At 69.1% G+C, this 53,300-nt stretch carries 56 protein-coding genes, 1 tRNA gene and 1 rRNA gene (1 of these 58 running past the window's edge); 32 read left to right on the plus strand and 26 right to left on the minus strand.

From position 1 onward, the window contains the following. The 3 genes from H531_RS0100005 to H531_RS0100015 all read right to left on the minus strand — a co-directional run. Positions 1-444 (minus strand): 16S ribosomal RNA (locus H531_RS0100005); the annotation flags it as partial. Between the two features lie 103 nt (positions 445-547). Then, positions 548-1,009 carry a transcriptional regulator NrdR gene (gene nrdR / locus H531_RS0100010; protein WP_022797315.1) on the minus strand — a complete coding sequence of 154 codons (462 nt, stop codon included), beginning with the start codon at positions 1,007-1,009 and terminating at the stop codon, positions 548-550. Continuing rightward, complete coding sequence (locus H531_RS0100015) at positions 1,006-1,713, minus strand: SDR family NAD(P)-dependent oxidoreductase (RefSeq protein ID WP_028490553.1); 708 nt, start codon at positions 1,711-1,713, stop codon at positions 1,006-1,008. The genes nrdR and H531_RS0100015 overlap by 4 nt, the downstream gene beginning before the upstream one ends. Before the next feature lie 28 nt (positions 1,714-1,741). On the opposite strand from H531_RS0100015, the gene H531_RS0100020 reads away from it, so the two are divergent. Then, positions 1,742-2,221, plus strand: a complete 480-nt coding sequence (locus tag H531_RS0100020) for a macro domain-containing protein (protein WP_022797317.1) — start codon at positions 1,742-1,744, stop codon at positions 2,219-2,221. A 133-nt stretch (positions 2,222-2,354) separates the two neighbouring features. Here H531_RS0100020 and H531_RS0100030 read toward each other — a convergent pair whose 3' ends face one another. Continuing rightward, entirely contained in the window at positions 2,355-3,224 is an 870-nt protein-coding gene (locus tag H531_RS0100030; protein WP_022797319.1) for a putative Ig domain-containing protein, read from the minus strand. A 30-nt stretch (positions 3,225-3,254) separates the two neighbouring features. Here H531_RS0100030 and dcd point away from each other — a divergent pair, with 30 nt between their 5' ends. From dcd to trmH, 4 genes are read left to right on the plus strand one after another with little or no spacing between them, the layout of a single operon-like run. Continuing rightward, positions 3,255-3,800 (plus strand): dCTP deaminase, encoded by a 546-nt coding sequence (gene dcd, locus H531_RS0100035; protein ID WP_022797320.1) that lies wholly within the window; start codon positions 3,255-3,257, stop codon positions 3,798-3,800. A 3-nt stretch (positions 3,801-3,803) separates the two neighbouring features. Then, positions 3,804-4,883 (plus strand): ATP phosphoribosyltransferase regulatory subunit, encoded by a 1,080-nt coding sequence (locus H531_RS0100040; RefSeq protein WP_022797321.1) that lies wholly within the window; start codon positions 3,804-3,806, stop codon positions 4,881-4,883. Next, positions 4,880-5,491 carry an ATP phosphoribosyltransferase gene (gene hisG / locus H531_RS0100045; protein WP_022797322.1) on the plus strand — a complete coding sequence of 204 codons (612 nt, stop codon included), beginning with the start codon at positions 4,880-4,882 and terminating at the stop codon, positions 5,489-5,491. The genes H531_RS0100040 and hisG overlap by 4 nt, the downstream gene beginning before the upstream one ends. A gap of 7 nt (positions 5,492-5,498) precedes the next feature. Further along, positions 5,499-6,083: a tRNA (guanosine(18)-2'-O)-methyltransferase TrmH gene (gene trmH, locus H531_RS0100050; protein WP_022797323.1), complete on the plus strand. Its 585-nt coding sequence runs from the start codon at positions 5,499-5,501 to the stop codon at positions 6,081-6,083. On the opposite strand, the gene H531_RS0100055 is transcribed toward trmH, so the two are convergent. From H531_RS0100055 to dprA, 3 genes are all read right to left on the minus strand, one after another. Further along, positions 6,073-6,288 (minus strand): hypothetical protein, encoded by a 216-nt coding sequence (locus tag H531_RS0100055; RefSeq protein WP_022797324.1) that lies wholly within the window; start codon positions 6,286-6,288, stop codon positions 6,073-6,075. The genes trmH and H531_RS0100055 overlap by 11 nt on opposite strands. Further along, positions 6,278-7,234 carry a branched-chain amino acid transaminase gene (locus H531_RS0100060; protein ID WP_022797325.1) on the minus strand — a complete coding sequence of 319 codons (957 nt, stop codon included), beginning with the start codon at positions 7,232-7,234 and terminating at the stop codon, positions 6,278-6,280. Before H531_RS0100060 ends, H531_RS0100055 begins: the two co-directional genes overlap by 11 nt. Positions 7,235-7,386: 152 nt before the next feature. Beyond that, the gene (gene dprA, locus H531_RS0100065; protein WP_022797326.1) at positions 7,387-8,388 is read right to left on the minus strand and encodes a DNA-processing protein DprA; all 1,002 of its coding nucleotides are present in this window, start codon (positions 8,386-8,388) and stop codon (positions 7,387-7,389) included. Positions 8,389-8,471: 83 nt separating this feature from the next. On the opposite strand from dprA, the gene era reads away from it, so the two are divergent. The 3 genes from era to moeB are packed head-to-tail and all read left to right on the plus strand — an operon-like array spanning position 8,472 to position 11,122. Then, complete coding sequence (era, locus tag H531_RS0100070; protein WP_022797327.1) at positions 8,472-9,377, plus strand: GTPase Era; 906 nt, start codon at positions 8,472-8,474, stop codon at positions 9,375-9,377. Between the two features lie 44 nt (positions 9,378-9,421). After that, on the plus strand, positions 9,422-10,303 hold the full coding sequence (locus H531_RS0100075) for an acyltransferase (RefSeq protein ID WP_022797328.1): 882 nt from the start codon (positions 9,422-9,424) through the stop codon (positions 10,301-10,303). Then, positions 10,304-11,122, plus strand: a complete 819-nt coding sequence (moeB, locus tag H531_RS0100080; RefSeq protein ID WP_022797329.1) for a molybdopterin-synthase adenylyltransferase MoeB — start codon at positions 10,304-10,306, stop codon at positions 11,120-11,122. Between the two features lie 3 nt (positions 11,123-11,125). Here moeB and H531_RS0100085 read toward each other — a convergent pair whose 3' ends face one another. Both H531_RS0100085 and H531_RS0100090 read right to left on the minus strand, forming a co-directional pair. Beyond that, the gene (locus tag H531_RS0100085; protein WP_022797330.1) at positions 11,126-12,259 is read right to left on the minus strand and encodes a citrate synthase/methylcitrate synthase; all 1,134 of its coding nucleotides are present in this window, start codon (positions 12,257-12,259) and stop codon (positions 11,126-11,128) included. Positions 12,260-12,314: 55 nt separating this feature from the next. Continuing rightward, positions 12,315-13,472 (minus strand): class I SAM-dependent rRNA methyltransferase, encoded by a 1,158-nt coding sequence (locus H531_RS0100090; protein ID WP_156860422.1) that lies wholly within the window; start codon positions 13,470-13,472, stop codon positions 12,315-12,317. A gap of 21 nt (positions 13,473-13,493) precedes the next feature. Here H531_RS0100090 and sppA point away from each other — a divergent pair, with 21 nt between their 5' ends. The 3 genes from sppA to H531_RS0100105 all read left to right on the plus strand — a co-directional run bounded on the left by sppA (position 13,494) and on the right by H531_RS0100105 (position 14,951). Then, positions 13,494-14,426, plus strand: a complete 933-nt coding sequence (gene sppA / locus H531_RS0100095; RefSeq protein ID WP_022797332.1) for a signal peptide peptidase SppA — start codon at positions 13,494-13,496, stop codon at positions 14,424-14,426. Beyond that, positions 14,420-14,830 carry an RDD family protein gene (locus H531_RS0100100; protein ID WP_022797333.1) on the plus strand — a complete coding sequence of 137 codons (411 nt, stop codon included), beginning with the start codon at positions 14,420-14,422 and terminating at the stop codon, positions 14,828-14,830. Before sppA ends, H531_RS0100100 begins: the two co-directional genes overlap by 7 nt. A 44-nt stretch (positions 14,831-14,874) precedes the next feature. Beyond that, positions 14,875-14,951 (plus strand) — tRNA-Arg (locus H531_RS0100105). Between the two features lie 115 nt (positions 14,952-15,066). Here the strand turns inward: H531_RS0100105 and H531_RS0100110 are convergent. The 4 genes from H531_RS0100110 to H531_RS0100125 form a co-directional block, all read right to left on the minus strand. Further along, complete coding sequence (locus H531_RS0100110) at positions 15,067-16,596, minus strand: DEAD/DEAH box helicase (RefSeq protein WP_022797334.1); 1,530 nt, start codon at positions 16,594-16,596, stop codon at positions 15,067-15,069. A gap of 76 nt (positions 16,597-16,672) precedes the next feature. After that, positions 16,673-17,884: a molybdopterin molybdotransferase MoeA gene (locus tag H531_RS0100115; RefSeq protein ID WP_022797335.1), complete on the minus strand. Its 1,212-nt coding sequence runs from the start codon at positions 17,882-17,884 to the stop codon at positions 16,673-16,675. Positions 17,885-17,888: 4 nt separating this feature from the next. Continuing rightward, positions 17,889-19,274, minus strand: a complete 1,386-nt coding sequence (locus H531_RS0100120; RefSeq protein ID WP_022797336.1) for a S8 family peptidase — start codon at positions 19,272-19,274, stop codon at positions 17,889-17,891. Between the two features lie 9 nt (positions 19,275-19,283). Beyond that, entirely contained in the window at positions 19,284-20,957 is a 1,674-nt protein-coding gene (locus H531_RS0100125; protein ID WP_022797337.1) for a tetratricopeptide repeat protein, read from the minus strand. 107 nt (positions 20,958-21,064) lie between these two features. Here H531_RS0100125 and H531_RS14165 point away from each other — a divergent pair, with 107 nt between their 5' ends. Further along, positions 21,065-22,312 (plus strand): hypothetical protein, encoded by a 1,248-nt coding sequence (locus H531_RS14165; protein ID WP_022797338.1) that lies wholly within the window; start codon positions 21,065-21,067, stop codon positions 22,310-22,312. Here the strand turns inward: H531_RS14165 and H531_RS12545 are convergent. Then, positions 22,309-23,481 carry an MFS transporter gene (locus tag H531_RS12545; protein ID WP_022797339.1) on the minus strand — a complete coding sequence of 391 codons (1,173 nt, stop codon included), beginning with the start codon at positions 23,479-23,481 and terminating at the stop codon, positions 22,309-22,311. The genes H531_RS14165 and H531_RS12545 overlap by 4 nt on opposite strands. A 118-nt stretch (positions 23,482-23,599) precedes the next feature. Next, positions 23,600-24,262 (minus strand): endonuclease III, encoded by a 663-nt coding sequence (gene nth / locus H531_RS0100140; RefSeq protein ID WP_156860423.1) that lies wholly within the window; start codon positions 24,260-24,262, stop codon positions 23,600-23,602. A gap of 14 nt (positions 24,263-24,276) precedes the next feature. Here nth and H531_RS0100145 point away from each other — a divergent pair, with 14 nt between their 5' ends. Beyond that, on the plus strand, positions 24,277-24,642 hold the full coding sequence (locus tag H531_RS0100145; RefSeq protein ID WP_022797341.1) for an ASCH domain-containing protein: 366 nt from the start codon (positions 24,277-24,279) through the stop codon (positions 24,640-24,642). On the opposite strand, the gene H531_RS0100150 is transcribed toward H531_RS0100145, so the two are convergent. Further along, positions 24,608-26,347 carry a GNAT family N-acetyltransferase gene (locus tag H531_RS0100150; RefSeq protein WP_022797342.1) on the minus strand — a complete coding sequence of 580 codons (1,740 nt, stop codon included), beginning with the start codon at positions 26,345-26,347 and terminating at the stop codon, positions 24,608-24,610. The genes H531_RS0100145 and H531_RS0100150 overlap by 35 nt on opposite strands. Positions 26,348-26,350: 3 nt before the next feature. Beyond that, complete coding sequence (gene proS, locus H531_RS0100155) at positions 26,351-27,784, minus strand: proline--tRNA ligase (RefSeq protein ID WP_022797343.1); 1,434 nt, start codon at positions 27,782-27,784, stop codon at positions 26,351-26,353. Between the two features lie 32 nt (positions 27,785-27,816). On the opposite strand from proS, the gene H531_RS0100160 reads away from it, so the two are divergent. Continuing rightward, positions 27,817-29,037, plus strand: a complete 1,221-nt coding sequence (locus tag H531_RS0100160) for a 2,3-bisphosphoglycerate-independent phosphoglycerate mutase (protein ID WP_022797344.1) — start codon at positions 27,817-27,819, stop codon at positions 29,035-29,037. Between the two features lie 94 nt (positions 29,038-29,131). On the opposite strand, the gene H531_RS0100170 is transcribed toward H531_RS0100160, so the two are convergent. The 7 genes from H531_RS0100170 to aroA form a co-directional block, all read right to left on the minus strand. Next, a complete protein-coding gene (locus tag H531_RS0100170; RefSeq protein WP_022797346.1) occupies positions 29,132-30,106 on the minus strand; it encodes a DHH family phosphoesterase in 975 nt (324 codons plus the stop codon). 29 nt (positions 30,107-30,135) lie between these two features. After that, positions 30,136-30,321: a PIN domain-containing protein gene (locus H531_RS0100175; protein WP_028490556.1), complete on the minus strand. Its 186-nt coding sequence runs from the start codon at positions 30,319-30,321 to the stop codon at positions 30,136-30,138. 80 nt (positions 30,322-30,401) lie between these two features. Next, positions 30,402-31,106 (minus strand): bifunctional dihydropteridine reductase/dihydrofolate reductase TmpR, encoded by a 705-nt coding sequence (gene tmpR / locus H531_RS0100180; protein ID WP_022797348.1) that lies wholly within the window; start codon positions 31,104-31,106, stop codon positions 30,402-30,404. Next, entirely contained in the window at positions 31,103-31,513 is a 411-nt protein-coding gene (locus tag H531_RS0100185) for an NUDIX domain-containing protein (RefSeq protein WP_022797349.1), read from the minus strand. The genes tmpR and H531_RS0100185 overlap by 4 nt, the downstream gene beginning before the upstream one ends. Beyond that, positions 31,477-32,250, minus strand: coding sequence for a CDP-alcohol phosphatidyltransferase family protein (locus H531_RS0100190; protein WP_022797350.1), 774 nt, complete (start codon positions 32,248-32,250; stop codon positions 31,477-31,479). The genes H531_RS0100185 and H531_RS0100190 overlap by 37 nt, the downstream gene beginning before the upstream one ends. A gap of 2 nt (positions 32,251-32,252) precedes the next feature. Beyond that, positions 32,253-32,879: a (d)CMP kinase gene (cmk, locus tag H531_RS0100195; RefSeq protein ID WP_028490557.1), complete on the minus strand. Its 627-nt coding sequence runs from the start codon at positions 32,877-32,879 to the stop codon at positions 32,253-32,255. Then, positions 32,864-34,153: a 3-phosphoshikimate 1-carboxyvinyltransferase gene (gene aroA, locus H531_RS0100200; protein ID WP_022797352.1), complete on the minus strand. Its 1,290-nt coding sequence runs from the start codon at positions 34,151-34,153 to the stop codon at positions 32,864-32,866. Before aroA ends, cmk begins: the two co-directional genes overlap by 16 nt. A 68-nt stretch (positions 34,154-34,221) precedes the next feature. Between aroA and H531_RS0100205 the strand changes: the two genes are divergently transcribed. Next, positions 34,222-36,834 carry an AfsR/SARP family transcriptional regulator gene (locus H531_RS0100205; RefSeq protein WP_022797353.1) on the plus strand — a complete coding sequence of 871 codons (2,613 nt, stop codon included), beginning with the start codon at positions 34,222-34,224 and terminating at the stop codon, positions 36,832-36,834. On the opposite strand, the gene H531_RS0100210 is transcribed toward H531_RS0100205, so the two are convergent. Next, positions 36,779-37,576, minus strand: a complete 798-nt coding sequence (locus tag H531_RS0100210) for a class I mannose-6-phosphate isomerase (RefSeq protein ID WP_022797354.1) — start codon at positions 37,574-37,576, stop codon at positions 36,779-36,781. The genes H531_RS0100205 and H531_RS0100210 overlap by 56 nt on opposite strands. Positions 37,577-37,595: 19 nt before the next feature. Between H531_RS0100210 and H531_RS0100215 the strand changes: the two genes are divergently transcribed. From H531_RS0100215 to H531_RS0100230, 4 genes are all read left to right on the plus strand, one after another. Continuing rightward, entirely contained in the window at positions 37,596-38,468 is an 873-nt protein-coding gene (locus tag H531_RS0100215; RefSeq protein ID WP_022797355.1) for an SIS domain-containing protein, read from the plus strand. Between the two features lie 2 nt (positions 38,469-38,470). Further along, complete coding sequence (locus tag H531_RS0100220; protein ID WP_022797356.1) at positions 38,471-39,160, plus strand: endonuclease V; 690 nt, start codon at positions 38,471-38,473, stop codon at positions 39,158-39,160. Then, entirely contained in the window at positions 39,157-39,792 is a 636-nt protein-coding gene (locus H531_RS0100225) for a lysophospholipid acyltransferase family protein (protein ID WP_022797357.1), read from the plus strand. Before H531_RS0100220 ends, H531_RS0100225 begins: the two co-directional genes overlap by 4 nt. A 122-nt stretch (positions 39,793-39,914) precedes the next feature. Further along, the gene (locus tag H531_RS0100230) at positions 39,915-40,208 is read left to right on the plus strand and encodes an HU family DNA-binding protein (RefSeq protein WP_022797358.1); all 294 of its coding nucleotides are present in this window, start codon (positions 39,915-39,917) and stop codon (positions 40,206-40,208) included. Between the two features lie 82 nt (positions 40,209-40,290). Here the strand turns inward: H531_RS0100230 and ftsH are convergent, their stop codons facing one another. Then, positions 40,291-42,165: an ATP-dependent zinc metalloprotease FtsH gene (gene ftsH / locus H531_RS0100235; protein ID WP_022797359.1), complete on the minus strand. Its 1,875-nt coding sequence runs from the start codon at positions 42,163-42,165 to the stop codon at positions 40,291-40,293. 124 nt (positions 42,166-42,289) lie between these two features. Here ftsH and dnaK point away from each other — a divergent pair, with 124 nt between their 5' ends. The 13 genes from dnaK to H531_RS0100300 all read left to right on the plus strand — a co-directional run. Further along, positions 42,290-44,140 carry a molecular chaperone DnaK gene (gene dnaK / locus H531_RS0100240; protein WP_022797360.1) on the plus strand — a complete coding sequence of 617 codons (1,851 nt, stop codon included), beginning with the start codon at positions 42,290-42,292 and terminating at the stop codon, positions 44,138-44,140. Positions 44,141-44,172: 32 nt separating this feature from the next. Continuing rightward, complete coding sequence (gene gprE, locus H531_RS0100245) at positions 44,173-44,724, plus strand: nucleotide exchange factor GrpE (RefSeq protein WP_033399210.1); 552 nt, start codon at positions 44,173-44,175, stop codon at positions 44,722-44,724. Positions 44,725-44,730: 6 nt separating this feature from the next. Beyond that, positions 44,731-45,576, plus strand: a complete 846-nt coding sequence (locus H531_RS0100250; protein ID WP_022797362.1) for a DnaJ C-terminal domain-containing protein — start codon at positions 44,731-44,733, stop codon at positions 45,574-45,576. Continuing rightward, positions 45,563-45,799, plus strand: a complete 237-nt coding sequence (locus tag H531_RS0100255) for a chaperone modulator CbpM (protein ID WP_022797363.1) — start codon at positions 45,563-45,565, stop codon at positions 45,797-45,799. The genes H531_RS0100250 and H531_RS0100255 overlap by 14 nt, the downstream gene beginning before the upstream one ends. A 131-nt stretch (positions 45,800-45,930) precedes the next feature. Beyond that, on the plus strand, positions 45,931-48,495 hold the full coding sequence (clpB, locus tag H531_RS0100260) for an ATP-dependent chaperone ClpB (protein WP_022797364.1): 2,565 nt from the start codon (positions 45,931-45,933) through the stop codon (positions 48,493-48,495). 10 nt (positions 48,496-48,505) lie between these two features. Continuing rightward, positions 48,506-48,895: a ferritin family protein gene (locus H531_RS0100265; protein ID WP_022797365.1), complete on the plus strand. Its 390-nt coding sequence runs from the start codon at positions 48,506-48,508 to the stop codon at positions 48,893-48,895. Continuing rightward, complete coding sequence (locus H531_RS0100270) at positions 48,892-50,076, plus strand: VLRF1 family aeRF1-type release factor (protein WP_022797366.1); 1,185 nt, start codon at positions 48,892-48,894, stop codon at positions 50,074-50,076. Before H531_RS0100265 ends, H531_RS0100270 begins: the two co-directional genes overlap by 4 nt. Before the next feature lie 12 nt (positions 50,077-50,088). Continuing rightward, a complete protein-coding gene (locus H531_RS0100275) occupies positions 50,089-50,505 on the plus strand; it encodes an Hsp20/alpha crystallin family protein (RefSeq protein ID WP_022797367.1) in 417 nt (138 codons plus the stop codon). Positions 50,506-50,517: 12 nt separating this feature from the next. Then, on the plus strand, positions 50,518-51,204 hold the full coding sequence (locus tag H531_RS0100280) for a metallophosphoesterase family protein (RefSeq protein WP_022797368.1): 687 nt from the start codon (positions 50,518-50,520) through the stop codon (positions 51,202-51,204). Between the two features lie 69 nt (positions 51,205-51,273). Further along, positions 51,274-51,702 (plus strand): ferritin-like domain-containing protein, encoded by a 429-nt coding sequence (locus H531_RS0100285; protein WP_022797369.1) that lies wholly within the window; start codon positions 51,274-51,276, stop codon positions 51,700-51,702. 305 nt (positions 51,703-52,007) lie between these two features. Further along, a complete protein-coding gene (locus tag H531_RS0100290; protein WP_022797370.1) occupies positions 52,008-52,454 on the plus strand; it encodes a DUF1931 family protein in 447 nt (148 codons plus the stop codon). Position 52,455: 1 nt separating this feature from the next. Beyond that, positions 52,456-52,875, plus strand: a complete 420-nt coding sequence (locus H531_RS0100295; RefSeq protein WP_022797371.1) for a phosphate-starvation-inducible PsiE family protein — start codon at positions 52,456-52,458, stop codon at positions 52,873-52,875. Then, positions 52,872-53,300 carry the 5' portion of a cation:proton antiporter regulatory subunit gene (locus H531_RS0100300; RefSeq protein WP_022797372.1) on the plus strand. It continues 45 nt past the right edge of the window, so only the first 429 of its 474 coding nucleotides appear in the window; it begins with the start codon at positions 52,872-52,874; its stop codon lies off the right edge, out of view. The genes H531_RS0100295 and H531_RS0100300 overlap by 4 nt, the downstream gene beginning before the upstream one ends.

Raw genomic sequence — 53,300 nt, forward strand, 5'->3', positions numbered from 1 at the left:
TTCGTCCCGGGTTCAGGAGTTTACACCCCGAAGGGCTTCCTCCTCCAAGCGGCGTCGCTCCGTCAGGCTTGCGCCCATTGCGGAAGATTCCTAACTGCTGCCTCCCGTAGGAGTGGGGCCCGTGTCTCAGTGCCCCTGTGGCCGGCCATCCTCTCAGACCGGCTACCCGTCGTCGCCTTGGTGGGCCTTTACCCCACCAACCAGCTGATGGGACGCGGGCCCATCCGGAAGCGGGTATCCACCCTTTGAACGTACCCCACAGGATACGTCCACATGGGGGATTAGCCCGAGTTTCCCCGGGTTGTCCCCCTCTTCCGGGTAGGTCACCCACGCGTTACTCACCCGTCCGCCGCTGACCGTGAGAAAACCCACGGCCCGCACGACTTGCATGTCTTAGGCACGCCGCCAGCGTTCACCCTGAGCCAGGATCAAACTCTCCAACAAAAACGCCTGCAAGGCGTGGATGCTCAGTTGGGCTTGGCCTTGCGCTCCCCCTTTTCAAGATCCCCCTGCTCGGGCCCTAGCCCGCGCAGCAAAAGCCATGCTATCAAGGCCCCCCTCCCTTGTCAACCCCAAAGAGGCGGCGGATCTCCTCAATGAAGCGCTCCACCGAGTCAAACTCCCGGTAAACCGAGGCAAAGCGGATGTAGGCCACCTGGTCCAGTTCCCGCAGGAAGGCCATGGCCTTAAGGCCGATCTCCTCCGAGGTGATCTCGGGCCCGGGCACCTGGTCCTCAAAGGTGTAGGCGAAGCGCTTTAGGACCTCCTGGTCCACCGGGCGCTTCTCGCAGGCGAGGAGGAGGCCCCTGAGGAGCTTGTCGGGGTTAAAGGGCTCTTTCCTACCGTCCCGCTTGATCACCATGAGGGGTTCCAGCTGGGTCCTTTCGTAGGTGGTAAAGCGGCGGCCGCAGGAGGGGCACTCCCGCCTGCGGCGGATGGCGGCCCCCTCGTCGGAGGGCCTCGAGTCCACCACCCGGGTGTCGGGGTGGCCGCAGTAGGGGCACTTCATGGCACCTCGCGGAGCATCTCGTAGACCTCAGGGGAGACCGGAGGCTCGGGAAGCTGCACCTCCAGGACCACCCCCCGCACCCCCTCGGCCACCATGGACCCGAGGGCCAGGGCCGCCCGCACCAGGGCCTGGTCGTAGGTCTCCCCTACGGGATCGCGGGAGGGGACCACCCCGTTCACCCGGACCCCGGGGAAGGTCCGGGTAGCCCCCTCTATGAGGCCTTCCACAGCCTTGCGCACCGAGAGGACGTGGGGCTCGAGGCGGGAAAGGGGGGGGAGGACCACGGTCACAAACCCACCCCCCGCGAGGTGGCGGAGGCCCTGCTGGAGGACGTAGAGGCTGGACTTCACGTCCTGGCTCATGAGGTCGTACCACTCCCCCTCCAAGAGCTCCACGAAGGGGGTCTTGCTCTCGGCGGTGGTCACGTGGACAATGCCGTCCAGAAGGCCAAAGAGCTCCTCCACCTTCTCAAAGGTGCTGGTCACGTCCAAGACCACGCTCATGTCCCCGCGGATGGGGATGGCCGTGGCCCCGAGGGCCTCTACCTCCGAGGCTACCCCTGTGGCCAGCTCCACCTCGGGGTCCACGGCGATCACCGTGGCCCCATTGCGGCCGTAGCCGTGGGCGATGGCCCGGCCGAAGCCCCGCCCGGCCCCGGTCACCATGACGATCCGCCCCTCGAGGCCCAAGAGGTCCCGTGACATCAGGCCCATTGTACGGGAAAATAGGGGCATGGCCCGCATCCGCGTGGCGCAGGGGGACATCACCGAGTTTCGGGGAGACGCCATCGTCAACGCCGCCAACAACTACCTGAAGCTGGGGGCGGGGGTGGCGGGGGCCATCCTCCGGAAGGGCGGCCCCTCCATCCAGGAGGAGTGCGACCGGATCGGCAGGATCCCCGTGGGGGAAGCGGCGGTCACGGGGGCGGGGAACCTCCCCGTGCGCTACGTGATCCACGCCGCCGTCCTGGGGGACGAGCCCGCAAGCCTGGAAACGGTGCGCAAGGCCACGCGAAGCGCCCTGGAGAGGGCGGTGGAGCTGGGCCTAAAGACGGTGGCCTTTCCCCTCCTGGGCACCGGGGTGGGGGGGCTTCCCGTGGACGCGGTGGCCCGGGTGATGCTGGAGGAGATCAAGAAGGCCCCGGACACCCTAGAGGTCACCCTCTACGGCTACCGGGAGGAGGACGCCGAGGCCATCCGCAGAGCGCTCTAGAGGGGTTTTCGGTAGCCGACCAGGCGCGCCACCTCCTCCCGGTCCGCACCCCCTTCCGGCCACAAGGCGGCGCGAAGGGACAGGTAGGCGGGGAGGTCCGACCCCCGCAAGGGCCGGAGAGCAATTCCCCCCCTCACGGAGCCCCCCCGGACCCCGCAGGCGGGGCCTCGGGAGAGGGGGCCTGGACCTTGGGGAAGTAGCCCTGGGCGAGGAGCCTGAGGTCCGCCTCGCCCACCTTGCCGTCCCCGTCCAGGTCCCCCTTGAGCTCCTTCCCCTCCCGGCCCCAGTTCTGGGCGAGCCCTAGGAGGTCGGCGAAGGGCCTCCCCCGGGAAGGGGCCTGGCCCAAGGGCTTCCCCTCCTTGTCGTAGAGGACCACCTGGGGGGAAAGCCTCGGGGTGAGGGGCTTGGCTGGGGTGAGGAGGAGGCGGAAGGCCTCCTGGTCCTTGAGGGGCTTCGGGAAGGCCAGATCCAGGCGGAGGAGGCGGCTTTGGGGGTCGTAGTCCAGGAGGTACACAGGACTTGCCGCCTTGAGGCTGGAGAGGTCGGGGCTGAGGTCTTGAAGGCGCACCTCCAGCTGGAAGCCCACCGCCTCCCGCCCCTCCACCCGGGCGAGGAGGAGGAAGGGCCCCTCCACCTGGGCGGGGGGCAGGACCAGGGTAAGCCTCGGCGGGGGCGGGTCGGAAACGGTGAGGGTGAGCTTCTGGGCCCGGCTGTTCTTGGCGGCGTCCTCCACGGTGAGGACCAGGGAGAAGCTCCCCTTCTCCCGGGGCACCCCGCTGATCCTCCCCCCTTGGAAGGTGAGGCCCTGAGGGAGCTTGCCCTCGAGGCTGAAGGCGTAGGGCCTGAGGCCTCCTTCGGCGCTGAAGACCGCCTGGTAGGCCTCCCCCAGGTAGGCGGGGGGGAGGCTGGAGGCGGTGAGGCGCAGGGGCTCAGTCCCCGCGCCCGTGGGGTCCTGGGTGCCGCAGGCGGCGAGGAGAAGGGCCAGGGGCCAGAGCTTCCGCATAGGGAAAGTCTAGCCGGTATAGTTGAGGGCATGGTGAAGCCGGACTGGTGGATCCGGGAGATGGCGAGGAAGGGGATGATTGAGCCCTTTGAGGAGCGGCTGGTGCGGGAGGGGGTCATCAGCTATGGGCTTTCCTCCTTCGGGTACGACCTCCGGGCCGCCCCGGAGTGGCGGATCTTCACCAATGTTTTTTCCAGCGTGGTGGACCCCAAGCGCTTTGACCCCAAGAGCTTTGTGGAGTACGAAGGGGAGGAGGTGGTCATCCCCCCCAACTCCTTTGCCCTCACCCGGAGCCTGGAGTACATCCGCATGCCCGACAACGTTATCGCCATCGCCCTGGGAAAGAGCACCTACGCGCGGTGCGGCATCGTGGTGAACGTGACCCCCCTGGAGCCCGGCTGGGAGGGGCACGTCACCTTGGAGATCTCCAACACCACCCCCCTTCCCGCCAAGGTCTACGCAGGCGAGGGCATCGTCCAGCTCCTCTTCCTGGAGGGTCCCCGTCCCGAGGTGACCTACCGGGACCGGCAGGGCAAGTACCAGGGCCAGAAGGGGATCACCCTGCCCCGGATCTAGGCCATGATCCCCGAGGGCACCCGTTTCCTCCTCCCCCCCGAGGCCAGGCTCAAGGCCGAGGTGGTGGGCAGGCTTCAGGACCTCTTCCGGCGCTACGGGTACGAGCCCGTGGAGCTCCCCGCCCTCGAGGCCTACGACCCCGCCCACCCCCTGGCCGAGAGGGCCTTCAAGCTGGTGGACAAGACGGGGGAGGTGCTTTCGCTAAGGAGCGAGTTCACCACCCTCCTGGCCAAGCTCCTCCGGGCCCACCTTCCAGAAGGGGTCCACCGCTTCCAGTACGCCGGGGCCCTCTGGCTTAGGGAGGCGGACGCGGAGCTTGGGCGCCTCAGGGAGTACACCCAGGTGGGGCTGGAGCTCTTGGGGGCCACGGGGCCTTTGGCGGACGCCGAGGTGCTGGAGCTCGCCTTCGCCGCCCTGGAGGCCTTGGGGGTGGAGGGGGTGGTGGAGGTGGGCCTCCCGAGCCTGGTGGGGGAGGTGCTCGGGGCCTCGGGGCTTCCCAAGGAGGCCCAGAGGGAGGCGCAGAGGGCCATCCACCGCAAGAACCTCCCCGAGCTCAAGGCCCTCCTCGCCCAAAACCCCGTGCCCGAGGAGGCGAGGAGGGCCCTCCTCGCCCTCCCCGACCTCTACGGGGGGGAGGAGGTGCTTAGGGAGGCCAAGGCCCTTCCCCTGCCCCCGAGGGCCCGGGCGGCCCTCAAGGGCCTGGAGGAGACCTTGAACCTTCTTGGGAGGCCGGTGCTCCTGGACCTGGGCATGGCCCGGCGGTACGAGTACTACTCGGGGATCTTTTTCCGGGCCTACACCCCGGGCTTCGGCCTCCCCCTCCTCGGGGGCGGGCGGTACGATGGGGCCCTTCTTCCCCAGGCGGCGGGCTTCGCCCTGGGGGTGGAAAGGCTCCTCGAGGCCCTCAAGCCCCCCAAGGAGGAGGCGGCCCCGGAGGTTCTGGCCCTGGACCTAGCCGCCCTCCGCCGCTTTGCCCAGGAGAGGCGCACCGAGCTCTTCCACGGGGAAGACCCCCTGGCCTACGCCCGGGCCCGGGGCATCCCCTTCCTCGCCCGGGGGGAGGAGCTTTGGAGGGTGGAATGAGGCGCTTTTCCCTCACCGTGGCCCTGCCCAAGGGGAGGATGTTCCAGGAGGCCTACGAGGCCCTCCTGCGGGCGGGCCTACCCCTACCCCGGGTGGAGGGGGAAAGGGCGCTCCTCTACGGGGAGGAGGGGGGCGTGGCCCTTCTGGAGCTCCGCAACAAGGACGTCCCCGTCTACGTGGACCTAGGAATCGCCGAGATCGGCGTGGTGGGGAAGGACGTGCTTTTGGACTCGGGGCGGGACCTTTTTGAGCCCGTGGACCTGGGTTTCGGGGCCTGCCGCCTCTCCCTCATCAGGCGCCCGGGGGACACCGCTCCCATCCGCCGTATCGCCACCAAGTACCCCACCTTCACCGCCCGCCTCCTCAAGGAAAGGGGCTGGGCGGCGGACGTGGTGGAGCTTTCCGGCAACATTGAGCTCGCCGCGGTCACGGGCCTGGCGGACGCCGTGGTGGACGTGGTCCAGACCGGGGCCACGCTAAGGGCGGCGGGCCTCGTGGAGGTGGAGGTCCTCGCCCGCTCCACGGCCAGGCTGGTGGTGAACCGGCAGGCCCTCAAGCTCAAGCGGGAGGTCCTCAAGCCCCTGATCGCCCGCCTGCGGCAACCCTAGGATCGGTATGAGGGAGGCCACACCCGAAAGGCGAAGGCGCCTGGAGGAGGTCCTGAGCAGACGCCAGCCCGACCTCACCGTCCTCCTGGAGAACGTGCACAAGCCCCACAACCTCTCGGCCATCCTGCGCACCTGCGACGCCGTGGGGGTCCTCGAGGCCCACGCCGTGAACCCCACGGGGGGCGTGCCCACCTTCAACGAGACGAGCGGAGGCAGCCACAAGTGGGTCTACCTGCGGGTGCACGAGAGCGTAAAGGAGGCCTTCCGGTACCTAAAGGAGCAGGGCTTCAGGGTCTACGCCACCGCCCTTCGGGAGGACGCCCGGGATTTCCGGGAGGTGGACTACACGAAGCCTGTCTGCGTCCTGCTGGGGGCGGAGAAGTGGGGGGTTTCCGAGGAGGCCCTGGCCTTGGCGGATGGGGCCATCAAGATTCCCATGCTGGGGATGGTCCAAAGCCTGAACGTCTCCGTGGCCGCCGCCGTCATCCTCTTTGAGGCCCAGCGGCAGAGGCTAAAGGCGGGGCTTTACGACAGGCCCCGCCTGGACCCGGAGCTCTACCAAAAGGTGCTTGCCGACTGGCTCAGGAAGTGAGGAAGGCCTCCTCCTCCAGGGGCTTGGCCTTGACCCCGAGCACGGAGACCCCGACCTGAAGCTCCCCCCAGGCCTCCCCGTCTTCTGGATTCTCCTTGGCCCTTTTCCAAGCACCTTGAAAGTCCCGGGAGGCCTCGTCCAGGACCTCCCGCAGGTGCTCCTTACGCGCTCGTTTCCGGGCTTCCGTCTTGGACCTATTGCCCATCCACGTAGGTGAGCCAGCCCTCGTACTCGGGCCGCTGCCCGGTGGCGGCCTCGAGGTAGACCTCCCGGAGCCTCAAGGCCACGGGCCCGGCCGTGCCCTTTCCGATGGGCCTCCAGTCAATCATGGACACCGGGGTCACCTCGGCGGCGGTGCCGGTCATGAAGACCTCGTCGGCCATGTAGAGCTGGTCCCGGGTGGCCCGCACCACCTGGACCTCGTAGCCCAGGTCCTTGGCGATGCGGATCACGGAGTCGCGGGTGATGCCCTCGAGGTTCACCGAGTGCTCCAGGGCGTAGATCACCCCGTCCCGCACAAAGAAGAGGTTCTCCCCGCTCCCCTCGGCCACATACCCCTCCTCGTCCAAAAGGAGGGCCTCGTCGGCCCCGGCGGCCACCGCCTCCATCTTGGCCAGGGCCGAGTTCACGTAGTTGCCGCCCACCTTGGCCTTGCCCGGCATCACGTTTGCGGGGAAGCGAGCCCAGGAGCTGGTGATGAGCCTGGCCCCCTTGCGCACCGCCTCCTCGCCCAGGTAGGCCCCCCACTCCCAGGCGGCCACCATCACCTCGGCGGGGTTGTTGGGAAGGGGGTTCACCCCGAGGGCCTTCGCCCCCATCCAGGCCAGGGGGCGGATGTAGCAGCTCTTGTAGCCGTTTCGCCGCACCACCTCCTTGATGGCCTCCTCCAGCGCCTCCGGGGGGAAGGGGATCTCCATGCGGAGCACCTTGGCCGAGTGGTAAAAGCGCCGCACGTGCTCCTTGAGCCGGAAGACGGCGGGGCCCTTGGGGGTCTCGTAGGCCCTTATCCCCTCAAAGACGCTGGTGCCGTAGTGCAGGGCGTGGCTTAGGACGCTGGTCTTGGCCTCCTCCTGGGGCACCAAGGCCCCGTTCATCCAGATGAGCCCGGCCTTGATGTGCACATCGCCGCCCTTGGCCTCAGGCTTGGTCATGGCGAACCTCCGCCCCCATCATAACGCTTTTCTACGCATAAGCCTCAGGGCGTAAGGCCTGGGAGCGATGACCCCCCCGGCAGGGCCCCAAGCTTCAGCCCCACAAGCGCGCAAGGGGCTACCCGAACGGCCGGGCCGGGACGGGGTGGGCCCTAGAGCGCCCCGTACCTCCCCCCGGGGAGGGCCTGGGCCAGGCCCTTCACCTCCAGGAGGGTGAGGAGGGCGAGCACCCTCTCCGCCGGAAGGCCCAGGGCCTCCGCCAGGTCGTCGGGCAGGGCCTCCCCCTGGCGGAGGCGCTCGTAAAGCCTGGCCTCCTCGGGGGAGAGGTCCAAGGGGGCCTTGGGTTTTCCGGAAAAGCCCAGGTAGGAGAGCACGTCCTCCGCCCCGAGCACCGGGTAGGCCCCGTCCTGGAGGAGGCGGTTGGCCCCTAGGGAGGCTTGGTCCGTGGGCCTTCCGGGCACGGCCAGCACCTCCTTGCCGAGCTCCAGGGCGTGGCGGGCGGTGATGAGGGCCCCGGAGTCCGGGGGGGCCTCCACCACCACCACCGCCCGGGCAAGCCCGGCGATGAGGCGGTTCCTTCTGGGGAAGAACTCGGGCTTGGGGCCGGTTCCGAAGGGGAACTCGGAGAGGAGGTCCATCCTTTGCGCCAGGGAGCGGTTTTCCGGAGGGTAGACCCGGTCTAAGGCGCTTCCCAGGACCCCCAGGGTGCGCCCGCCCCCCTCCAGGGCCCCTAGGTGGGCCTCCCGGTCTATCCCTCGGGCAAGGCCCGAGACCACCCAAAGCCCGGCCTCGGCGAGCTCGCGGGCAAGCCTCCGGGTGAAGGCCAGGGCCCAGGGGGAGGCCCGCCGGGTGCCCACCAGGGCCACCGCCCACCCCTCAGGGGGGAGCTCCCCCTTCAGGTAGAGGTGGGTGGGGGGCTGGGGAAGCGCCCGCAGCCCTTCGGGAAAGCCCTCTTCCCAAAGGCCCAGGATGCGCACGCCCTCGGCCTCGGCCAGGCGCCGTTCCGCCTCCGCCCGCCCCTCGGCCTCGGGCAGGCGCCGCCAGGCCTCGGGGAAGCGTTCCTTGAGGAAGCCCGCGGGATCCTCCGCCTCCAGGGCCTCCAAAAGCCGCTTCGGGCCGATGCCCGGAAGGAAGGCCAGGGCCAAAGGGTCCACGCCGTAGAGTATACTGAAAGGCCTGGAAGGTCCGGCCCCTGCCCCAAAAGGGCAAATCCCGAAGGCCGGGATCACCTGCCGCCATGGAAAAGAAGACCTACTCCGGCTTCGTGGCCCTCGTGGGCAAGCCCAACGTGGGCAAGTCCACCCTCCTCAACACCCTGCTGGGGGTTAAGGTGGCCCCCATCAGCCCCCGTCCCCAGACCACGAGGAAGCGCCTCCGGGGCATCCTCACGGAGGGCCAGCGCCAGATCGTCTTCGTGGACACCCCGGGCCTCCACAAGCCCATGGACGCCCTGGGGGAGTTCATGGACCAGGAGGTCTACGAGGCCCTCTCCGACGTGAACGCCGTGGTCTGGGTGGTGGACCTGCGCCACCCGCCCACCCCCGAGGACGAGCTGGTGGCGCGGGCGCTAAAGCCCCTGGTGGGGAAGGTGCCCATCCTCCTTGTGGGCAACAAGCTGGACGAGGCCAAGTACCCCGAGGAGGCGCTACAGGCCTACCACGCCCTCCTCCCCGAGGCCCTGCCCCGGAAGCTCTCCGCCCTGAACCCCAAGCAGGTGGCCTCCCTAAAGGCGGAGCTCCTCGCCCTCCTCCCCGAGGGGCCCTTCCTCTACCCCGAGGACTTCGCCAAGAGCGACCAGGACTTCGGGGAGTGGGTGGCGGAGATCGTCCGCGAGGAGGCCATGAAGCGCCTCTGGCACGAGGTGCCCTACGCCATCGCCACCAAGGTGGAGGAGGTGGCGGAGCGGGAAAACGGCCTCCTCTACCTCAAGGTGGTCCTGTACGTGGAACGGCCCACCCAGAAGGCCATCGTCATCGGGGAAGGCGGAAGGAAGGTCAAGGAGATCGGTCAGGCGGCGAGGAAGCAGCTGGAGGCCCTGCTGGGCCGCAGGGTGTACCTGGACCTCGAGGTCCAGGTCTACCCGGACTGGCGCAAGGACCCCGAGGCCCTGAGGGAGCTCGGCTACCGTTCCTCCCTAGGGTGAGCCTGGGCGCCCCCCAATCGGGGCCGGCCCTTTACCATAGCCTTATGCCCTGGCTCCTGCCCAAAGCCATCGCCCCCCTCCACCAAAAGGCCTTGGACCACTTTGTGGGCCGCCTGGTGGAGCAGCTTTCGGACCCCGGCGTGGACCGGAACGCCCTGGTGCGGGAGGAGCTCGCCCGCCTCCTCTACGCCAGGCCCTACGAGGAGCTCCTGGAGGTGAGCCCCCTCGCGGCCCTGAGCCTGGACCCCGAAGGCATCACCTTTGAGGCGGAGTACTACGCCGCCACCGACCCGGAGAAGTTCCAACGGGTCAAGCCGCTCCTCTGGTTCTGGAAGGTGCTGGACCTCACCCCTTTGGGCCAGTCCGTGCACTCTGGGGTGGCCATAAGGCGGGCCTTGGCCCCTTTCATCTTCAAGCGGGTGGGGAAAAACCCCAAGTTCTTCCAGAACGTGGAGTTCTCCGTGGGCTACAACCTGGAGCTAGGCGACGAGGTGGTGGTCCACCGCTACGTCTTTCTGGACGATATCGGGGGCATCAAGATCGGGGACCGCACCTCGCTTTCCGACTACGTGAACGTCTACAGCCACACCCACCATGTCCTCGCCACCCCCGACGTGACCCTGAAGGAGACCATCATCGGAAGCGGGGTGCGCATCACCTACCACGCCACCGTCTTGGCGGGAGTGCGCATCGGGGACGACGCCATGGTGGGTACGGGGGCCATCGTCACCCGGGACGTGCCGCCCCACGCCATCGCCCTGGGCATCCCCGCCCGCCCTGCCCGCTTCAAGGTGCGCCACGACTGCCCCTACTGCCGCAAGGGGGAGCCCCATCCCTCGGACCTCGTGCCCAAGGTCCAAGACCGCAAGGGCAACCCCGACTACCCCGACTTCCTCCCCCCTGGCTTCGGCACCCGGGAGGCCTAGATGTGGACCAAGGAGGAGCTGGACCGCTACCACCGGCAGATGATCCTGCCCGGGGTGGGTCCTGAGGGGCAGGAAAAGCTCCAACGGTCCTCCGTGGTGGTGGTGGGCGCGGGGGGCCTGGGGGTGCCCGTCCTCCAGTACCTGGTGGCCGCCGGGGTGGGGCGGGTGGGCCTCGTGGAGATGGACCGGGTGGAACTTTCCAACCTCCACCGCCAGGTGCTCTACGCCACGGAAGACGTGGGCAGGCCCAAGGCCCTCACGGCCAAGGAGCGCCTTTTGGCCCTGAACCCTGGGGTGCGGATAGACGCCTATCCGGTCCGCCTGACCGCAGAGAATGCCCTGGAAATCCTTGGACCCTACGACCTCGTGGTGGACGCCTCGGACAACTTCCCCACCCGCTACCTGGTGAACGACGCCTGCGTCCTCCTGGGGAAGCCCCTGGTCTATGGGGCCATCCACCGGTTTGACGGCCAGGTGGCCGTGTTCCACCACCCCACGGAGGAAGGGGAGATGGGCCCCTGCTACCGTTGCCTCTTCCCCAGGCCCCCTGCCCCCGGCGCCGTCCCCTCCTGCGCCGAGGCCGGGGTCTTCGGGGTGCTCCCGGGAACGGTGGGGGCCCTGATGGCGGCGGAGGCCTTGAAGCTCCTCCTTGGCCTCGGGAAGCCCCTCGCGGGCTACCTCCTCCTTTACGAGGCCCTCGAGGCCACCTTTCGCAAAGTCCGGGTGCGCCGCAACCCCGCCTGCCCCGTCTGCGGCGAAAACCCCACCCAGCGGGAGCTCATAGACTACGAGGCCTTCTGCGGCCTGGGAAGGGGGTAGGCCCTACCCCCGGGCCTCGAGGGGGAGGTAGGGCCGGTCCAGCTCGCCAATGTACCGGGCGTCGGGGCGGAGGAGGCGGTTGTCCAGCTCCTTGTACTCCAGGATGTGCCCCACCCAGCCCGCGATGCGGGCCACGGCGAAGATGGGGGTGAAGAACTCCAGGCCGAACCCCAGGTCGGAGTAGACCACCCCGGAGTAGAAGTCCACGTTGGGGTAGATGCCCCGGGGGTTCAAGACCTTCCCCGCCTCCTCCTCCACGAGCTTCAGGATCTGGTACTCCTTGGAGTGGCCGTGCTTCTCCGCCACGCGGCGGGCCAGCTTCTCCAGGACCCCCGCCCTGGGGTCAAAGGCCTTGTAGACCCGGTGGCCCATGCCCATGATGCGCTCCTTCCGGGCGAGCTTCTCCCGCACCCACTCCCGGGCCCGCTCCGGCTCCCCGATCTCCCGGATCATCTTCATCACCGCCTCGTTGGCCCCCCCGTGGCGGGGACCCTTCAAGGAGGCCACGGCGGCGGTGATGGCCGAGTAGAGGTCCGTCTCCGTGGAGAAGGCGGCGATGGCGGTGAAGGTGCTGGCGTTGAAGCCGTGCTCGGCGTGGAGGATGAGGGCGGCGTCCATGAGCCGCTCCTGCTCGGGGGAAGGCTCCACCCCGTTGGCCATGTAGAGGAAGTTGGCGGCGTGGGAGAGGTCCTCCCTCGGGGGAATGGGTTCCTTGCCCTCCCCAAGCCGCTTGTTGGCGGCCACAATGGTGGCGAACTTGGCGATGAGGTCAAGGCCCTTCTGGTAGAGGGCCTCCTTAGCGATGTCTCCCTCCGTGGGGTCCAGCATGCCCAGCTCGGAAACGGCGGTGCGCAGGAAGCTCATGGGGTGGGCTGAGGCGGGATAGCGGCGGAAGGAGTCCAGAAGGTGGGGGGGCAGGGTCCGCCTTCGGGCCAGGTCCTTCCGGAAGGCCTCAAGCTCCTCCCGTTTGGGCAGTCTCCCGTGCAATAGGAGGAAGGTGGTCTCCTCAAAGGTGCTCTTTTCCGCCAGTTCCTGGATGGGGATGCCGTAATAGTAGAGGCGGCCCGCCTCCCCGTCAATGAAGCACATGCGGCTTTCCGTAAAGAGAACGCCTTCCAAACCCCGCGCCACTTCCATACCTCCTCCTTTTCCGCACCCCAAGGGTGCTTCCCCCCCATCATACAGGGATCGGTCAGAGGGCGTCCTCCTGGAGGATCAGGGTCTTGAGGTAGAGGCTCTCCGGGACGTGCAGGCTCCAGGGGTGGTCCCTGGGCTGGTGGGTGAGAGCGTGGACCCGGAGGCGCATCCTTCGGTCGGCGGCGGCCCTACGGGCCACCTCCAGGAGGTCCTCCGCCTTCAGGTAGTAGCTGCAGCTGGAAAGCCAGAGGTAGCCCTCCGGGGCGAGAAGCCTTAGGGCCTCCCGCACCAGGTCCACCAGGTGGCGCTTCATGGGGGGAAGCTCCTCGGGGCGCTTGACCAGGGTGGGAGGGTCCAGGAGGACGTGGTGGAAAGGCCCTTCCAGCCCCCCGAGCACCCCCAGGGCCTCCCCGTGGCGGAGGTCCACCCGAAGGCCAGCCCTCAAGGCGGCCCGGTCCAGGACAGCCAGGGCCTCGAGGTCCTTGTCCACCGCCAGGGCGTAGGCCCCCTTCCGGGCCGCCCTGAGGGCGAAGCCCCCCACGTAGCTGTAGACGTCCAGAACCCGCTCCCCGGGGCGGACCATGGCCTCCAGGAGGCGGCGGTTCTCCCGCTGGTCCAGGTAGAAGCCCGTCTTCTGGGCCAGTGCCAGGGGGATGGGGAAGAGGAGGCCGTCCTCCTCCACCTCCAGGACCTCGGGCACCTCCCCGTAGACCACCCCCACCCGCCCGGGAAGCCCTTCCAGCCTCCTCGCCTCCACGTCGCTCCGCTCGTAGACCCCCCTGGGCCCCACCGCCTCCACCAGAGCGGGAAGCCAGACCTCCCGCAGGGCCTCCATCCCTCGGGCGCGCACCTGGAGGACCAGTACCTCCCCGAAGCGGTCTACCACGAGGCCAGGAAGCCCGTCCGCCTCCCCGTGCACCAGGCGGTAGGCGGTCCCCATACCCTCCCGCTTCCGCATGGCCCTGAGGAAGCGCCCCCGGAAAAAGGGGCGGTCCAGGGGCCCCCGGTCAAAGCGGAAGGCGCGGAAGGGAACCCGGGAGCGGGGGTCGTGGTAGCCCACCGCCAGGAAGCTGCCGTCGGCGGCGTAGGCCTCGGCCACGCCCGCCTCCTCGGGGGCCTCGAGGAGCTCGTCCCGGTACACGTTGGGGTAGAAGTTCCTGAGCTTCCGCTCCTTTCCCGGCCTCACCACCACCCGAAGCACAAGCCCCAGCATACCCCGTGCTACCCTGGACCCATGAACCGAAAGCGTTGGCTCGCCCTCGTCCTCTTCCTCCTGGTCCTCGCCGTGGCGGTGGGCCTGGGCCGCCTGGCCGCCCCGGCGAAGGGGGAGGGGCGCTGGCAGGAGGCCGCCCTCTTCGGCCAGGGGGAAAAGGTTCTCCTCCTGGAGCTCAAGGGGACCATCCCCACGGACAAAGCCCTGGAGGACTTTCTCTCCCAGGTACGCCAGGCGCGGGAGGACGAGTCCGTCAGGGCCGTGGTCCTTTACGTGGAAAGCCCAGGAGGCGGGGTTACGGAGACCGAGGCCGTCCACCGCGCCCTCACCGCCTTGGCCCGGGAGAAGCCCCTGGTAGCCAGTTTCGGCACCGTGGCGGCCAGCGGGGGCTACTACGCCGCCACCGCCGCCCGGGAGATCCTGACCCCGCCCACCGCCCTGACGGGCTCCATCGGGGTCATCGCCACCCTACCGCGGGTACAAGGCCTTCTGGCCAAGCTGGGCCTCGAGGTGGAGGTGTTGAAGGAGGGAAGGCTTAAGGACATGGCCTCGGGGCTAAGGCCCCTGAGCCCGGAGGAAAAGGCTATCCTCCAACGCTACCTCCGCGAGGCCTACGAGCTCTTCGTGAAGCGGGTGGCCGAGGGCAGGAAGATGCCCTTGGAAAAGGCTTACCGGCTTTCGGACGGGCGCATCTACTCGGGCCAGCAGGCCGTGGCCCTGGGCCTCGCCGACCGAGAGGGCTACCTGGAGGACGCCGCCCGCAGGGCCGCCGAGCTTGCCGGGCTCCAATCCTTCCGCCTGGTGCGGTACATCCGGCCCAAGGGGCTTTTCCAAGCCCTTCTCGGCGAGGAAAGCCCGCTGGGCCTCTCCTCGGAGGCCGAAGCCCTCCTAAAGGCCCTTTCCCAGGCCCGCTTCCGCCTGGAGTACCGGTACCTGGGAGGTGGGCTGTGGTAGCGAGCCCTTGGCGCAGGCTCGTGGCCTCCTTGGTGGATGGCCTGATCCTTGCCCCCTTGAGCCTCCTCCTCAGGGTCCTGGCGGGGGTGGACCTCATGGGCCCTACAACCCTAATCCAGGACTTCTTCCTCCAAGGGCTTCCCACCTGGGCCTACTACGCGGGGTTCACCGCCCTTTACGGGGCCACCCCGGGAAAGATGGCCCTGGGCCTGAGGGTGGTGCGGCTGGACGGAGACCGGGTGGACTGGCTCACCGCCTTCATGAGGGAGGTGGTGGGCAAGACCCTCTCCGCCCTGCCCCTGGGCCTCGGGTACCTTTGGGCCTTCTTCCACCCCAGGCGCCAAGCCTGGCACGACCTCATCGCCGACACGCTGGTGGTGCGCCGGGCGGGGCCGGAACCCTAAGCTTGCCCGGGGCCAGGGGGGATGGTAGAATCCTGAAGGCGTGGGCGCCCGTAGCTCAGCAGGATAGAGCGGGGGCTTCCTAAGCCCTAGGTCGGGGGTTCGAATCCCTCCGGGCGCACCAAGGACCAAGGCTCCGCCTCCTAGAGGGGTGGGGCCTCATACCTTTGGCTTTTCCTATGCTCCTAAAACCTCGCGGGGACTTCCCCCATGCGGGCCCAAGCCCGCATGGGGTGGTACTACACCCTGGCCGGGCGCCGAAAGCGGGGAGGCGTCTCCAAAAGGCCCTCCACCCTCCTGGCGGGCTCCAGCCGGAGACCGGCCACCTCCGGCCGGGCCTCGAGGCGGAGGTCCACGTAAAAGCCCCCCTCGGCCTCGGCCACCTTGCCCACCTCGAGGCCCTGCTCCTTCAAAAGGGCCACCAGCCGGGGGAGGGAAAGCCTTGCCCCCGTGGCCTTGTAGGTGCGCCAGCCCTCCTCCCCGGTGAGAAGGCTCTTCTCCTTGGGGGCGCCCCCCAGGAGGAGGGCCATGAGGGCGGCCACCACCTCCACCCGGCCCTCGGCGAAGAGGCGGGCGGCGAAGTCCTGGTAGAGGCGGTAGTCCTTCTCCGGCACCCGGGCGAGGCGGGCCAGGAGGTGCTGCCACCTCGCCTCGAGGACCTCCTCGGGGGTAGGGGGGTTCACCCGCTTCAAGGTGCGCCCCAGGGCCCGCTCCAGCTCGGCGAGCTCCCGCCTTTCCCTGGGCCCGTAAAGGAGGATCACCTCTCCCCCCCGGCCCGCGCGGCCCGTGCGCCCGGAGCGGTGCTGGTAGGTCTCGGGTTTGTCGGGAAAGCGGTAGTGCACCACCAGGTCCACCTCGGGGATGTCCAGGCCCCGGGCGGCCACGTCCGTGGCCACCAGCACCCTGACCTCCCCCTCGCGGAAGGCCCGCATCACCCGCTCCCGGTCCGCCTGGGAGAGGTCGCCGTGGATGGCCCGGGCGGCGTGGCCCAGGCGGAGAAGGCCCGTGGCCACCTCCTCGGTCTCGGCCTTGGTCCGGGTGAAGACGATGGCCCGCTTGGGGGCCTTGACGTAAAGGAGGTCGGAAAGGAGGCCAAGCCGGTCGGAAGGGGCCAGGATGGCCTCCTCCTGGTAGGTGATCCCCTCCTCCCGCACCACGTTGATGACCACCGGGCTTCGCATGTAGCGCTCGGCAAGCCTTTTGGCCCAGGAGGGCAGGGTAGCGGAGAAGAGCAGGGTCTGGCGCGAGGGAGGCGTGGCGGAGAGGAGGGCCTCCACCTCCTCCTCAAACCCCATGGAGAGCATCTCGTCCGCTTCGTCCAAAACGGCGATCTCCACTCCCGAGAGGTCTAAAACGCCCTGGCGCAGGTAGTCCAGGGCCCGCCCCGGGGTGGCCACCACCACGTCGGCGCCCCTGGCCAGCTCCTCCCGCTGCCTGCCGTAGCCCGTGCCCCCGTAGACGGGGACCACCTTGAGGTGGGCGGCAAGGGCGGCCAGCTCCGAGGCCACCTGGAGGGCAAGCTCCCTCGTGGGGGTGAGGACGAGGGCCCTAGGCCTCCGGCCCCGCTCCTTGCTGGGCGCGAGCCTCTCGGCGATGGGGAGGGCGAAGGCCAGGGTTTTGCCGGTGCCGGTGCGGGCCTGGCCGATGAGGTCCTTGCCCTCTAGCGCCAAGGGCAAAGCCGCCGCCTGGATGGGGGTGGGGGCGGTGATGCCGCGTTGGATTAGGGCCCGCTGGATCTCTTCCTTCAGGGGAAAATCTTTGAACTCCATGCTACCTTGTTCCTTTCCGGGCCCACCCGCGCCCGAAAAGGGAGGGAGCGCCCGTAAACCTTCCTAGCTTAGTGAACTAGGGCACGAAAGTCAAGGGCAGGACCTCCACCTCCTCCCCCTCCCTGGCGTCCCGGTCTGGGGGAAGGACCACCAGGGCGTTGGCCAAGGCCATGGAGCGGAGGACGAAGCTGCCCTGGTCCCCCGTGGTGCGCACCGTCCCCTCCGGCAGGAGGAGCACCCCTCGGCGAAAAGCCTTCTTCCCCCTGGCCCCCTTAAAGGGGGTGAGGGCCCGGGCCTTGAGGGGCCTGTAGGGAGGCTCGGTGCGCTGGAGGAGCCTGAAGAGGAAGGACCTCCCGTAGAGGAAGAAGGTGACCATGGTGGAAACCGGGTTTCCCGGAAGGCCGAGGACGGGAAGCCCTTGAAGCCTGGCGAAAAGGAGGGGCCCCCCGGGCTGCTGCCTCACCCTCCAGAAGATCACTTCGCCCGCTTCCTCCAGCACCTTTCGCACCACGTCGTACGCCCCCATGGAAACCCCTCCGGAGGTGAGGAGGAGGTCCAAAGGCCCTGCCCCCTCCAGCCTCTTCAGCACCTCCTCAGGCCGGTCCGGCACCTTGCCGAGAAGGACGGGCTCCCCCCCCGCCTCGAGGACGAGCCCCATGAGGCTATAGGCGTTGGCGTTATAGACCCCGCCAAAGGGCAGGGGCTCCCCCGGCTCCACCACCTCGTCCCCCGTGGTGAGGATCCCCACCCGGGGCCTCCGGAAGACCCTGAGGCGGGGGTAGCCCATGGCCGCCGCCAGGCCGAGCCTCCCTGGGGTGAGGAGGTCCCCCCGCCTTAGGTAGACCTCCCCCCGCCTGAGGTCGCCCCCCTTGGGGCGGAGGTCCTGGGGGGAGGCGGGGGCGAAGAGGAGGACGAAGTCGCCCTCGCGCCGGGTGTCCTCCACCCGCACCACCGCGTCCGCCCCCTTGGGGATGGGGGCCCCGGTGTAGACCGCCACCGCCTCCCCCCTCCCCACCTCCCCGCGGAAGGCCCTGCCCGCCGGGGCTTCGCCGATGAACCTGAGGCGCACCGGGTTCTCCGGCGAGGCAGCCCGGGCATCCTCCTCCCGGCAGGCGTAGCCGTCTATGGCGGAGTCCTCCTGGTCCGGATGGTCCACCAAGGAGGCGAGGTCCTCGGCCAGCACCCGCCCGTAGGCCTCCCTTAGGGGAAGCTCCTCCACCGAAAGCTCCCCCCGGGCCTCCCGAAGCACAAGCTCTAGGGCCTCCTCCACGGAAAGGTCTTGCCTCATGGCCTCAGTTTAGGGAAAGGCGGGCCAGGTCCAAGGCCCCCGCGCCCACCGCCTCCTTGGGGAAGGGGAGGGGCCTGGCCGCCTCCTGGAGGAGGCGGGCGTAGGCCTCGGGGGAAAGACCGGGCCGGGCCTCGAGGAGGAGGGCCAAGGCCCCCGCCGCCAGAGGGGCGGCGAAGGAGGTGCCACGGCAGGAGGCCATCCCGCCCTCGGGTGCGGGGCAGGGGAGCCCCTCCCCGGGGGCGGCTAGGTCCACATACCCCCCCCAGGTGCTGAAGGGGGCCGGGGCGTTAAGGCCCTCCCCCAGAGCCCCCACCGCGAGGAGGCCCGGGAGGTCCCAGGCCGCGGGATAGTGGGCGGGCCCTCCCTTCCCCTGGTTCCCTGCGGCCGCCACCAAGGGAACCCCCTCAGAGAGGGCTTGGCGCAGGATGGCCTCCAGGGCCTCCACCGGGGTATCGCCCCCGAGGCTCAGGTTGAGGACCAGGGGCCTTGGACCCCGCTCCAGGGCGTAGCAGACCCCCTGCACCACCCGGCTCGCCCGGCAGACCCCCTTAGCGTCGCAGACCCGCACGGGCAGGACCCGCGCCTCCGGGGCCACGGCCAGGACCAGGCCCGCCACCCCGGTGCCGTGGCCTCCGGGAAAGGCATCCTCAGGGAGGGTATCCCCGTCCACCAGGTCGGCCCCCGGGAGGAGCCTGCCCTCCACCAGGGGATGCCTCCCCACGCCGGTGTCCAGGACGGCCACCGCCACACCCCGCCCCCGGAAGCCCCGCTCCCAGAGGGCCTTGGCCCCAAGGGCTTGGGACGGGTCTAGGGCGTCCAAGGACCAGAGGCTTTCCGGGTCAGCCCGGTACGCGGCGTCTTGGGCGGAAAGGCGCTCCAGGGCCAAGCCCAGGGGGAGCCCCCCCACGCTCACCCGGTAGAGCCTTCCCCCGCAAGGGCCGAGGTCCCGCGCCTCCAGGACCCCGAAGCCCTCGGGCAGGCGCAGGGAGGCCCCCTTGGGCAGGAAGAGGAGGGCCTCGTCCCGCACCACCTGGCCCAAGACGCCCAGGACCGCCTCCACCGCCGGGCTGCCCTCGGCCCGCACCCTTCTCGGCCCCCCGGGCACCTCGGGGACCAGGAACCGCACCTCCCCAGGCCTGCGGGCCACCACCCGGGCCTCCACCCCCTCCACGCTCACCCGGAACCGCCCGGGGTCCAGGGCGCCGATCCCGAGGCGCACCTCCTCCCCCACCAGGGCCCGGCGGGGGAAGAGGGCGCCCGCAGGAAGGGGCTTTTCGGAAGGTGGGGTTTGGAGGAGGCCGAAGAGGAGAAGGCCCAGGAGCGCAAGCCCCACCAGCGCGGCCAGAGGGTTCGGGGGCGGGGGCATGGTCCCGGGAGGCCTTTCGGTCACGGGGCCATTTTAGCCTGAGGCAGGGGGCGCGGAAAAGCGTTTCTCGTAGCGGGCAGCCAGGGCCTCGTGCCCGGCCTCCCTTAGGAGGGCGATGGCCTCCTCCAGGAAGGCCCGCTCCCCCCGGAGCTCGGCCAGGTTGGCCAGGATGGCGGCGGTGAGGAGGACCTCCCCCGCCTCCCGGGCCAGGAACAGGGCCTTGCGGTAGGCGGACTCGGCCTTCTCCCGCTCGCCCTTCCGGTGGTACAGGGCTCCCAGGTTGTTCCAGGCCCGGCCCAGGACCTCGAGGCTTCCCCCCTCCTCGGCCAGGTCCATGGCCTCCCGGTAAAGCCGCTCGGCCTCCTCCATCGCCCCGAGGCGCTCCCGGTAAACCCCCAGGTTGAGGAGGATCCGGGCCCGGGCCAGGGGGCCTTGGGCGGCCTCCAGGGCCTGCCGGAAGGCCTCCTCCACCTCTTCGGGAGGTGAGCCGCCTTCCGCCAGGGCGAGGGCACGGTTCCCCAACGCCCCCGCGTGCCGCTCCTCCTCTCCCAGGGCCAAAAAGCGCACCGCCGCCCGGGCGAAGGCCTCCGCCGCCTCCAGAAAGCGCCCCTCTCCCAGGAGGAGGTGGCCCCGCAGGTTCAACGCCTCCCCCGAGGCCTCCCCCGCCCGCCCCAAAAGGTGCCAAGCCTCGGCCTTCCGCCCTAAGCGAAAGAGGATCACGCCCTTCAGCACCCCCGCTTCTCCTTCCTCAGGAAGCTCTTCCAGGAGGGCCAAGGCCTCCCGGAAGCGGCCTAGGCGCTCCAGGGCCCGGGCCTTGAGGAGGCGGACCTCAGGGGCCTCCGGGGCCTCCTGCAGGATCTCCCACGCCCTCCTGGGGTTCTGGTAAAGGAGGGGTCGGGCCTCGCTCAAGACCGCCTCCACCGCCCGTTTGAGGTCGGCTCCCCCCAAGAGGGGACGGGCTATGCGGTAAAAGAAGGCCGCCTCGGGTAGGGGTTTCTCCCGGGCCAGCTCTAGGGCTACCCCCTGGGCCTCGAGGCCCAGGGGGGGGCGGAGGAGGGGCCTGCCCTTGGCGTCCACCAGGCCGGAAGCCCGGAAGAGGGCCAGGGCTTCGGCGTCCGGGCACTCCCCGGAGAGGAGGAGGCGGAAAAAGGCCTTACGCACCCCTTCCGGCAGGAGGACCTTGGGCAGGGCGGGGGTCCGCAAGGGAGCGGGCAGACCGGGAAGCCCCCTCGCCCGCTCCAAAAGCCCCTCGGCCTCCTCCAGAAAACCCAGGGCGGCCAGGCCCAGGGCCGCCCGCTTGAGACCCCGGGCCACCCTCCTCGCCACCTCCTCCCGCTTGCGCCAGACCCACTCCTCCAGCTCCTCCGGCAACTGGAGGTAGATCTTCTCCAGAAAAACCCCGGTATAAAGGCCCAGGGCCTCCTCGTAGGCCCCTTCCCTTAGGGCCCGGTGGAGGAGGGGGAGGTCCAGCTCCACCCGCGCCTCCACGTACCCTCCCTCCTCCGCCACCACGCCCAAAGGCCTCAGCTGGGCCAGGGCCACGGCGAGGCTGTTCAAGGGGTCCCGGGCCCGGGGCCAGAAGAGCTCCGCCAGGTGGCGCCTCGGCCTCCTCCCCTCCACCGCCAGGTAGGCGAGGAGGAGGAGGGGCTTCTCGCGGGCGAAGCCCGCCCCCACAAGCTCAGGGCCCCCCAGGGTGCGGAGGAACATGCCCCCATCTTAGCCCAGGGTAAGGTCATCCTCCCCTGGGGCGTTCATGCCCCGTTCATGGGGCGTTCAGCCCCTTTGGGCTATGAAAGAGGCCGGGAGGTGAACCCATGAGAAGGATGGCCCTTGGCACAGGACTCGCCCTCCTCCTCGCCGCCTGCGGGGGTGGGGGCCCAAGCGGTACGCAGGTCCAGGTGACCCTGGTGGACGGGTTGGACAACCCCATCCAGGCCACCGCCGCCGCCTACCGGGCAGGCAGCGGTCCCTTCCAGGCCCTCCATCCCACGGGCCCCGGGCAGTACCGCTTCACCGTTCCGAGCGGGGAGAACCGGTACACGGTGGTCTTCCGCTGCCCCTCCTTCGGCACCCTGGCCTCCCAGGTCCAGGCGGTGAGCTACGAGCTCACCCTGGCCGAGGCCACCTCCTTCAAGGCCCGTTGCCCCCTGGCCTACGCCGGCCCGGAGGCCAACCTAAACCAGACCAACGACAACACGAGCGGCCAGGACTTCGCCGGAGGATGGGGCCAGGCCTACTCCGCCACCTCCCTAGGAGCACCCCTTTTGGACGAAGGGGGCGACGGCCAGGTGAACGACCTGCCCAACCCCTTCCGGGTTCCGGTGGGCCCGAACCGGGAGGTGGCCATTTTCGGCCAGATCGGCACCACCTACTACTTCGGCCGGGCCCTGGTGAACGTGGCCTCCACCACCACGGGCATCCCGCCCATCGCCGTAAGCCCCGTGGGGACAAGCTTCGCCACCACCCAACCAGTTCTGGCCTTTTTCCTGGGCAAGGAGGTGCGGATCCCCCTAGGGACCGGAATGTCCTTCCCCAAACCCACCGCCGACCCGGGAGACCTTTATGAGCTCGCCAACTTCGGCCCCTCCCAAGGCCGCCTGAGGCGCGTCCCTGGGAACGCCCTAGGGAGCCCCGTGAACACCGCGCTTCCGAGCCTGAGCTTCAGCCCCAGCGTGCCCACCCCCAGCGCGGGAAGCCTGCCCACCTTCCAGGGGCTCACCGCCTCCGGGTTCGCGGGCACGAGCCCCCTCAAGGGGTACCTCCTGGCGCTCAGCTGGACCGGGGCCTCCTGGGAGCACCTGGTGGGCCAGGGGGCCCTGGGAGCGGCCACCAGCTACGCCCTCCCGGACCCCACGGGGGTGGCGGGCCTCGAGGCCCTGAAGCCCACAAGCGGCGACGCGGTGAACTGGCAGGCCGTAGCCCTGGGGATGGATCAGGCCCTAGGCCAAGTCCTGGGGGCCAGGCCCATCCCGCAGGGGCTGGTTCCCTTTGAGGTCCTCAACCGCCACCTGCCCCTGGACCTGGAGGCGATCGGAGCGTCTGGGAGCTACACCCAGCCCTAAAGGGCCCCCTTTCCCTCCCCCCCGGGGGCGGCCCCCGGGGGGCTCGCCTTGGCGAAGGCCCAGGGCCAGAGCGCGATGCCCAGGGCGTAGAGGGCGAGGGTCACCCCAAAGAGGAGGTCAAAGGCCTTAAGGCCCAAGGCCCCCTGCACCGCCCCAGAAAGGGCGCTCGCCAGGGCGAAGAGGAGGCTCCATAGGGCGCTCTCCAGGAGGAAGAACCCGGGGCGCTCCTCCTCGGCCAAGTAGTCCATGACCAAGGCGGCGTAGACGGGCCCGGCGGCGTTCATCAGGGCTCCTCGCACCAAGAGGGCGAGGGTGACCAGGGGAAGCCAGGGGGCCCAGGCCAGGGCAGCGAGGAAGGGAAGAGAAAGCGCCTGGACGAAGACGATGGCCCCAAGCCGCCCGAGCCTTTGGACCAGGAGGGGCTGGAGGAGCATGGCCGCCCCCGTGGCCAGGGAGGATAGGGCGAAGACGAGCCCTGTGGCCCCGTAGGTAAGGCCGAACTTCTCCTTGAGGAAGAGGTTTAGAAAGGGGATGACGAGTCCCGCCCCGAAGCCGATGAGCACCTGGGGCAAAAGGAGCCTGAGCCACACCCGGATCCGGCCCAGGAAGCGGGGGGGCCTTCCCTCCCCCACCCCGGCGGGCAGGCCCCGCACCAGGGGAAGGCCCAGGAAGAAAAAGGGCAGGGCAAAGAGGAGGACCCACCGGGCCCCGAGGAGGTCCGAGAGGTAGCCCGCAAGCAGGGTGGAGAAAAAGCCGCTCGCCGTGGTGAGGGCGGCCTGGAGGCTAAAGAAGGCCACCCGTCTCCCCTCGGGGACGAGCCGGGCGAGGAGGGGAGCCGAGGCCCCCTGCAGGAAGGCCCCCGCCAGGCCGTAGCCCACCAGGGAGGGAAAGACCCAAAGCCCTAGGCCCAGAAGAAGCCCGCTCCCCACGCCAAGGAAAAAGGCCAGGTAGAGGCTTTTCAGGTAGCCCAGGCGGGGGATGAGGTAGGCCAGGGGCAAGGCAAAGGCCACCCCGGAGAGGAGGACCACCGCCTGGGCCAGGCCGATGGCCTGGCGGGAGAAGCCCAGGGCCTCGAGGTGGAAGTTGAGGAAGAAGTAGACCAGGTTTCCCCCGAAGGACCAGAGGAAGGCTGCGAGGAGAAAGCGGTAGGCGGGAGAGGTTTCGCGCACAGGGTCTCCTTTCTTCTTTAGCGTTATGCCCCTTCTCCTGACCCGACCGGCCTCAGAAATGCCCAAATGGGCCCCTTTACCGGGGCCCCATGCTGCCCCAAGCCAGCATGGGGTGGCCTTAGCCCTGGCGGCTCGGGCAGTGGGGCGCAAGGGCGCAGGCGCCGCAGCGGGGCCTTTTCGCCAGGCAGACGTACCGCCCGTGGAGGACTAGGGCGTGGTGCACATAGACCCACCGCTCCTTGGGGAAGAGGGCCTCGAGGTCCTTCCCGATCCTCTCCGGAGCCTTGGCCTCCGAGAGGCAAAGCCTCCGTGCGAGGCGGGCCACGTGGGTGTCCACGGCAATCCCCGGCACCCCAAAGGCCGCCCCCAGCACCACGGTGGCCGTCTTCCACCCTACCCCGGGAAGGCGCATCAGGGCCTCCTTGTCCCTGGGCACCTCTCCCCCGTATTCCTCCACGAGCCTCCTCGCCAGGGCCACCAGGTTCTTCGCCTTGGTGCGGTAGAGGCCGATGCGCCTTATGTAGGGCTCTACCTCCTCCGGGGTGGCCGCCGCCAGGGCCTTGGCGTCGGGAAAGCGGGCAAAGAGGGCCGGGGTGGCCTCGTTCACGCTTTTATCGGTGGCCTGGGCCGAGAGGACCGTGGCCACGAGGAGCTGGAAGGGGTTCTCGTGCCTAAGCTCGGTGCGGGCCTCCGGGTAGGCCTTTTCCAGGGCCTCTAAGATCCTTTGGGCCCGGGCCCTTTTCTCCCTTTTGCCCTCCTCCGGGCACGCCACGCCCTCCAATCTACAATGGGAGCGTGCAAAGGCCAACGCTCGGGCTCATCGTCCGGGAGCCCTACGCCAGCCTCATCGTGGACGGCAGGAAAACGTGGGAGATCAGGAAGCGCAAGGCCCGCCACCGGGGGCCTCTCGGCATCGTCACGGGAGGATGGCTCATCGGACAGGCCGACCTGGTGGGGGTGGAGGGGCCCTTTAGCGTGGAGGAGCTCCTCCCCCACTTCCCCAAGCACCTGGCGGAGGAGGCCTTCTTGCGGGCCTACGCCGGGGAAGGCCCCCTTTTCGCCTGGGTCCTGGAGAACGCCTTCCGCTACGAGAAGCCCCTTTACGTCCCCCAGAGGCCCGGGCGGGTTATGTTCGTGGACCTCTCCGGGGTACGGTGGTGAGCCCCCCGTAGCCCACGTAGACGAGAAGGTCCGGGTCCAGGGCGGCCACCACCTCGGGCCGGTGGGTGGCGGCCACCAGGGTGATCCCCGCCTCCCGGCAGAGCTTCCCCAGCCCCAGGGCCACCCGCCTGGCCGTGGGCACGTCCAGGTGGGCGGCGAACTCGTCAAGGAGGAGGAGGTCGGGGCGCTGGGCGAGGAGGAGGGCGAGGCGGAAGCGCTCCCTTTGCCCGGTGGAGAGCTCCTTGGGCCTTGCCCGGTAGAGCACGGCGTCGGAGAGGCCCACCCGGTTCAGCACCTCTATGGCCGCCCGCACCTCCCCCATCTCCCGGAAAAGCCTCTCCAAAAGGGGCTCCTCCCCCAGGGCCACCTCCACCTCCCCCGGGATGTGGGCGGCCACCCGCCCCCCAGGGAGGCGCACCTCGCCAAGGTCGGGCGCCTCCCCCAGGAGGAGGCGCAGCAGGGTGGTCTTCCCCGCCCCGCTCGCCCCGGCCAGGACCACGAGGCTTCCCGGGGGGATCTCCAGGTCCACGCCCTTGAGGACCGCCCGCTCCAGCCGCCTCGCCCTCACCCCAAAGGCGGCGAGCACCTCGGCCACTTCCGGGGAGAGGCCTTTCAGGTCCAGAAGGCTCCGGTAGGCCTTGTGCACGCCCTGAAGCCGGATGGGCCCCTTAAGGCCTTCCACCCTCCCGTAGCTTTCCCGGTAGAGCCTCCCCCCGTGGGCCCGGGCGTAGGGGTCCTCCTGAAGGAAGCGCTCCAGGTACGCCTCGGCCTCCTCGGTGAGGGGGTAGAAGAGGACGGGCCTTCCCGAGGCCGTGTCAAAGAGGTAACGGAACCCCACCCTCTCAAAGAAGGGATGGTAGCGGGCCATCTGGGCGATGGTGTAGACCAGGTGCTTCTCCCGCCTCCCCTCGGGCGCCCCCCGCTCCCTCGCCCACTCCAGGGCCACCCGCACGAGAAGCGCCCCGAAGCCCTCGGAGCGGTAGTCGGGGTGGACCACCACCCGGGCGATGCGGGCGGCGGCCGTGTTCACCCGGTCCAGGGCCTTCTCCCAGTCGGCCCCGCCCTCGTAGGTGGGGTGGAACCAGTCCCGGGGGAAGATCCTCTCCCGGATGTCCCGCTCCACGCCCTCGAGGGTCCTCCGGTGCATGCGGGGAATGGGGGGGTCTAAGCGCAGGTAGCCGAGGATCCTGGGCTCAAAGGGAAGCCTCTCCGAAAGCTCCAGCACCAGAAAACGGCTTGCCGGCGTGGAGCCCCGGATCTCCTTGAGCCGCGCCTCCCCGCCGCAGTCGCAGAGGGGCTTGGCGTTGGCGGGGAGGGTCTTGTGGCACTGGGTGCAGACCCAGAGGGCCACCACCTCCTTCTCCGAAGCGTAGTGGAACTGCTCCAGCTCGGCGATGGCCTCAAAGTCGCTCTCGTACATGGCTTCCCGCGCCCTAAGGCGGTAGCGGTAGGCCTCGCCCCCCAGGGGGCTTTCCCGAACGTGCTCCAGGGTTTTGGCGAAGGGGGGCCAGAGGGGAAAGGCGCCCTCGAGGGCGTACTCCTCAAAGCCGAGGACGGGCTTCTTGAGCTCGGTGCGGAGCCTCACCTTCTCCCCCGGCCTAAGCCACTTGGCGGCGTCCCCCGACATCCTGAGGAGGACACCCCCCGTGAGGAGGACCTCCCCGTACCAACGCCAGTAGACCCTGCGGCCCAGGACCCGGGGCATGGCCTAGTACGCCTTGGCGAACACCACCCGCTTGCCGTAGGCGGAGGGCCTGCCGCAGCGGACACAGGGGCCTTCTTCGGGTTCGGCCTCAAAGGGCACGCAGCGGGTGGTGGCGGTGGTCTCCTCCTGGATGAGCTTCTCGCAGGCCTTGTCCCCGCAGTGGAAGGCCAGGGCGAACCCTTCCTGCACCGCCTCCTTGAAGGCCTCGTAGGTGTCCGCCTTCCGGGTGTGGGCCTCCCGGAAGGCCAGGGCCCTCCGGTAGAGTTCCTCGTGGAAGGCGTCAAGCTTCCCGGGCAGGGCCTCGGGGAGGGCGGCGAGGGGCAGGGTCTCCTTGCCCCCGAGGCGGCTCGCCAGCACCGCCTGGCCCCCCTCGAGGTCCTTGGGGCCAAGCTCCACACGGAAGGGTACCCCCTTGAGCTCCCATTCGTGGAACTTGTAGCCGGGGGTGTGCTGGTCCCGGTCGTCCAGGTGGACCCGGAGGCCTTGAGCAAGAAGGGCCTGGCGAAGGCCTTGGGCGGCCTCCAAAACCCGCTCGCGGCTTTCCTCCTTGTAGATGGGGACGATGACCACCTGGATAGGCGCAAGGCGTGGGGGCAGGACAAGGCCCCGGTCGTCCCCGTGGGTCATGATGATGGCCCCGATGAAGCGCCAGGAGAGGCCCCAGCTCGTGGTGTGGACGTACTTCACCTGGAGGTCCTTGTCCTGGAACTTGATGTCAAAGGCCCGGGCGAAGTTCTCCCCCAGGTAGTGGCTCGTGCCCGCCTGGAGGGCCTTGCCGTCTTTCATCATGGCCTCAATGGTGGTGGTGTAGACCGCTCCCGCAAACTTCTCCTTTTCGGTCTTGAGGCCCTCTATGACGGGGATCGCGGCGTACTCCCGCGCAAGCCTGGCGTAGATGGAGAGCATCCTCCGCACCTCTTCTTCCGCCTCCTCCCTCGAGGCGTGGGCGGTATGCCCTTCCTGCCAGAGGAACTCGCTGGTGCGAAGGAAAGGCCTGGTGCGCATCTCCCAGCGCACCACGTTCCCCCACTGGTTGAGGAGCTGGGGCAGGTCCCGGTAGCTTCGGATCCACCGGGACCACATGTAGCCGATCACCGTCTCCGAGGTGGGGCGCACCGCCAAAGGCTCCTCCAGCGCCTCGCCCCCGGCGTGGGTCACCACGGCGAGCTCGGGGGAGAAGCCCTCCACGTGCTCGGCCTCCTTCTTGAGGAAGCTCATGGGGATGAAGAGGGGGAAGTAGGCGTTCTGGTGACCCGTCTCCTTGAACATCCGGTCCAGAACCCCCTGGATGTTCTCCCAGAGGGCGTACCCGTAGGGCCGGACCACGATGGTTCCCCGCACCGGGCCATAGTCGGCGAGCTCGGCCTTTTGGATGACCTCGAGGTACCACTCGCTGAAGTCCTCGCTCTGGGGGGTTAGGCCCTTCTCCTTCGCCATACCCGCCCATCTTACCCCAGTAAAATGGCGCCATGGACCTCTTCCCCGTCTTCAAGGAGCTCGCCCAGAAGACCCCAAGCAAAATTCTCCTCATCGTCCTGGACGGCGTGGGGGGGCTTCCCCTGGAGCCGGGGGGCCCCACGGAGCTGGAGGCCGCGCGAACCCCCAACCTGGACCGGCTGGCGCAGGAAAGCGCCTTAGGCCTCCTCACCCCCGTCTACCCGGGGCTTGCCCCTGGATCGGGGCCAGGCCACCTCGCCCTCTTCGGCTACGACCCCTTCCGATACGTGGTGGGCCGGGGGGCGCTTTCTGCACTGGGCCTCGGGGCCGACTTCCGGGAGGGGGACGTGGCCCTTAGGGGGAACTTCGCCACCCTAGACGCCGAGGGCAGGGTTCTGGACCGCCGCGCCGGAAGGCCCTCCACCGAGGAAAACCGGCGGGTCATCGCCAAGCTGCAGGAGGCCATCCCCCGGCTGGAGGACGTGGAGGTCCACTTCTACACGGAAAGCGAGCACCGCTTTTTGGTGATCCTCCGGGGCGAGGGGCTTGCCGACGAGGTCACGGACACCGACCCCCAGAAGACAGGCCTTCCCCCCCTACGGGCCCAGGCTCTGGACCGGGCCTCGGAGAAGACGGCCCGCCTCGTCAACCTGCTATCGGAGAGGGTCCGCGAGGCCCTCAAGGAGGAGCCCCGCATGAACGGGGCCCTCTTCCGCGGGGCTTCCAAAAGGCCCAGCTTCCCCAGGATGCAGGAGGTCTACGGGCTTACCCCGGCGGCCATCGCCAGCTACCCCATGTACAAGGGCCTCGCTGCTCTGGTGGGCATGGAGGTCCTTCCCGTGGAGGGGGAAGGGGACGCCCTGGAGGGCAAGCTCCAAGCCCTCGAGGCGAACTGGGACCGGTACGACTTCTTCTACTTCCACGTGAAGAAGACGGACGCCATGGGGGAGGACGGCAACTTCCCGGGCAAGGTGGAGAAGATTGAGCTCTTTGATGCCCTCCTCCCTGGGATCCTAGCCCTTAGACCGGAGGTCCTGGCCATCACCGGGGACCACTCCACCCCAAGTGCCCTCAAGGCCCACTCCTGGCACCCCGTACCCCTCCTCCTGAAAGCGCCCTATCTCCGGGCCGACGAGGCGAAGCGCTTCACGGAAAGGGAAGCCCTAAGGGGAAGCCTGGGCCACCTCCGGGGGGTGGAGCTCATGCCCCTCCTCCTGGCCCATGCGGGGAAGCTCCTCAAGTACGGGGCCTAAAATGGGAAGATGATCCGCCACCGCCTCCTTTTGGAGCCGGGGGAGGAGATAACCCCCCTTCTCCTGTCCCATCCTCCTCTGCTCTGGAACCCCCCTAGAGGTACCCCGCCCGCTTGAGCTCTTCTTGGACGGCCTCGAGGACCAGCTCGTAGGCCCGGTCCAGGTCCACCCCCTTCAGGGTAGCCCCGGCGGCGGGCACGTGCCCCCCGCCCCCGAGCCTCAGGGCGATGTTCTGGGCCGAGACCCCGCCCCGGGAGCGGATGGAGACCTTAACCCCCTCCTCCCGCCGGCGCAGGAAGACCGAGACCACGCTCCCCTCCACGTAGCGGATAAGGCCTACGAAGTCGTCGGAGTCCTCCTCGCCCCCCGCCCCCTCGGGGAGGTGGGCGGTGACGAGAAGCCCTCCAAAGTGGAAGGCCACCGTGGAGAGGACCTGACCCATGAGGCGGAAGTAGGAAGGGGGGCGGAACTGGAGGCGGTCGGTGAGCTCGGCGAGCTTCACCCCGTACCCCACGAGCTCCGCCGCCACCTTTAAGACCTCCGGGGTGGTGTTGGCGAAGCGGAAGTTCCCGGTGTCGGTGAGGATCCCCGTGAGGACGGGGGTGGCGATCTCCGCGGTCCACTCCACGCCCAAAAGGTCTATGAGGTCCTTCACCATCTGGGCGGTGGCGGCCTTGGAGGGGTCCACCACGGCCAGGTGGCCAAAGCGGGGGTTGGTGCCGTGGTGGTCAATGTTGATGACGAAGCCTTCCACGGGGACCCCCACCACCCTCGAGGGCTCAGCGCTGTCCAAGGCCACCAGGGTGGCCCCAGGGGGAAGCTTCTCCACAGGGTCGGAGTACTCCTCCTCCTTGGGCAAAAAGCGCAGGAAGCGGGGGGGATCGGCCACCCAGCGGGCGTCCTTGCCCAGGGCCTTGAGGGCCCGGTAGAGCCCCAGGGAGCTTCCGATGGCGTCCCCGTCCGGGTCCACGTGGGTGGCGAGGTAGATGGGGCCCTCCACCGCCTTCAGGACCGCGGCCACCAGGCCCATCCTTTCCCAGTACTTAGGGTCAGGGGCGTTCCCGTCCACGAAGCTAAGGTATCACGCAAAAGGGTTCTTTACCCGCACCCCTCCGTAGGAAGCGGGGTGGAGAATTCCTGGAGAACCCGCAAAGAGAGGGCTAGCCTTCTCTCCAAAAGAAGCGTCTCCAGAAGAGGGATGGCCCGTGCCCTTTTCTCCGGCGAGGAAAGGTCGTAGGCGTAGACCAGGACGTTGGTGTCCACAAACTCAAGCCCTGCGGGCATGCCGCCCCTCCCGGGGGGACAAGGGCTGGCCCCCGGTGAGGTTCCGGCCCAGGGCCCTAGGTTTAGCACATCATGCTGGGCTAAAGGTTCCACCCCCCCGCCACCTCCAGCACCTGCCCCGTGAGGTAGGGCTCCCGGACGAAGAAGAGCACCGCTTTGGCGATCTCCTCAAGGAGGGCGAGCCTTCCCATGGGGATCTCGTGAAGGGGCTTGGAAACGGAGTTTTCCGCTACCCCGGGGGCCACCACGTTGGCGGTGATGCCCATGGCGGCAAAGCGCTTGGCGATGGCCTTGGTGTAGAGGATAACCCCGGTCTTGGCGATGGCGTAGGGGGTGATATGGGTCCGGGCGAGGAGGTTTCCCGCCCCGGCGTAGCCCAGGTTCACGATGCGCCCAAAGCCCTGCTCCGCCATGAGGGGAAGAACCCTTTGGGTAAGGAGGAAGGTGGCGGTGAGGTTGGTGTCCAGGATCCAGCGCCACTCCTCCAGGGTTACCGCCTCTATGGGCTTAAAGAGGTAGTCCCCCACGTTGTTGACCAGCACGCCCACGCCCCCGAGGTGGTAGCGCACCTCTTCCACCAGGGAGGCCACCTCCTCCTCCCGGGTGAGGTCGGCCCGAACCTTGATCGCCTTCACCCCAAGGGCCTCGGCCTCGGCCCGGGTAGCCTCGGCGAGGGCCTCGGAGGTGCGGTAGTGGACGGCCACGGCATAGCCTTCCCGGGCCAAAGCGAGAAGGATGGCCCGCCCGATCCCCTTGGCGCTTCCCGTGACCAACGCGGCCCTCATTCTTCCTCCAGGTAGCGCTCCAGAAGGGCCCGGGTGAAGGCGTTTAAAGGGTAGGCGAGCCCCTCTTCCGGGAGCACCCAGGCCCACTCCAAGATCTCCTCGCCGGGGCGCACCTCCCCTTCCGCCCTCGCGAAGTAGTTGAAGAGGAGCATGTGGGTGGGCTTGTAGAACTCGGGGCTAAAGAGGGCCTCCTGCACCAGGGCGAAGCGGATATGGGAAAGCCTGAGGCCCACTTCCTCCCAAAACTCCCGCCTCAGGGCCTCCTCCAGAGCCTCCCCCCACTCCACCTTCCCCCCGGGCACCCCCCAACGCCCCGGCCACTTGGCGGTGCGCACCAGGAGCACAAGGCCCCCCCTCTCCACCAGGGCCCCTACCGTGGGGATGGGATACTGCGGGCGATCCTCCATAGGTACCAGGCCCCAAGGTACACCGCCTGGAGGAGGACGAAGGTGAGGTAGGCCGCAGGCTGGTGAAAGGCCAGGAAGACCCCGAGAAAGAAAAGCTGGGTGGTGAGGCCCAGGTTGACCACCCCCGCCAGGGCGGCCTCGTCCCAAAAGCGCAAGGGGTCAAGGCCGAGGCGGCGGGCCAGGGCCTCCTCGAGGGCGGTCACGGCCCGGTCCTGGGGCAGGAAGAGGAGGCGGTAAACCCCCCTCAAGAGGGCGAGGAGCGGGGTCTCGGGGTCCCGGGGCTCTTGGGCAAGGGGAAGCCCCCGGGCTTTTCGGTAGAGCCTCTCCAGGTTAAAGTCCCAGGTCTGGACGAGGGTAAAGACCAAAAAGGCGGCCAGGGCCCATCCCCAAGCCCCGGTCCGGAAGCCTAGGGCCAGAAAGAGAAAGAGGTTGCCCAGGAAGTCCAGCTCCGTGTCCAGATAACGCCCGAGCTCCGTGACCTCACCCCTGAGGCGGGCAAGCTGCCCGTCGGCGTTGTCCAGGACGGTCTTCGCCTGCAGAAGGAAGGCCGCGAGGAGATCCTCGCCCCTGAGGACGAGCCCCGCGGCGAGGAGGACCAAAAGGGTGTGGAAGAGGACCAGGTGGGGGGGCCTCACGGGGGTGGGGAGGAGGAGGCGCACCAGGAGGTGGGCCAGGGGGCGGAAGAGGACCGCGTTCAAAAACTCCTGAACGGGTCTCGCCTTGGCCCCGGGCACCATGGCTAGTCCTTGAGGTGGGCCAGGATCCTGGCCACCGTTTCCTCCAGGGTTAGGTCGCTGGTGTCCAGGACCAGGGCGTCGGGGGCCGGAGCGCTTTGCGTCCTGTCCTTAGCGTCGCGAAAGAGGAGCTGGCGTAGCACCTCCTCGTAGGCCTCGGGCCTTTCCCGGGCGCGCCGCTGGGCCCGGACCTCGGGCCTCGCCGTGAGGTAGAACTTGTGGGGGGCCTCCGGGAAGACCACCCGGCCCATGTCCCGGCCCTCGGCCACGAAGGGCGGGGGCACCTCCTTAAGCCTCCGGTTCACCCAGGCCCGCACCCCGGGAAGCCGGGCCACCTCCGAGACGATGCGGTCCACCTCGAGGGTGTGGAGGAAGGGGGTGAGGTCCTCCCCGTCCGCCAGGACCCGGTTGCCCGCCCTCTCCGGCAAAAGCCGAACCCTCTTTGCCTCCAGGAGGCGGAGGAGGGCCTCCTCGTCCTTCGGGTCCACCCCGGACCTCAGGGCCAGATGGGCCGCCGCCCGGTAGAGGAGGCCGCTGGAGAGGTAGGGCACCCCCAAGGCCTCCGCCACCCGCTTGGCCACGGAGCTCTTCCCGGAGGCGGAGGGGCCGTCAATGGTCACGATCCCCCGCATAGCCTCTTCAGGTCCTGGAAGAAACCCGGGTAGGAGATCTCCGCCCATTCAGGCTCCAGGATCCGGACCCCCACGGGGAGGCCGGCCACGGCGAAGGCCATGGCGATGCGGTGGTCGTGGAAGGGCTCCACCGTCCCGGGCCGCACCCCGCCGCCCCGGACCCTGAGCCAGTCCGGCCCCTCCTCCGCCTCCACCCCCAGGGCCCGGAGGTTCCTGGCGATGGCCGAAAGGCGGTCCGACTCCTTCACCCGGAGCTCGGAAAGCCCCGGGATGAAGGTCTCCCCTTCCGCCCAGGCGGCGGCCGCGGCCAGGGCGGGCACCTCGTCCACCATGAGGGGGATGAGGCCGGGGTCCACAGCGACCCCCTGTAAGGGGCTATGCCGGGCCCGCACGTAGCCCACGGGCTCCCCCGCCTCCCCCTCGAGGACCCGCCACTCCACCTCGGCCCCCATGGCCTTCAGCACCTGGAGGAGGCCGGTGCGGGTGGGGTTCAGGCCCACCCCTTCCACCACCACCTCCGAACCCGGGACGAGGAGGGCCGCCACCAGGAAGAAGGCCGCCGAGGAAAAGTCCCCGGGCACGGTGAGGTCCCTGGCGGGGAAGGGCCCGGTCCTAAAGGTGCGCACCCACCCTTCCCCGCGTTCCAGGGGCAGGCCGAAGTGGCGGAAGAGCCTTTCCGTGTGGTCCCGGGTGGGCGTGGGCTCCAGGACCTCCGTCACCCCCTCGGCGAAGAGGCCGGCGAGGAGGAGGGCGCTCTTCACCTGGGCGCTGGGGACGGGAAGGACGTAGCGGAGGCCCCTCAAGGACGTCCCCCGCACCGCCAGGGGGGCCTTGTCCCCCCCCTCCCGGCCGTCCACCTGGGCCCCCATGGCCCTGAGGGGCGCGGCCACCCGGCCCATGGGGCGCCGCCTTAGGGAGGCGTCCCCGGTGAGGACGGCAAAAAGCCCCTCCTGGCCCGCGAGGATCCCGAGGAGGAGGCGCATGAGGGTACCGGCGTTGCCGCAGTCCAGGACGTCCTCGGGCTCCTTTAGGCGGAGGCCCCTCCCCCGCACGAGGAAGTGGGGGCCCTCCTCCTCTATCTCTGCGCCCAAGGCCCGGAGGACCCGGACGGTGGAAAGGGTATCCCCCGCCTTCAGGGGGTGGTAAAGCCTCCCCTCCCCCTCGGCCAGGGCGAGGAGCATCAGGCCCCGGTGGGTCACGGACTTGTCCCCGGGGACCCTCAGCCTCCCCCGCAAGGGGCCGCAGGGGCCAAGGTCCAGAAAAGGGCGGTCCATGCCCCCTAGTCTTGGGGCAGGGAAGGGGTTTGGTCAAGGCCGGACCTTGGCTAGAATAGAAGCCAAGCATGGCCCTGGCCTGGTCAAGCCCGGTCTACCTGGAAAGGCGAAGGCTACTGGAGCTCCTTCCCGAGGCTCCAGGTTTCGCCATTTGGCTGGAGGCCCCCGCGGGCTTCGGCAAGAGCGTGCTCGCCGGGCAGCTCGCCTCGAGGCTGGGGCTGCGCACCCTGTGGGGAAGCGCCGCCCTGGGGGAGCCCAAGGCCCTCCTGGCGGAAAGCCTCGGGGTCCCCCCGGAGGCCCCTTGGGCCGCGGTGGTGGCGGCCCTGAGGGAAACCCCCACCCTGGTGGTCCTCGAGGACCTCACGGGCAGGGAGGCCCTCTCCCCCCTCCTAAGGACCCTGCCCTGCCTCCTCCTCCTGGCGAGCCGCACGCCCCTGCCCTACCCCGAGCTCCCCAAGCTCCTCGCCGAGGGGCGGCTCGTCCACCTCCGGGCCCCCGACCTCGCCTTCACCGAGGAGGAGGCCCGGGCCCTTTTTGGCGGAAAGGAGGGGTGGCAGGCGGCCCACCGGGCCACGGGCGGCTGGCCCCTGCCCCTCTTCCTCGCCGCCCTCACGGGACGCCCCCCAGAACCTGGGCCCCTCCTCCAGGGGCTTAGGGAAAGCCTCTCGGAGGCAGAGTTTAAGGAGGGCCTCCTCCTTGCCGCCCTCCCTGCGCTACCCCTAGACCAGGCGGTCCCGGCCACCGAGGCCCTCTTCCAGAAGGGGCTCCTGCAGAGGCTCCCCCAAGGGTACCGGCTCCACCCCCTCCTCAAGGAGATGGCCCTGCGCACCCTAGGCGAGGAGGTCCGGCAGGCGGTGCACGAGGCGGAGGGGAGGCTTTCCCCGGAGCTTCTGGCCGAGGCCTACCACCAGGCGGGCCTCCACCCGGAGCTCCTTGCCCTCCTGGAAAGGCCCCTTACCCTGAGGATTCCGGCCGAGCGGCTCCTCGCCTGGCAGGACCTCCTGCGAGGGGGCGGGGAGCGGACCCGGCTGCGGCTTGGGGAGGCCCTCCTGGAGGCGGGAAAGCGGGAGGGGGTGCCCCTCCTCGAGGCCCTGGCCGCCTCCCCGGACCCCGGCGTGGCCCTCATCGCCTCCGGCCACCTGGCCTACTACCTGGCCGACCCCCTTCTGGGCCAGGACCTGGGGGCGGCCTGGGCCCACCTGGAACGGGGCCTGGCCCTTTTGGACCAGGTCCCCCCCGAGCTTGCGGGCCGCTTCTTGAACGACGCGGCCCGGGTCCCCTGGGAGGAAGGGCGGCCGGAGGAGGCCGTAAGGCTCCTGCAGGAGGCCCTAAACCGCCTCCCCGAGGGGAGCCCTTACCGCCTCGCCCCCCTGACCAACCTCGCCTTCCTGCGCTTTGAGCAGGAGGGCGCCCTCCTGGGGCACATCGCGGCCCTGGAGGAGGCCGTGCGCCTGGGAGGTCTGGGTCCGGCCAACCTGCCCGGCCACCTGCGGGACCTGGGCCGGCTCTACCTCCTCCTGGGGGAGAGGGAAAAGGCCAAGGCCCGCCTCAAGGAGGCAGCCGAAGCCCCGGGGAGCCCCCTTGCGGCCCTGGAGGCCCGGATGCTCCTCGCCCACCTCGAGGAAGACCCCGACACCCTGGCCCGCCTGGTGGCCCAGGCGGAGCTCTGGGAAAACCCCTACCTGGTGGAGCGCGGAAAGTCCCTCCTGGCCGAGCTCTTGCGGGAACCGGGCCTCCTTGAAGGGCTTCAGGGCTTCCTGGCGCGCCTGACCCGGGCCCTGCTCACCCAGGAGCCCGCCCACCTTCCCCCGTACCCGGCGGAGCGGGAGGAACAGCTCTACTGGCACGCGGCCCGCTACCGCCTCCTGCGGGAGGAGGGCGACCTTAACGCCCTCCTTGCCCTTACCGACGCCAAGGAGCGGGTCCTCCCCGGCCTCCTCCCCCTCCACCTCCTCCCCCGCCGCCTTCCCGAGCTGGCCAGGCCCTACCCCCTGACGGAGGTGCTGCAAAGCGGCTGGAAGGAGGCCGTGGCCCTGAGGCTCGCCGAGATCCCTCCCCTCCAGGTGGAGGTCCTCGGGGCCTTCCGGGTGAGGAACCCCTTGGGCGAGGTGGAGCTCAAGGGCAAGGGGCGGGAGGTCTTCGCCCTCCTCCTCCTGGGCCTGCCCCGGGACGAGGTGGCCTACGCCCTCTGGCCCGACCTCGCCGAGGAGGCCGCCCTCAACAACCTCTACGTCTGGCTGGCCCGCCTCAAGAAGGCCCTGGAGCCCTGGGGCGTCCCCACCTATCTGGGCGAGGAAGGCCTGAGGCGGGTGGCCTGCGACCTCCACGCCCTGGAGAAGGCCCTGGAGGAAGGGCACGCAGAGCGGGTTCTCGCCCTCTACCGCGAGCCCCTCTTCCCCGGCCTGGATCACCCCCTCCTGGACCGGAAGCGGGAGGAGGTCTTCCACCGGGTGCGGGCCCTCTTTCTGAAAAGGGGTGAGCCCATTTTTCTGGAAAGAATCCTGGAGATAGACCCCCTGGACGAGGAGGCCCTCCTCCTCCTGGTGGAGCACTGCCGGCAAAGGGGGCAGAAGGCGAGGGCCCTGGCCCACCTGGAGCGGTACCGGAAGCGGCTTTGGGAGGAGCTCAAGGAGAGGCCCTCTCCCGAGGTGGAGGCCCTCCTCCGGAGCCTTCAGGGCTAGCCCCCAGGAGAAGGCCTTCCCCTTCCAGGAGGGCTTCCTCCCCAGGCTCCAGGAGCAAGGTGGCGAAGGGTCGCAGAACCCCCTCCCCCAGGCGGGCCTCCCCCGCGAGGAGGGTAAGGACTAAAGGGGCCTCCGGCCTCAGGGCAAGCCGCCCCTTTAGGGGGTAGCGGTAGAGGCGGAAGTAGGGGGTGGAAAGGAGCCTCTCCCCTCCCTCCACGGGCTCGGGCCTCGCCTCGGGAAGAGGGGTGGGCTCCAGGAGGGCCACCTCCAGGGCCTTCTCCAGGTGGAGTTCCCGGGGCCTACCGTAGTCGTAGAGGCGGTAGGTGAGGTCCGAGGGGGTCTGGACCTCGTAGACCCGGGTGCCTGGACCCAGGGCGTGGACCACCCCCGCGGGCAGGTAGACCACCTGGCCCGGGACCACCCGCACCTTTTGGAGGACCTCCTCCAGGTGGCCCTCCTCCGCCCGCCTCTGCACCTCCTCCCGGCTTAAGGGCCTCTTTACGCCGTAGACGATCTCCCCCGGGGAGAGGACGTACCAGGCCTCGTACTTGCCCGGCTTCCCCTCCACCCTTAGGGCGTATTCGTGGGGCGGGTGCACCTGGACGGAAAGCCACTCCGCCGGGTCCAAGAGCTTCACAAGGAGCGGCTCCTCGCAGAGCCACACCTCCCCGATCCCTGGGCCATAGCCCAGGCCGCTTCCTCCCCAGATGCGGGCCACGGGCTTGGGAACGCAGGGCCGCACGGGAGTTAGCATAAGGGGTATGCGCGACCTGGACCGCGAGGAAACCTACCTGGTGGACCGCAGGGGCCTCGCCCTGGAGCTCAGGGACCTGGTGGGCACAGGACCGGTCCCCACCCAAGCCCACCCGGGCCCCCACGGGGTTCTGGCCTACGGGGAGGGGTGGTTCGCCGCCCAGCTCCTCTCCCTCCCCGAATGGGTGGAGGAGGGGACCCTCTTCCTCCTGGAGGGGGGGTACGACCTGGGGGAGGCCGCGGCCATGGGCCTCCTGGCGGAGTCGGGAAGGGCGCAGGTGGTGCGGGTGGGCTTCCGGGAGGGCGCAGAGGTCTACCTGGCCCCCAGTCCCTTAAGCCCCTACCGCTACCTCCGCTTCCTCCTCCTGGCCACGGGGCAGGAGGAGGCCCTTAAGGAGGTGGACGAGGGGCTCCTCCTGGAGCGCCGCCGCCTGACCCCCGAGGTGCCCCTGGAGGAAAACCCCGCCAAGTTCCTGGCCTACACCCTCCTGGAGCGCCTGCCCCTCTTCTATAGCCCCCTCTTCCGCCCCCTCGAGGGCGCCGCCCAGAGCCTCTTCGCCCGCATCGGGAAGAGCCTTTCCCTCACGCCGCCCCACAGCGCCCTGGAGTTCTTCCTCACCGGCCTCGAGGCCCGCCACGAGCAGGGAGATCCCCTAGCAGCGGTCCTCCTGGGAGGGGGGGAGGCCGCCTCCTTGGCCAAGGAGATCCTGGAGACCCGGGTGGACGCCCTCGCCGAGGTGCCCGCCCCGGAGGGAAGCCGCCTCGCCCAGGCCGTGGCCCTCTGGTACCGCCTGGCCTGGACCGCCTACTACCTCGCCCTCCTCTACGGGGTGGACCCTTCGGACCAGGAGGTGCTGGAGAGGCTCCGGGAGGCGAGCTAGGCGTGGAGGTCCCCCCCTTTCCCCGCCCCGGGAGCCTGGAGGAGGCGGCAAGGCTCCAGAAGGCCCTCGCCGCCCGGGTGGTGGTGGAGGGGAGCCTGCAGGGGGTGAGGTGCATCGCCGCCCTGGACGCCTCCCACAAGCCGGGGAAGCCCCTCGTGGCCGTGGCCGTCCTCTACCACCTGGAAAGGGGCCCCCTCTTCGTGGGCAAGGGCCTGGTGCCCGAGGAGGACCTCTTTCCCTACGTGCCGGGCTTCCTCTCCTTCCGGGAGGCCCCCGCCTACCTCCTGGCCCTGAAGGCCCTCCCCGAGGCCCCGGAGGCCCTCCTCGTGGACGGCCAAGGCATCGCCCATCCCCGGGGCCTCGGCATCGCCAGCCACCTCGGGGTCCACCTGGACCTGCCCAGCGTGGGGGTGGCCAAGCGCCTCCTCTTTGGCCGAGAGGAAGGGCCCCTTCCCCAAACGCAGGGAAGCGCCGTGCGCCTCCTCGCCCCCGACGGCCGGCCCCTGGGCTACGCCTACCGGAGCCGGACCGGGGTCAAGCCCCTCTACGTCTCCCCCGGGCACCGGGTGGGCCTCGAGGAGGCCCTGGCCTTCGTGAAAGGCCTTCCCACCAGGTTCCGCCTCCCCGAGCCCCTGCGCCTCGCCCACCTCGAGGCGGGCCGGAGCCTCCGGGCCTTAAACTGGGGCCCGTGAGCGCCCAAACGCCCAACCCCGTCTACCGGGCCGCCCGGGCCCTGGCCCGGTTCCTTCTGCACCTCCTCTTCGGCTACCGGACCGAAGGAGCGGAAAGGGTCCCCGAGGAGGGGCCGGTCATCCTGGCCGCCAACCACCTCTCCATCCTGGACCCCATCGCCATCGGGGCAGGCCTCAGGCGGCCCGTGAGCTTCCTGGCCCGGGCCGACCTCTTCCGCCTCCCCTTCCTTTCCTGGCTCCTGCCCCGGCTCTACGTCATCCCCGTGGAACGGGGCACCGGGGACTTCGCCGCCATCAAAAACGCCCTCCGGGCCCTGGAAAGGGGCTTCGCCTTCGGCATCTTCCCCGAGGGCACCAGGAGCCGCGACGGCCGGATGAAGCCCTTTAAAAGCGGGGTGGCCGCCATCGCCCTGCGCACGGGAAGCCCCGTGGTGCCCGTAGCCGTTTGGGGCACGGACCGGGCCTGGCCCGTGGGGCGGAAGCTCTTCCGGCTGCGACAGCCCGTCCGGGTGGTTTACGGGGAGCCCATCCCCGTTCCAAGGAAAGACAAGGTCACCCATCAGGAGCTAGAAAACCTGACCCGGGAGATAGAGGCCAGGGTACGGGAACTTCTCCCCCCCCAGTACCGCTAGAGGCAAAACTTTCACTGTCATACATTGCTATACACAGCTGTAGAAAAAGCTTTGGGTATTGCGCAAAGGCGTTTAACCGTGATATAGTCCGCCCGGAAGGGAAAAGAGGAAGGAGGTGAAGAATGGCAGCAAAGAAAACCATCACGAAAGCGGATCTGGTAGACCAGGTCGCGGCCGCCACCGGCCTCAAGAAGAAGGACGTCAAAGCGGCGGTGGACGCCTTCTTGGGCAAGGTGGAGGAGGCCCTGTCCGCGGGCAGCAAGGTCCAGCTCACCGGCTTCGGGACCTTTGAGGTCCGCAAGCGCAAGGCCCGCACCGGCGTGAAGCCCGGCACCAAGGAGAAGATCAAGATCCCCGCCACCCAGTACCCCGCCTTCAAGCCGGGCAAGGCCCTCAAGGAGAAGGTCAAGAAGTAGGCTATTCCCTTCCCCCGGGGAGGCCCGTCCTCCCCGGGTTATCCCGTGCCCGCGGGCGGGCCCGCCGACCCAGGGCAGCGGGCTAAGCCCCGCCCAGGGCTCCGCCTGGCTTCACCTTAGGCACCACCCGGGGGGCCTCCCGCTCCTCCTTGGGCTCCGAAGGGGTTTCCAGGAGCAAGCCCTCCACCACCTTGTGGAACTCCTCGGCGGTGAGGGTCTCCCGCTCCAGGAGGGTCTCGGCCACCCGCTCCAGCACCTCCCGCTTCTCGGTGAGGAGGGTCCGGACCCGCCCGTACTGCTCCTCAATGAGCCCCCGCACCGCCTCGTCAATGCGCCTCGCCGTCTCCTCCGAGTACTGGCGCACGTCGTAGCCCCCCAGGTAGGTCTCCTCCCGGAGGGCGTAGGCCACCGGGCCAAACTCGGGGTGCATGCCCCACTCGGTGATCATCCGCCGGGCCAGCTCCGTGGCCTGGCGAAAGTCGTTCTCCGCCCCCGTGGTCACGTCCTCAAAGACCAGCTCCTCCGCCGCCCGCCCCGCCAGGGCCACAGCGATCTGGTCCAAAAGGCGCTTCCTGGACCAGTGGATCATGTCCTCCCGCCTCGGCATCATAAAGCCCAGGGCCCGCCCCCGCGGCACGATGGTCACCTTGTGCACCCCGTCGGCATGCTCCAAAAAGTGGGCGGCCAGGGCGTGCCCCGCCTCGTGGTAGGCGGTGATCCGGCGGTCGCGGGGCGTGAGGACCAGGCTCTTCTTGGCCGGCCCCATCATCACCCGGTCCGCGGCCTCCTCCAGGTCCTTCATGGTGATCTTCTTCCGCCCCTCCCGCGCCGCCAGGAGGGCGGCCTCGTTCAGGAGGTTCTCCAGGTCCGCCCCCACGAAGCCCGGGGTGCGCTTGGCCAGAAGCGCCAGGTCCACGTCCTCCGCCAGGGGCTTCCCCCGGGCGTGGATCCTGAGGATCTGCTCCCGGCCCCGGACGTCGGGGGCGTCTATGGCGATCTGGCGGTCAAAGCGCCCCGGGCGGAGGAGGGCGGGGTCCAGGACGTCGGGGCGGTTGGTGGCGGCCATGACGATGATGGTGGAGTCCTTCTCAAACCCGTCCATCTCCACCAGGAGCTGGTTGAGGGTCTGCTCCCGCTCGTCGTTGCCCCCGCCCACCCCGCTCCCCCGCCTCCTCCCCACGGCGTCAATCTCGTCAATGAAGACGATGCAGGGGGCGTGGCGCTTGGCGGTCTCAAAGAGGTCCCTGACCCTCGCCGCCCCCACGCCCACGAACATCTCCACGAAGTCGGAGCCCGAGGCGGTGATGAAGGGCACCCGGGCCTCCCCGGCCACCGCCCGGGCGATGTGGGTCTTGCCCACCCCCGGAGGCCCCACCAGAAGGACCCCCTTGGGGATGCGGGCCCCCATCTCGTGGAAGCGGGCGGGGTTTTTCAGGAACTCCACGATCTCCTTCAGCTCCTCCTTGGCCTCCTCCGCCCCGGCCACGTCCTTGAAGGTGACCCGGGGGGCCTCGGTGAGGACCCGGGCCCGGCTCTTGGTGAAGCTGAAGGCGGAGTCCGAGGGGCCGGCCCGGCCCGTGCGGGAGAAGTAGAAGAGGGCCCCCAGGAGAAGGCCCACCAGGAGGAGGGGCCAGAGGAAGCCCAGGGCGTTCTGGCCCTGGGGGGGTTCCACCCGCACGCTCACCCCCCGCTGCATCCAGGCCTCGAGGGTGGCGTTGTCCGGAGGGCTGGCCGCGTAGGTGGTGAAGCCGGACCCGTCGGTGAGGGTACCCTGGATCCGGGTCTCCCCCGAGCGCACCACCACCTCCTTCACCCGGCCCGCCTTCAGGTCCTCCAGAAAAGTGGTGTAGTTCACGGTGCCGCCGGAGCTCCCAAAGGTTCCCGCCAGGCTGAAGGCCCAGGCCAGGAAGAGCAGGCCCAGGACGAACACCAGAAGGTTGAGAGGAAGCCGGGACATGTCCCCCTTAGGGTACACGGCGGGAAGGGCCCCTGGGTAGCCCAAGGCACTATGACAAAGTTACGCTCAACTCTCTTGACACACTCTTATGGGTTGCCTTATGCTGGGTGGGAGAGGTGAGGCTATGGCGAAGGCGGTAGGCATTGACCTGGGCACCACCAACAGCGTGATCGCCGTCATGGAGGGCGGCAAGCCCGTGGTCTTGGAAAACGCCGAGGGGGAGCGGACCACCCCCAGCGTGGTGGCCTTCCGGGACGGGGAGACCCTGGTGGGCCGGATGGCCAAGCGCCAGGCGGTCTTGAACCCGGAGGGCACCATCTACGAGGTCAAGCGCTTCATCGGCCGCCGCTTTGAGGAGGTGCAGGAGGAGGCCAGGCGGGTGCCCTACAAGGTGGTCCCCGGGCCCGACGGGGGCGTGCGCATAGAGGTCAAGGGGAAGCTCTACACCCCCGAGGAGATCAGCGCCATGGTCCTCCGCAAGCTGGTGGAGGACGCTTCCAAGAAGCTCGGGGAAAGGATCACCAAGGCGGTGATCACCGTCCCCGCCTACTTCAACAACGCCCAGCGGGAGGCCACGGCCAACGCCGGCAGGATCGCCGGCCTCGAGGTCTTGCGCATCATCAACGAGCCCACCGCCGCCGCCCTGGCCTACGGCCTGGACAAGAAGGGGAACGAGACCGTCCTGGTCTTTGACCTGGGGGGCGGCACCTTTGACGTCACGGTGCTGGAGATCGGGGAGGGCGTCTTTGAGGTCAAGGCCACCTCCGGGGACACCCACCTGGGCGGCAGCGACATGGACCACGCCATCGTGAACTGGGTCGCCGAGGAGTTCAAGAGGGAGTACGGGGTGGACCTGAGGGCGGACCGCCAGGCCCTCCAGCGCCTCATCGAAGCGGCCGAGAAGGCCAAGATTGAGCTCTCCAGCACCTTTGAGACCACCCTAAGCCTCCCCTTCATCGCCCTGGACCCCGCCACCAAGACCCCCCTGCACCTGGAGAAGAAGCTCACCCGGGCCAAGTTTGAGGAGCTCATAGAGCCCCTCCTCAAGCGCCTAAGGGGCCCCGTGGAGCAGGCCCTGAAGGACGCGGGGCTCACCCCGGCCCAGATCGACGAGGTGATCCTGGTGGGCGGGGCCACGAGGGTGCCCGCGGTGCAGCGGGTGGTGAAGGAGCTTCTGGGCAAGGAGCCCAACCGCTCCGTGAACCCCGACGAGGTGGTGGCCCTGGGGGCCGCCATCCAGGCGGGCGTCCTCATGGGGGAGGTGCGGGATGTGGTCCTCCTGGACGTCACGCCCCTCTCCCTGGGCGTGGAGACCAAGGGCGGGGTGATGACCGTGCTCATCCCGCGGAACACCACCATCCCCACCCGCAAGTGCGAGATCTTCACCACCGCCGAGCACAACCAGACCGCCGTGGAGATCCACGTCCTCCAGGGGGAGCGCCCCATGGCCCAAGACAACAAGAGCCTGGGCCGGTTCCGCCTCGAGGGCATCCCCCCCATGCCCGCCGGGGTCCCGCAGATTGAGGTCTGCTTTGACATAGACGCCAACGGGATCCTGCACGTGACGGCGAGGGAGAAGTCCACAGGAAGAGAGGCCTCCATCACCATCCAGAACACCACCACCCTCTCCGAGGAGGAGATCCAGCGCATCATCGCCGAGGCCCAGCGCCACGCCGAGGAGGACCGCCGCCGCAAGGAGCACGCGGAGCTCAAGAACGCCCTGGACTCCGCCAGGGTCCAGGCGGAGCGGGTCCTGGAGGAGAAGCAGGGCGCCCCCGAGGCCAAGGCCCGCCTGGAGGAGGCCATCCGGAGGGCCAAGGAGCTGGTGGAGCGGGACGCCCCCGACCCCGAGCTCCGGGCGGCCACCGAGGAGCTCTTGAAGGCGGTGGAAGCCTACGAGAAGGGCGCGCCTGCGGCGGCCTCGGGCCGGGGGCCGGACGAGGTGATTGACGCCGACTACAAGCCTGCGGAGTGAGGGCATCCGGGGCCCCTTTCCGCGGAGGCGCCATGGAGAAGGACCGGGAACCCCCTGTGGAAACCCAGGCGGAGGAGGTGGAGAAGGACCTCCAGGCGGTGGCCCAGGAGGCCCAGGCCCTGGAGGCGCGCCTCCTGCAGGCGGAGGAGGAGCTGCGAGGCCTTAAGGACAGGTACCTCCGCCTCCTGGCCGACTTTGACAACTACCGCAAGCGCATGGAGGAGGAGCTGAAGGCCCGGGAAAGGGAGGGCGCCCTAAGGGTGCTCAGGGCCCTCCTCCCCGTTCTGGACGACCTGGAGCGGGCCCTGGAGTTCGCCGAGGCCAGCCCTGAGAGCATCCTCCAGGGGGTAAGGGCGGTGCGGGAGGGGTTCTTCCGTATCCTGGCCGGGCTTGGGGTAGAGGAGGTGCCGGGGGAGGGGGAGGCCTTTGACCCCCGGTACCACGAGGCCATCGGCCTCCTTCCCGGGGAACCGGGCCGGGTGGCCAAGGTCTTCCAGCGGGGCTTCCGCCTGGGGGAGGCGCTGGTGCGCCCGGCCCGGGTCGCCGTGGGGGAGGAGAAGCCCGAGGAAGCGGACCTGGAATAGGGAAAGATGGCCGCGCCCAAGGATTACTACGCCATCCTCGGGGTGCCCAGAAACGCCACCCAGGAGGAGATCAAGCGGGCCTACAAGCGCCTGGCCCGCCAGTACCACCCCGACGTCAACAAGAGCCCGGAGGCCGAGGAGCGGTTCAAGGAGATCAACGAGGCCTACGCCGTCCTCTCCGACCCCGAGAAGCGGAGGCTCTACGACGCTTACGGCACCGCCACCCCGCCCCCTCCCCCGCCGCCCGGCGGCTACGACTTCTCGGGGTTTGAGGTGGAGGACTTCTCCGAGTTCTTCCAGGAGCTCTTCGGGGGGGGGCTCTTCGGGGTAGGGCGAAGGGCCCGCCCCCGCCGCGGCCGCGACCTCAGGGCCGAGCTGCCCTTGAGCCTCGAGGAGGCCTTCCACGGGGGAGAGAAGACGGTGGAGGTGGGCGGGAAGCGGGTCTCCGTGCGCATTCCCCCAGGGGTCCAGGAGGGCACCACCCTGAGGGTCCCGGGGATGGGGGGGCCTGGGGAGCCGCCGGGCGACCTGCTCCTCACCGTGCGCCTCCTCCCCCACCCCCGTTTCCGCCTCGAGGGCCGGGACCTCTACGCCACCCTGGACGTCCCCGCCCCCATCGCCGTGGTAGGGGGCAAGGTACGGGGCCCCACCCTGGAGGGCCCGGTGGAGGTCACCCTGCCCCCGAGGACCCAGGCCGGGCGCAAGCTGCGGCTCAAGGGCAAGGGCTTTCCCGGTCCCGGGGGCCGGGGGGACCTCTACTACGAAGTACGGGTGGTGATCCCCGAGCACCTTACCCCGGAGGAGGAGGCCCTTTGGAAGAAGCTGGCGGAGGCCTACTATGCTCGCGCATAGCCCGTGGGTTTCCCTGGAGGCCGTTCCGGCCTACGGCCTCTCCGTGGGCGCGGTGCGGGCCTATGTGGAGATCGGCTTCGTGGAGCCCTTAGAGACCGAAGGGGGGTGGTACTTCCGCAAGGAGGATCTCCTGCGCATGCTCAAAGCCGAGAGGCTGAGGCGGGACCTGGGGGTGAACCTCATCGGCGCTGCCCTGGTGGTGGAGATTCTGGAAAGGCGCTAGCCCGGGACATCCGTACCGCTCGCCTCCCCGTAGGCTGGAACCGAAGCGGGGCCGATTCTGAGCGTTATTTTTCTCAAGAGAATTGACAATACAGATATCAAGTGATATGCTAGCAAAAGAGGAGGTTGGGGATGAACCTGGAACGCTGGACCCAAGCCGCACGGGAGGCCCTGGCCCAGGCCCAGGTCCTGGCCCAGCGGATGAAGCACCAGGCGATCGATGTGCCCCACCTTTGGGCGGTGCTTCTCCGGGACAAAAGCGGGCTCGCCTGGCGCCTCCTGGAGAAGGCCGGGGCGGACCCGGAGCGGCTTCTTTCCTCCCAGAACCAGGAGCTTAGCCGCCTGCCCAGGGTGGAGGGGGCCGAGGGGGGGCAGTACCTCACCCAGCGGCTCTCCGGGGCCTTAAACCGGGCCGAGGCCCTCATGGAGGAGCTGAAGGACCGGTTCGTGGCCCTGGACACCCTGGTCCTGGCCCTAGCCGAGGCCACCCAGGGGCTTCCCGGCCTGGAGCCCCTGAAGAAGGCCCTTTGGGAGCTGAGAGGGGGGAGAACTGTGCAGTCGGAGCACGCAGAGACCACATACAACGCCCTGGAGCAGTACGGCCTTGACCTGACCGCCCTGGCCGCCCAGGGCAAGCTGGACCCGGTGATCGGCCGGGACGAGGAGATCCGGCGCACCATCCAGATCCTTCTAAGGCGCACCAAGAACAATCCCGTCCTCATCGGGGAACCCGGGGTAGGCAAAACAGCCATCGTGGAGGGGCTGGCCCAGCGCATCGTGAAGGGCGACGTGCCGGAAGGCCTCAAGGGCAAGCGCATCATCTCCTTGCAGATGGGCTCCCTCCTCGCCGGGGCCAAGTACCGGGGTGAGTTTGAGGAGCGCCTGAAGGCGGTGATCCAGGAGGTGGTGAGTAGCCAAGGGGAGATCATCCTCTTCATTGATGAGCTCCACACCGTGGTAGGGGCGGGGAAGGCAGAAGGTGCCGTGGATGCGGGCAACATGCTGAAGCCTCCCCTCGCCCGGGGGGAGCTTCGGCTCATCGGGGCCACCACCTTGGACGAGTACCGCGAGATTGAGAAGGACCCCGCCCTGGAAAGGCGCTTCCAGCCCGTCTACGTGGACGAGCCCAGCGTAGAGGAGACCATCTCCATCCTTCGGGGCATCAAGGAGAAGTACGAGGTCCACCACGGGGTGCGGATCGCCGACCCCGCCCTGGTGGCCGCAGCGGTCCTCTCCCACCGCTACATCCCGGAAAGGCGCCTCCCCGACAAGGCCATAGACCTCATTGACGAAGCGGCCGCCCGGCTTCGCATGCAGCTGGAGAGCGCCCCGGAGGAGATTGACACCTTGGAGCGCAAGAAACTCCAGCTGGAGATAGAAAGGGAGGCCCTGAAGAAGGAAAAGGACCCCGACTCCCTAGAACGCCTGAAGGCCACCGAGGCGGAGATCGCCGAGCTCACCAAGGAAATAGAGAAGCTCAAGGCGGAGTGGGAGGCGGAAAGGGAGGTCCTGAAGAAGCTCCGGGAGGCCCAGCACCGCCTGGACGAGGTGAGGAGGGAGATTGAGCTGGCCGAGCGCCAGTACGACCTGAACCGGGCCGCCGAGCTCCGCTACGGGGAGCTCCCCCGCCTCGAGGCCGAGGTGGAGGCCCTCTCCGAGAGGCTGAAGAACGCCCGCTTCGTGCGCCTCGAGGTCACGGAGGAGGACGTGGCCGAGATCGTCTCCCGCTGGACGGGGATCCCCGTGGCGAAGCTCCTGGAAGGGGAAAGGGAGAAGCTCCTAAGGCTTGAGGAGGAGCTCCACAAGCGGGTGGTGGGCCAGGACGAGGCCATAAGGGCGGTGGCCGACGCCATCCGCCGGGCCCGGGCCGGGCTTAAGGACCCCAACCGCCCCATCGGGAGCTTCCTCTTCCTGGGCCCCACGGGGGTGGGCAAGACCGAGCTTGCTAAGACCTTGGCCGCCACCCTCTTTGACACCGAGGAGGCCATGGTGCGCATTGACATGACGGAGTACATGGAGAAGCACGCGGTCTCCCGCCTCATCGGGGCCCCGCCCGGCTACGTGGGCTACGAGGAGGGGGGCCAGCTCACCGAGGCGGTGCGGAGGCGGCCCTACACGGTGATCCTCTTTGACGAGATAGAAAAAGCTCACCCCGACGTCTTCAACCTCCTCCTCCAGATCCTGGACGACGGCCGGCTCACGGACAGCCACGGGCGCACCGTGGACTTCCGCAACACGGTGATCATCCTCACCTCCAACCTGGGAAGCCCCCTCATCCTCGAGGGCATCCAGAAGGACCTGCCCTACGAGAGGATCCGGGACGAGGTTTTCGCCATCCTGCAGAAGCACTTCCGCCCCGAGTTCCTGAACCGCCTGGACGAGGTGGTGGTCTTCCGGCCCCTCTCCCGGGAGCAGATCCGCCAGATCGTGGAGATCCAGCTCGCCCACCTTCGGGCGCGCCTTTCGGAGAAGCGCATCGCCCTCGAGCTCACCGAGGCCGCCAAGGACTTCCTGGCGGAAAGGGGTTACGACCCCGTCTTCGGCGCGAGGCCCTTAAGGCGGGTGATCCAGCGGGAGCTGGAGACGCCCCTGGCCAAAAAGATCCTGGCCGGCGAGGTCCGGGAGGGCGACCGGGTGACCGTGGACGCCGGGCCCACCGGCCTCGTGTTCCAGACCGCCGAGCGCCTCGTGGCCTAGGGAGGGGGGTATGCAGGTGGTGGAGGTTCTACGCAAGGCCTACCAGGACGAGCTCTTGGACGCCCTCAGGGCGGAAAGGGCCGCCCAAGGGGTGCCTTACCCCCACGTCCGGGCCCTCCTCCTGGAGGTGGCGGCGCGGGAGCGGGCCCACGCCGAGGCCATCGCCGAGGCCCTCCGCCGCCTCAAGGCCCCCCTCCCCCCAGCCCCCAAGGCGGAGGAAGAGGGGTGGGAGGCCATGCTCCGCCTCCTCTCCGAGGAGGGGCTGGACCGGGCCTACTACCTGGAGAGCACCTTCTTAGACCCCGAGCTGGAGGCCCTCTTCACCCGGCTCGGACAGGAGGAAAGGCTCAACCAAGAGGCCGTTCGCCAGGCAGTGGCCCTGATCGGAGGTAGCCTATGATCGGCAAAGGGGAGGTCCTTCGCCTCAAGGAAACCCTGAAGACCCTCGCCCTTCCCACCCTCTCCCTCTATTTGGACGTGAACCCGGCCAAACCGGAAAACGCCGGCCGGGCCTACGCCCTCCGGGCCAAGGACGCCATGAAGGCCCTAAAGGTGCCCGAGGACCTGGCGGAGAGGGTGTTGGCGCTCTTGCGGCACGAGGTGGTGGAGGCCAAAACCCTGGCCCTCTTCGCCGACGGCAAGCGCCTGGAGCTCCTTCCCCTAGGGGTGGAGCTTCCCCTGGTGAGCGGGGTGAAGACGGCCTTTCTGGACGAAAAGGAAAGCCGCCTCCTCACCGACGGGGCCCTCGCCCACTACGGCGAGCCCTTCCTCCTCCCCCTGATCTACGCCCTGGACGAGTACGAGCGCTACGGGGTGGTCTACGTGGACCAGGAGAAGTGGCGCGTGTTTGAACTCTTCCTGGGGGAGGTGGAGGAGGTACGGGACGCCTTCCTGGCCCTGGATACGGAGGCCTGGCGCCGCCTCTCCCTGGACGCCCCGGGCCGCCGCTTCCACTTAGGCGGGATCTCCCGGGGCGGGGCAGGCCAGGACCTCTTCGCCAAGCGCCTCGCCGCCTGGGAGGAGCGCTTCTACAAGACCCTGGCCCACGAGCTGGAAAGGCTCTGGGAGGAAAGGGGCTTTACCCGCCTGATCCTCATGGGCCCGGAGGAGCACACCAAGCTCTTCCTGGGCTACCTGCCGCGGCGCCTGAAGGAAAGGGTGGCGGCGGAGCTTCCCTCCCTGCCCCACCCCGGAGCTACCCCGGGCGAGGTCCTAAAGCGGCTGGAGCCCGTCTTGGAAGAGGTGGAGCGCCGGGAAGAGGTGCGCCTTTTGGAAAGGCTGGAGGAGGCGTACCCCAAGGCGGTGTTCGGGCCAGAAGCCCTCGCCCGCGTGCAGGAGGGGCGGGTGGAGCTCTGGGTGCTGCCCTGGCACCTGGACCAGAGGGTCTACGCCTGCGAAGGCCTTTACCTGGCCGACGAAGCCCAGGCCCTCGGTTCTTGCGAAGCGCCGGAGGCGAAGCCCTTGGCCGTGGTCCTGCCCGAGCTCGCCTCGGGCTACGCGGCCAAGCTGGAGTTCGTGCGCGGCGAGGCCGAAAGGAGGCTTCTTGAGCGCGGGGGCATGGCCGCGCTCTTGAGGTGGTAGGAGGTGATGGGCATGATGCGGTTTGACCCCTTTAAGGAGCTGGAGGAGCTTCAGGAGCGTTTGGCGCGGGCGTTGGGCACCCCCCAGCAGGGGCCCAGGGTCTTCGCGCCCCCGGTGGACATCCTGGAGGACGAGGCCGGGCTCCACGTGCTCGTCTACCTTCCCGGGGTGGAGCCGGAAAAGGTGGAGGTGGTGGCGGAGGAGGGGGTCCTTGCGGTGAAGGCGGAGAGGCCCTTTGAAAAGAAGGAGGGGGTGGCCTACCACCGCCTCGAGGGCCCCTACGGCACCTTCGCCCGGAGCTTCAACATCCCCAGCACCTACGACCTCTCCAAGGTGGAGGCCCGGTTCCGCCACGGGGTTTTGCACCTCACGGTGCCCAAGGCGGAGGCCACGAGGCCCAAGCGGATCCAGGTGCAGGTGGAAGGCTAAAGGGGGTGCGGTATGCGCAGGACGGTCCGCTACATCCTGGCCACGTCCAACCCCATGGGCGACCTCGAGGCCCTGGAGAAGCTCGTCAAGCTGGCCCCGGACACCGGGGCGGACGCCATCGCCCTCGTGGGCAACCTGATGCCCAAGACGGCGGGGAGCCGGGACTACGCCGCCTTCTTCCGGATCCTCTCCGAGGCCCACCTGCCCACCGCCTACGTTCCCGGCCCCGAGGACGCCCCCATCTGGGAGTACCTAAGGGAGGCGGCCAACGTGGAGCTCGTGCGCCCCGAGATGCGGAACGTCCACGAGACCTTCACCTTCTGGAGGGGCCCCTACCTGGTGGCGGGCGTGGGCGGGGAGATCGCCGACGAGGGGGAGCCCGAGGAGCACGAGGCCCTGCGCTACCCCGCCTGGGTGGCCGAGTACCACCTGAAGGCCCTCTGGGACCTCAAGGACTACCCGAAGATCTTCCTCTTCCACACGGCCCCCTACCACAAGGGCCTGGGGGAGGGCGGCTCCCACGAGGTGGCCCACCTGATCAAGACCCACAACCCTCTCCTGGTGGTGGTGGCGGGCAAGGGGCAGCGCCACGAGAAGCTCGGGGCGAGCTGGGTGGTGGTGCCCGGGGACCTCTCCCAGGGGGAGTACAGCCTCCTGGACCTAAAGGCCAGGAAGCTGGAGGCGGGGAACGTGCGCTAGGCCCGTCCCGCGAGAAAGCCTGGGTCTTTAGGGGGGATGGGCGCAGAGTAGGGTAAGGCGAGGTGAACCATGGAAAAGGAAAAGCTCATCCAGGGGTTGAACGAGGACCTGGCCCACGAGTACCAGGCCATCATCCAGTACACCACCTACGCGGCGGTGGTCTCCGGCATCCACCGCCAGGAGCTCAAGGAGTTCTTCCTGGCCGAGATCCAGGACGAGCTCCGCCACGCCCAGCTCCTCTCCGACAAGATCGCCGCCCTGGGGGGCAAGCCCACCACCGTCCCCGCCCCCGTCCCCGAGGCCGAGGACGCTCGGGCGATGCTGGAGGCCATCCTGAAGGCGGAGACGGAGACGGTGGCCCGCTACGTGAAGCGGATGAAGGAGGCCGAGGCCTTCGGGGACTACGGCCTGGCCAACGACCTGCAGGAGATCATCTCCGAGGAAACGCGGCACAAGGAGGAGACGGAGAAGCTCTTAAGAGGCCGCTGGAAGGAGTGAGGCCCTCCCGGCCAGGCCGGGAGGCCTGGACCAAGCAGGAGACACAGGAGGGGGTATGCGCTTCGCCGAGCTTGCCCAGCGCTTCCTAGCGGCTCCCCGAGGGACCGGAGAAGGAGGCCCTCTCCCTCCTCCACGCCATGCTCCAGGAGGTCTGGCGGCAGGTGGGGGCGGGGCCCCGGGCTCGAGGAGCTCCGCAACCTCCAGGGAGCCTAGGCCCCGGCCCCCGCCCGCGGGCGGGGGCTTCTTCTCTCCACGAAACCTTCTTGATATGAATAATATAAGAGGGGTGGGATGGAGGTGAAGCTATGCTGATGAAAATCGCCGAGTTTGAGAGGCTCTTCCGCCTGGCCGCCGGCCTGGACGTGGACAAGGACGACCTCAAGCGCCTGTCCGACTTCCTCCGCGACAAGCTCCACGACCTCCTGGTGGCGGCGGAGCGGAACGCCAAGTACAACGGCCGGGACCTCGTCTTGGAGCCCGATCTCCCCCTCACCAAGGGCCTGCAGGAGATCCTTCGGGCGTTCCGCGAGATGGACGTGGCCCTGGAGTTAAAGCCCGTGCTGGACGCCCTGGCTGGCCTGCCCCCCTTGGACCTCGAGGTCTCCGAGGACGTGCGGCGCCTCCTCCCCGACCTGGCCGGCGCCTTGGTGGTGGCCTACGCCCGGGTGCTCAAGGAGCTGGAGCCCGGCCTCAAGAACCCGCAGGCCGAGCACCACCAGCGGGCCGAAAGGATCTTCAACCTCCTCCTTTAGGATGGTCCAGGACCTCCTGCTCGGCCTCTACCGGAGGGCCCTCCGCCTGGTCTTCAACCTGGTGGTGGTGGCCCTTCTGGTGGGCCTCTTCGTGGCCACAGGGCGCACCATCTTGGATCTGGGCCTTACCCTCTCCGAGCCCACGGTGCGCCTGGGGCTAAAGGAACTGGTCAGCAACGCCCTGAGCCTGGTCATCGTCCTGGAGCTGGTCCGGGTATTCGTGGAGTACTTTGATCTGGAGCGGGTGCGCCTCGAGGTGCTTCTGGAGATCGGGGTGGCCCTGGCCCTCCGGGAGCTCCTCCTCAACCTCTTCGCCGAGAAGCTCTCGGGCCTGGACCTCTTCTTCTGGACCCTGGGCATCCTGGCCCTGGCGGCCGGGCGCACCCTGGCGGTGCAGTTCCCCCCGAGGAGGCAAGGATGAAGGTGGAAGAGGTGGTTCTGCCCGGCGTGGGGCGCAAGTTCACCATCACGGTGCAAAGCGGAGACCGCCTGGTCATCGTGGTCCACAGCTCGGGCAGGCGGGAGCTGCAGTACTTTGAGGCGGATAGTGAGGACGAGCCCAGCGCCGCTTTGGACCTCACCGACGAGGAGGCCCGGGAGATCGGGGCCATCCTGGCGGGCGTCCTCTTCCATCCCGAGGCGGTGGGGGACACCCAGAGCAAGCTGGGCCAGAAGGTCATTGAGTGGATCAAGGTCCTGCCCGGTTCCAAGCTCGCGGGCAAGCGGGTGGGAGACCTCCACCTGCCCCCGGGGGCCCATCTCCTGGCCGTGGACCGTCCCGGGGCCCCCCTTATGCCGCATCCCTCCCCGGAGACGGTCCTCGAGGTGGGGGACACCCTGGTGGTG

The organism is Thermus islandicus DSM 21543 (assembly GCF_000421625.1).
GTDB lineage: Bacteria > Deinococcota > Deinococci > Deinococcales > Thermaceae > Thermus > Thermus islandicus.

What these genes read in the sequence shown, in the direction of transcription:
- H531_RS0100280 (WP_022797368.1), top strand. Translation starts at nt 50,518, where the DNA reads ATGCGCAGGACGGTCCGCTACATCCTGGCCACGTCCAACCCCATGGGC.
- H531_RS0100060 (WP_022797325.1), bottom strand. Translation starts at nt 7,234, where the DNA reads ATGACCAAGCCTGAGGCCAAGGGCGGCGATGTGCACATCAAGGCCGGG.
- H531_RS0100275 (WP_022797367.1), top strand. Translation starts at nt 50,089, where the DNA reads ATGATGCGGTTTGACCCCTTTAAGGAGCTGGAGGAGCTTCAGGAGCGT.
- moeB (WP_022797329.1), top strand. Translation starts at nt 10,304, where the DNA reads ATGTGGACCAAGGAGGAGCTGGACCGCTACCACCGGCAGATGATCCTG.
- H531_RS0100055 (WP_022797324.1), bottom strand. Translation starts at nt 6,288, where the DNA reads ATGGGCAATAGGTCCAAGACGGAAGCCCGGAAACGAGCGCGTAAGGAG.
- H531_RS0100190 (WP_022797350.1), bottom strand. Translation starts at nt 32,250, where the DNA reads ATGGTGCCCGGGGCCAAGGCGAGACCCGTTCAGGAGTTTTTGAACGCG.
- cmk (WP_028490557.1), bottom strand. Translation starts at nt 32,879, where the DNA reads ATGCGGGGGATCGTGACCATTGACGGCCCCTCCGCCTCCGGGAAGAGC.
- H531_RS0100125 (WP_022797337.1), bottom strand. Translation starts at nt 20,957, where the DNA reads ATGTTCCTCCGCACCCTGGGGGGCCCTGAGCTTGTGGGGGCGGGCTTC.
- era (WP_022797327.1), top strand. Translation starts at nt 8,472, where the DNA reads ATGGAAAAGAAGACCTACTCCGGCTTCGTGGCCCTCGTGGGCAAGCCC.
- H531_RS0100185 (WP_022797349.1), bottom strand. Translation starts at nt 31,513, where the DNA reads ATGGAGGATCGCCCGCAGTATCCCATCCCCACGGTAGGGGCCCTGGTG.
- H531_RS0100015 (WP_028490553.1), bottom strand. Translation starts at nt 1,713, where the DNA reads ATGTCACGGGACCTCTTGGGCCTCGAGGGGCGGATCGTCATGGTGACC.
- dcd (WP_022797320.1), top strand. Translation starts at nt 3,255, where the DNA reads ATGGTGAAGCCGGACTGGTGGATCCGGGAGATGGCGAGGAAGGGGATG.
- aroA (WP_022797352.1), bottom strand. Translation starts at nt 34,153, where the DNA reads ATGGACCGCCCTTTTCTGGACCTTGGCCCCTGCGGCCCCTTGCGGGGG.
- H531_RS0100230 (WP_022797358.1), top strand. Translation starts at nt 39,915, where the DNA reads ATGGCAGCAAAGAAAACCATCACGAAAGCGGATCTGGTAGACCAGGTC.
- H531_RS0100215 (WP_022797355.1), top strand. Translation starts at nt 37,596, where the DNA reads ATGCGCGACCTGGACCGCGAGGAAACCTACCTGGTGGACCGCAGGGGC.
- hisG (WP_022797322.1), top strand. Translation starts at nt 4,880, where the DNA reads ATGAGGCGCTTTTCCCTCACCGTGGCCCTGCCCAAGGGGAGGATGTTC.
- H531_RS0100295 (WP_022797371.1), top strand. Translation starts at nt 52,456, where the DNA reads ATGGTCCAGGACCTCCTGCTCGGCCTCTACCGGAGGGCCCTCCGCCTG.
- H531_RS0100290 (WP_022797370.1), top strand. Translation starts at nt 52,008, where the DNA reads ATGCTGATGAAAATCGCCGAGTTTGAGAGGCTCTTCCGCCTGGCCGCC.
- H531_RS0100175 (WP_028490556.1), bottom strand. Translation starts at nt 30,321, where the DNA reads ATGCCCGCAGGGCTTGAGTTTGTGGACACCAACGTCCTGGTCTACGCC.
- gprE (WP_033399210.1), top strand. Translation starts at nt 44,173, where the DNA reads ATGGAGAAGGACCGGGAACCCCCTGTGGAAACCCAGGCGGAGGAGGTG.
- H531_RS0100160 (WP_022797344.1), top strand. Translation starts at nt 27,817, where the DNA reads ATGGACCTCTTCCCCGTCTTCAAGGAGCTCGCCCAGAAGACCCCAAGC.
- H531_RS0100085 (WP_022797330.1), bottom strand. Translation starts at nt 12,259, where the DNA reads ATGGAAGTGGCGCGGGGTTTGGAAGGCGTTCTCTTTACGGAAAGCCGC.
- ftsH (WP_022797359.1), bottom strand. Translation starts at nt 42,165, where the DNA reads ATGTCCCGGCTTCCTCTCAACCTTCTGGTGTTCGTCCTGGGCCTGCTC.
- H531_RS0100265 (WP_022797365.1), top strand. Translation starts at nt 48,506, where the DNA reads ATGCAGGTGGTGGAGGTTCTACGCAAGGCCTACCAGGACGAGCTCTTG.
- H531_RS0100075 (WP_022797328.1), top strand. Translation starts at nt 9,422, where the DNA reads ATGCCCTGGCTCCTGCCCAAAGCCATCGCCCCCCTCCACCAAAAGGCC.
- H531_RS0100030 (WP_022797319.1), bottom strand. Translation starts at nt 3,224, where the DNA reads ATGCGGAAGCTCTGGCCCCTGGCCCTTCTCCTCGCCGCCTGCGGCACC.
- H531_RS14165 (WP_022797338.1), top strand. Translation starts at nt 21,065, where the DNA reads ATGAGAAGGATGGCCCTTGGCACAGGACTCGCCCTCCTCCTCGCCGCC.
- H531_RS0100250 (WP_022797362.1), top strand. Translation starts at nt 44,731, where the DNA reads ATGGCCGCGCCCAAGGATTACTACGCCATCCTCGGGGTGCCCAGAAAC.
- H531_RS0100115 (WP_022797335.1), bottom strand. Translation starts at nt 17,884, where the DNA reads ATGAGGCAAGACCTTTCCGTGGAGGAGGCCCTAGAGCTTGTGCTTCGG.
- clpB (WP_022797364.1), top strand. Translation starts at nt 45,931, where the DNA reads ATGAACCTGGAACGCTGGACCCAAGCCGCACGGGAGGCCCTGGCCCAG.
- dnaK (WP_022797360.1), top strand. Translation starts at nt 42,290, where the DNA reads ATGGCGAAGGCGGTAGGCATTGACCTGGGCACCACCAACAGCGTGATC.
- tmpR (WP_022797348.1), bottom strand. Translation starts at nt 31,106, where the DNA reads ATGAGGGCCGCGTTGGTCACGGGAAGCGCCAAGGGGATCGGGCGGGCC.
- H531_RS0100090 (WP_156860422.1), bottom strand. Translation starts at nt 13,472, where the DNA reads ATGCTGGGGCTTGTGCTTCGGGTGGTGGTGAGGCCGGGAAAGGAGCGG.
- H531_RS0100110 (WP_022797334.1), bottom strand. Translation starts at nt 16,596, where the DNA reads ATGGAGTTCAAAGATTTTCCCCTGAAGGAAGAGATCCAGCGGGCCCTA.
- H531_RS0100205 (WP_022797353.1), top strand. Translation starts at nt 34,222, where the DNA reads ATGGCCCTGGCCTGGTCAAGCCCGGTCTACCTGGAAAGGCGAAGGCTA.
- H531_RS0100020 (WP_022797317.1), top strand. Translation starts at nt 1,742, where the DNA reads ATGGCCCGCATCCGCGTGGCGCAGGGGGACATCACCGAGTTTCGGGGA.
- nrdR (WP_022797315.1), bottom strand. Translation starts at nt 1,009, where the DNA reads ATGAAGTGCCCCTACTGCGGCCACCCCGACACCCGGGTGGTGGACTCG.
- H531_RS0100040 (WP_022797321.1), top strand. Translation starts at nt 3,804, where the DNA reads ATGATCCCCGAGGGCACCCGTTTCCTCCTCCCCCCCGAGGCCAGGCTC.
- H531_RS0100255 (WP_022797363.1), top strand. Translation starts at nt 45,563, where the DNA reads ATGCTCGCGCATAGCCCGTGGGTTTCCCTGGAGGCCGTTCCGGCCTAC.
- sppA (WP_022797332.1), top strand. Translation starts at nt 13,494, where the DNA reads ATGAACCGAAAGCGTTGGCTCGCCCTCGTCCTCTTCCTCCTGGTCCTC.
- H531_RS0100150 (WP_022797342.1), bottom strand. Translation starts at nt 26,347, where the DNA reads ATGCCCCGGGTCCTGGGCCGCAGGGTCTACTGGCGTTGGTACGGGGAG.
- proS (WP_022797343.1), bottom strand. Translation starts at nt 27,784, where the DNA reads ATGGCGAAGGAGAAGGGCCTAACCCCCCAGAGCGAGGACTTCAGCGAG.
- H531_RS0100285 (WP_022797369.1), top strand. Translation starts at nt 51,274, where the DNA reads ATGGAAAAGGAAAAGCTCATCCAGGGGTTGAACGAGGACCTGGCCCAC.
- H531_RS0100270 (WP_022797366.1), top strand. Translation starts at nt 48,892, where the DNA reads ATGATCGGCAAAGGGGAGGTCCTTCGCCTCAAGGAAACCCTGAAGACC.
- trmH (WP_022797323.1), top strand. Translation starts at nt 5,499, where the DNA reads ATGAGGGAGGCCACACCCGAAAGGCGAAGGCGCCTGGAGGAGGTCCTG.